The sequence below is a fragment of the Salinispora pacifica DSM 45544 genome, from assembly GCF_000378845.1.
Classification (GTDB): domain Bacteria; phylum Actinomycetota; class Actinomycetes; order Mycobacteriales; family Micromonosporaceae; genus Micromonospora; species Micromonospora pacifica.
Genome location: NZ_KB905359.1, coordinates 4421968 through 4479208, shown reverse-complemented (window position 1 = coordinate 4479208; position 57241 = coordinate 4421968). Strand labels below are relative to the sequence as shown.

Below are 57241 nucleotides of genomic sequence, written 5' to 3'. Positions count from 1 at the left end.
CACCCTCTCCCGGCTCGAATCGGGCGCCCGCCGGCCAACCCTCGAGCTGCTCCTCCCCCTCGCCCGCGCCCACGGCGTCACCCTCGACGAACTCGTCGGGGCACCGCCCACCGGCGACCCCCGCATCCACCTGCGCCCGGTGACCCGCCACGGCATGACCGTGCTGCCGCTGACCCGACGAGTCGGCGGCATCCAGGCCTTCAAGCTGATCATCCCGATCAGCAGGCGGGAGCCAGACCCCAAAACCCACGACGGGTACGACTGGCTCTATGTCCTCAACGGGCGACTACGACTCCTGCTCGGCGAGCATGATCTCGTGCTGGCACCCGGCGAGGCGGCCGAGTTCGACACCCGGGTCCCGCACTGGTTCGGCGTCGCCGAGGATCAGCCGGTCGAAATCCTCAGCCTCTTCGGCCAACAGGGAGAACGTGCCCACCTCCGCGCCCGGCCCAAGACCCCACCAGCTTCGGAGTGAGGCGACCGGCCCACCCCACGCCGATCGGGCCCTCGCGCCAACCTGACCGACGGATCCCGACCACACACCCGCCAGTGATCGACGGCGATGGCAGCCGTGCGATTGACCCCCGGCAGTAGGGGTATAACGGACCAGGTAGGTCTGCCGCCGCCCACCGACGAGACGAGGGGACGCCCGCATGTCACCGCACGCCAACAACCAGCCGGTCAAGGCCTCCGGTACCTACCGCATCGGTGGGGACCTCCCGGTCGACCGACTCGGGTACGGATCCATGCAGCTCGCCGGCCCGGGAGTCTGGGGCATGCCGGACGATCCGGCGAAGGCGATCCGGGTGCTCCGACGCGCCGTCGAGCTCGGGGTGACGTTCATCGACACCGCCGACTCGTACGGGCCATTCGTCTGCGAGATGCTGATCAAAGAGGCGCTACACCCGTACGCCGATGATCTGGTCATCGCGAGCAAGGCAGGGCTGGTCCGGGGCGGGCCGAACGACTGGAAGTCGCTCGGGCTCCCGAGGTACCTGCGGCAACAGTGCGAGATGAGCCTCCGCTACCTCAACCTGGACTGCATTCCGCTGTACCAGCTGCACCGCATCGACCCGGAGGTGCCCCTTGAGGACCAACTCGGCGAGTTGGTCCAGTTTCAGCAGGAGGGCAAGATCCGGCACATCGGTCTCTCCGAGGTGACCGTCGAGCAGATCGAGGCCGCCCGCGAGATCACCCCGATCGCCACCGTGCAGAACCTCTACAACGTGAGCAAGCGGGATGCTGAGCCGGTGCTGGAGTACTGCGAGCGCAACGACCTTGGGTTCATCCCCTGGTACCCGATCGCCACCGGTGACCTCGCCCGCCCCGGCGGCCCGCTGGAAGCGATGAGCGCCGAGTACGGCGCAACGCCCGTGCAGCTCGCCCTGGCGTGGCTGCTGCGCCGCTCGCCGGTCATGCTGCCGATTCCGGGCACCTCTTCGATAGCGCATCTGGAGGAGAACCTCGCCAGCGCCGAGGTGGAGCTCACTGACGACCGGTTCGAGGCCCTAACCCAGGCCGCCTAACCCTAATCTCACTATAACTGCACCTCTATACAAGTTTACCCGATTTGGGCAAGTTTTTCAGGTTCACATTCGGATGGGGTTTTTGTCGGTTTAGCGTGCGGGTGGCTGCTACCGCCCGCTCGGTAGCCGAGGACGACACCGACCCGGTCCGCCCCGGGGCTGGCGCCTCCTCGCCACGCACGGGGGAAGGACACCGGCGCCGCGATGAACCAGCAGGACCACACCCACGAACCCGAACCGGGCCGCCCCGGCGGACACGAGACGAGGTCACCGCGACGCTGGTGGGCCATCGGCCTCGCCGGCGCTACCGGGCTCGCCCTCACCACCGTCGGTGTCGCCGCCACCCCGGCCGCCGACGCCATCGGACGTGCCCTCACCACCGACATCCGCACGGTCAAACCCCAGCCGCCCAACAGCGACAACCGCGGCGGCGAACAAGGGCAACATGACGACAGGAGCAAGGGCAAGAAGGAGAGGAAGCCGCAGGGCACCCCCGTGCCCTGCGACGCCGACGCCCTGATCGCCGCGATCACCCTCGCCAACGCCCGCGGCGGCGCCACCCTCAACCTCGCCAGCAAGTGCACCTACCTACTCACCACCACCATCGACGACGCCGGCCTCCCCGACATCACCACCCCCATCACCCTCAACGGCGGCAAACACACCACCATCGAACGCGCCGCCGCCGTCGAACAATTCAGAATCCTCACCGTCAACACCGGCGGCGACCTCACCCTCAACCACCTCACCATCACCGGCGGACACACCGACAGCGACGGCGGCGGCATCCTCGTCAACACCGGCGGCGCACTCACCACCAACCACAGCACCATCACCCGCAACATCGCCGCCACCGCGGGAGGCGGAGTCGCCAACAACGGCACCACGACCGTCAACCACTCCACCGTCAGCCGAAACACCGCCAGCACCACCGGCGGCGGCAGCTGGAACACCGGCCTCCTCACCGTGACCAAGTCCGACATCACCGCCAACCTCAGCGGCGCCTCCGGCGGCGGCATCCAGAGCACCAACGGAACGTTGTTGGTCGACCACAGCCGGATCACCGCAAATCAGAGCCAGACCGGCGCCGGCGGCCTGGAGTCATTCGGCGGGACCGGCACTGTCACGAACACCAAGATCACCAACAACACCGCCACCGCGGCAGGCGGAGTCACCACGAGCGACGGGCAACTCACGCTCCGGAAAGTCCTCATCGCCAACAACACCGCGACAACGGGACTGGCCGGCGGGATGAACGTGAACCCCAACACGACCGCGGTGGTCGAGGACAGCACCATCAAGAACAACACTGCCGCCGCCAATGGCGGCGGCATCTTCAACTTCGATTCGCTGGTTCTGCGCAATACGAAGGTAGTCGGGAACCAGTCCGGAAACCAGGGGGGCGGAATCTTCAACAGCTTTACCGGCAGCCTCTCTCTTTTCAACACCCAGGTGGTCAAGAACATCGCCGTCACCGAAGGTGGAGGCATCTTCAACGCCGCACCCGGCGTGGTGAACCTGAACCTCGCCACCGGCACCGTGGTTATCAGGAACCGACCCGACAACTGCGTCAACGTTCCGGAATGCGTCGGATGAAAACCGTGCACGCCCACCTGAATGTAGGTGCCTGAACGAAGGGGATCCCTCCTCGGCCGGTAGGCGGAGGAGGGACCCCTTCAACCCCTACAACAGGAGAACAGACCTGTAACCAGCGGCAGCGCAATGATCTTATGGATATTTTCTTCCCCTTCGCACCCCTATAGCCATCTCCTCAGGCTCAACTAAGGGGCCTGCTACCGCCCTCCTGGATAGCCGAGGACCAACCACCCGCCAGCTACCACCCGCGGGTTCATCATCCGTGACCAGGAAAGGACACCGACGCAGCGATGAACCGTCCACACAAACCCACAACGGATCCCACCGGTAAAACGCAAACGAGATCACGGTGGCGATGGTGGGCCGTCGGCCTCGCCGGCGTGACCGGCTTGGCCCTGACTACTGTCGGTACCCCGGCCGCCTCGGCCGCCAACACGGCCGGACGCAACCTCACCACCGTCGACGACCAACCCTCCACCGGGAACCACCGCGACAAGAGCGGCAAGGGCGAGAAGGAGAGGAAGCCGCCGGGCACCCCCGTACCCTGCGACGCCGACGCCCTGATCGCCGCGATCACCCTCGCCAACGCCCGCGGCGGCGCCACCCTCAACCTCGCCAGCAAATGCACCTACCTACTCACCGCCCCCATCGACGACGCCGGCCTCCCCGACATCACCACCCCCATCACCCTCAACGGCGACAAACACACCACCATCACCCGCGCCGCCGCCGCCCAACAATTCAGAATCCTCACCGTCAACACCGGCGGCGACCTCACCCTCAACCACCTCACCATCACCGGCGGACAAACCGACAACGACGGCGGCGCAATCCTCGTCAACACCGGCGGCGCACTCACCACCAACCACAGCACCATCACCCGCAACATCGCCGCCACCGCGGGAGGCGGAATCGCCAACAACGGCACCACGACCGTCAACCACTCCACCGTCAGCCGAAACACCGCCAGCGATAGCGGCGGCGGAATCCACAGTCTCGGCCTCCTGAACGTCAGGGAGTCTCATGTCGATGCAAACATCGCCAACGCTGGCGGCGGCATCTTTGAATCCGGCAGCACCGTCACCGTCACGGGCGGCAGCATCTCCGGCAACCAGGCAGGTACCACTGGAGGGCTGTTCGTGTTCGGTGCCAACGGTGTGGTGACCGGCACCAAAATCACCAGAAACACCAGCTCCGGCAGTGGTACCGGGGTCCGGGTTGACAACACCGCCCAGCTGACAATGCGCCACGTCAACGTGTCGGACAATACATCGGACATTTCCGGAGGCGGGCTGTTTGTCGGAGAGGGGGACAACTTCGCCGTGGTCGAGGACAGCCTCCTCAAGAACAACACCGCCACGTTCACTGGCGGAGGCATCTTCAACAGCGGGGAAACGGTGTTGCGCCGGACAAAGGTCGTCGGCAACCAGGCCGATGTGGGCGGCGGCATCCAAAACTTCGGGACGGTCAACCTGTTCACGACGAAGGTAACCAAGAACATCGCCATCACCACCGGCGGTGGCATCCTCAACAGCGGCGGAACGGTGAACCTGAACACCGCCACTGGCACCGTTGTCATCAAGAACCGGCCCAACAACTGCGTCAACGTTCCCGGCTGCGCGGGCTAACCCCAGCGCCTGACCGTCACGAGGGGTTCTGTCCCTGCCGCTGTTGGCGGCTGGGCGGAACCCCTCGCCCGCCTCCCCAACCCACCGGCCGTGCTCAGGTGGCCTGTACAAGCTGGATCAGATTGCCACAGGTGTCGTCGAGGACCGCCGTGGTGACAGCACCCATCTGCAGGGGCTCCTGGGTAAACCGGACCCCCAAGCCGCGAAGCCGTTCAGCTTCTGCGCCGACATCCTCGACGGCGAAAGACGCAGCCGGAATCCCATCGTTGACCAGCGCCTCCTTCCACGGCGTGGCCGCAGGGTGGGCCTCCGGTTCGAGCAGCAGCTCGCAGCCGCCCGGATCCTCCGGCGAGACGACCGTGAGCCAGCGATAGCCGCCGAGCGGAACCTCCGTCTTCTTCACGAATCCCAGCACCTCCGTATAGAACCGCAGTGCCACCTCCTGGTCGTGCACCAGAACGCTGGTGAGATAGATGCGCATCAGCTCTCCTTCGCTTCGCGGTTGCGCCATCGATCGGTAAGGCGCTCCAAGGGCTCGGTGTTGAGGTGGTGAAACTTGTAACGACCCGCCCGCCGGCTGACGACAAGGTCGGCCCTGATCAGCACCTCCAGGTGCTGTGAGATCGCCTGGCGGGACGAACCGAGCTGGTGCTTCATGGCCAGTCGTGAGCAGATCTCGAACAACGTCTGGCCATCCCGCTCCGCCAGCTCGTCGAGGATCTTTCGGCGGGTCGGGTCGGCCAACGCCTTGAAGACGTCGCCCGTTGCAGCCGGGTGGCCCTTGTCTGCGCCAGTGTCACTCACCCGTCAATGATAGGCAAGCGAAGACTTGCCTATCAAGCCGCCCACCCGACCCTCCAGCTGCCATCCCCAACCCCAGCACGACCACACAGCGGGTGACGGCGTGGCGTGCAGGCCCCCCCGGTCACCACCCCGGATGATGATCAGCGGATCGCCAGTGCGGTCGCCGAGCCAACCCGGCTGGACGGCCACCACCGTACGGCCACTCGCCGAGGTGTTAGCCAGAAGAACTTCCGCGGCCACCTGGAGCGTCAGCGCGGTCGCCCACATGGGATCGTGCGGCACTTCCTCGCCACCTACCACACACCCCGGGAGCGGCGGCGTTGCAACGGGTAGGTGACGCGGTGCAGGCCGCGCACGGGTACGCGCTTTGGGCGACCGGGCCCGACCGCGTGTCACGACTGCCTGGTTTGAGGGCCGGGCGTACGGTGCGGTTGTGACCCATAAACCGATCGTGATCACTGCTGTGGCAGTTGCCCACGGAAGAGGGGGTCGATGATGCGCCGGGACCTAGTTGCATCCATGATCGGTGTCCTCGTCGGTCTGGCGCTAAGCTGGCTAGCACTCGCCACCGCCCAGGGCGGGGACCAGACTCCGGAGTCCGTAACTTGGGGCCCTCAGAAACCGACCCCAGCCGCACAAGGCACCGCGTTTGGCGTCCTAGCCCTAATGTGGTCAGCCGGATGCAAGGACGGTGAGATATTCGCGTTTGATCCAGGACAGTACGAAATGGGCACCTGCACTATGGGCGGGGATGAGGTGACGGTTGCCGTGTTCGCCCCGGGTGCCGCCCAATCCAGGTGGGTGGATTCCATGACCGAGGTCGGAGCCATCGTCGTGGAGGGCGACCGGTGGGCAGTCGCCAGCCTGGATGCCACCGCCCCAGTAGAGTTCGCCGCCGCGGTCCCGGGAACTCCCGCCACGGCGTAGCCCCTACCTGCCCGCACGACTGCCTGGTCGACCCGGGGCAGGTTCCCCTCCCGGCGAGATATTTCCTCTTAGTCCCGCCGCTTTTACATTTTTCCATCGACAATTACGAGAACACCACCGAACATGGCTACTCCAAGTAGCGCAAGGGATAGCGGGATACCCTAGCTCCGTTTATAGCCATAGAGCGGAGTTCAGGTAGTCGTGCGTCGCCTCGAAGCCGGCCCGGGACGCTACGGCGCTAATGGGAAAGGCTGTTCGGGACACCAGACACGCCCTGATGCGCACCCTTGATCTTGGCGCACGCCAGGTTTTACCTGGTGGGGCGGGCGGGACTTGAACCCGCGACCGAGGGATTATGAGTCCCCTGCTCTGACCAGCTGAGCTACCGCCCCAGTACCGCGCTGGATCGTACCCGCCTGGTTGATCAGGGGCCAACGCGAACCAGCTTCCCTCGGTCACGGCGTCAGACGCAGTAGCACGATGGGCAACGCGAGGATAACAGTGTGCGCCCAACCAGTTCGGCCGAGGAGCCGTCAGGGCGCCGGCCGCAGGTACGCGAGGACCGCGCCGGCGGTACGCCAGCCGCTGGCCAGCGCGCCCTGGATCGATGGGCTGTCCCGGTGGTCGCCGGCGACGAAGAGGCCGTCTCCGAGGGCGACCGGCCGCCGCAGCCGACCCTGTGGCGGTGGTGCGGCGGGGAGCGCCCCGGCGATGGTAATGGTGCTCAGGTGAGCCCAGTCTGCGGTGGACTGTCCGTAGAGGCGGGCCAGCTCGGTTCGGATCACCGGCTCGGCCGGTACGGTTGGGCCCACCATCGAGGTGGCGACGAGGTGCCGCCCCTTCGGCGCGTACGTCGGGGCCGCCTTACTGACGACGACGGTGTTGGTTATCAGTTCGCGGCGGTCACCGTCAACGAGCAGAATCGGCTCCGTCAGCGGTGCTGTCTCGGCGGCGTGGTACCAGGTTGTGTAGCTGTGCATGCGGACCGTGGGGAGCACCGGCAGCAGGGTGGTCGCCGTGGGTGGGTCGACCGCGACCACGACGGCGCGGGCGGTGATGGCACCGGCCGGGGTCCGCACCCGACCCGGCTCGATGTGGTCGACCGGGGTGTCCAGGTCGATCAGGTCCGCGGGGAGCGGGGCGGCGACCGCGTACGGCAGCGCGGCCATCCCCTCGGCGGGCAGGCCGATGCGACCCCGGACGAAGGAGCGCAGCACCAGCGCGAAGACGTGGCTGGAGGTCTCCAGCTCGCGTTCGAGGAACACACCGGAGAGAAACGGCCGCAGCAGCTGCTCAATGATGGTGTCGGAGAGGCCGGCGCGACGCAGGGCCGCCTCGGTGGTGGTCTCCGGGGCGTTGAGTAGCTGCCGCGCGGGCAGCGTGGCGGCGCCGGTGGCGAGTGCGGCGAAGCGGAGTCGGTCGCGCAGCGACCCGACTCCGGCGAGCAGGGTGGTGGGCGCGCCGACGGGTTCGCGGAGCGGGTTGACCAGTCTGGTGCGGGTGTCGCCGTGGCGCACCAGCACCCCGGGGACGAGGTACCCGAGGTCGAGCCGGCTGACGTCCAGCAGGGTGCCGAGCCGCGGGTACGCCGTGTTGAGCACCTGGAAGCCCCGGTCGAGCCGGAATCCGTCGACAAGGTCGGTGCCGACTCGGCCGCCGAGCCGGCCGCTCGCTTCGAGGAGCCGCCAGGGCACCCCGGCGCGATGCAGCCGGCGCGCCGTCGCCAGCCCGGCCAGGCCACCGCCGACGATCACCACGTCGGTATCAACCGACATCGCGCGCCTCCCGCCCGCCGTTGGTCCGGGCCAGCCGGCTCGGCCACCAGATCTTCGACCCGATGTCGTACGCGAGGGCGGGCACCAGCAGCGAACGGACGACGATCGTGTCGATCAGGACGCCCACGGCGACCGCCACCCCCAGTTCGATGAGCACCACCAGCGGGAGTACGGCCAGTGCGCTGAACGTCGCGGCGAGCACGATGCCAGCGGAGGTGATGACGCCGCCGGTGACGACGAGCCCGTACAGCACACCGGAGCGGGTACCCCGCTGCACTGCTTCCTGCCGGATCCGGCTCATCAGGAAGATGTTGTAGTCGATGCCGAGGGCGACCAGGAAGACGAAGGCGAACAGCGGGAAGGAGGCGTCCACACCGGGGAAGTCGAAGAGGTACCTGAAGATCAGCGCGCAGAGGCCCAGCGTGGCACCGTACGAGAGCAGCACGGTGGCGACGAGCAGCAGCGGGGCGAGCAGGGCGCGCAGCAGCAGCGCCAGGATGACGGCGATGACACCGAGGACCACCGGGATGATGACGTTGCGGTCCCGGGTGGAGGCGTCAGCGGTGTCGATGTTGATCGCGGTTAGGCCGCCGACGACCGCGCCGGCGGCGGGTACGGCGTGGACCGCCACCCGTAGCTCGCGAATGGTCTCTTCGGCGCCGTCGGAGTCGGGTGCGTCGGCGAGGGTTGCCTCGAGCTGCACGATGCCGTTGACGACTTTCGGCGGCTCGGTCGGTGGTGCACCGCCGTCCGAGTCCGAGCCTGGACCGGCGCCGGGACGGTCGGTGACCGGTCGCACCGCAACGACACCGGGCGTCTCCTGGGCCACGGCGGCGACCTGCTCGGCGGTCTCCTGGCGGGTGAAGATGACGGCGGGGCTACCGGTGCCGGCCGGGTAGTGGCGGGCGATCGTTTCCTGGCCCGTGACCGAGTCCGTCTCTTCGGTAAACAGGTCACTCTCACCCAGGGTGGTCACGTTCAGCTGGGTGAGGCCGAGGGCGAGCGCGGCCAGCGCGAAGGCGGTGACCAGCCACACCGGTCGGGACCGGCGGGCTACGAACCCCGCGACGCGACCCCAGATCCCATGTTCGGTCTGCGGCTCGGCGTGGTCGAGTCGCGGCTGGCGCGGCCAGAACACCCGGCCTCCGCCGAGCACGAGCAGCGCGGGTAGGAGGGTGAGCATCACCAGCAGGGTGGCGCCGATGCCGATGGCGGCGACCGGCCCGAGTGCCTGGTTGGAGCTCAGGCTGGACAGCAGCAGGCAGAGCAGGCTGGCGATGGTGGTGCCGGCGGAGGCGGCGATCGCCGGGGCGGCGCCGCGCCAGGCCGCCAGCATGGCGGCGGCCGGCTTGCCGTGCCGGTGTAGCTCCTCCCGGTACCGGGCGATCAGGAGCAGGGCATAGTCGGTGCCGGCGCCGAAGACCAGCACGGTGAGGATGCCCTGCGCCTGCCCGTCGAGGGTCAGGATGTCGGCCTCGGCGAGCCGGTAGACGATCGCCGTGGCCAGCGAGAAGGCCATCCCGGCGGCGAGTAGCGGGAAGATCCAGAGCACCGGGCTGCGGTAGACGACCAGCAGGATGAGGAGCACTACGCAGAGGGTGACCAGCAGCAGCGTGCCGTCGATCGCCGAGAAGACATCGATCAGGTCGGCGAGCAGGCCGGCGGGCCCGGTGACGTTGACGGTGAGCCCGTCTCGATCCGTATCGACGATGGTGCGCAGCTCCGCCACGACGGTGGCGATCTCCTCGCCCCGCTCGTCGTCGACGGGGACGATCAGCTGGACCGCCTGCCCGTCCGCGCTGGGGATCGGCGGCGGCAGCGGGCCGACCACACCGGGCAGGTCGGCGATCTCGGCGGTGTCGGTGGCGATCTGCTGCTGGTCGGCGTCGGTGATGCCGCTGGTGCGTTCGTAGACGATGAGTGCCGGGGTGGTCGGTTGGTCCACGAAGAGTTCGGAGAGGTCCTGGGCCCGGGTCGCCTCGGCCCCGGTGGGGAGGAAGGCGGCGTTGTCGTTGGTGCTGACCTCACTGAGCCTTCCGGTGTACGGCCCGGCGAGGCCGCCGACCACCAGCCAGGCGAGCGCGATGAGCAGGGCGACCAGCGTGCCCCGGCCCGCGGCACCTTTCCCGGACATCCGCACCCACCCGATGCGCCGTCCGACGCGTTGGGGATCTTGGTCAACGTCTCCCATCCTGCCCTCCGGCGCCGGTTTCGGTCCCGGAACCACCGGTAAGGGCCACTGTGGGGTGACGTGCCGGACCGACGGACCGGGTGCCGAAGGCACCGGAAGCCCACCGGCACGGGAGGGGCGCCAAAGTGAAGAAAGCCCACCGACCTGGGTCGGTGGGCTTGATGGGGAGGGAGCTCCCCCGTTTGGACTCGAACCAAAAACCTGCCGGTTAACAGCCGGCTGCTCTGCCAATTGAGCTACGGGGGATCGTGCCGTCGCCCGGCCTCCGGAGCTCCGGTTCGCCGTGCGACGGGACAAGAGTACAGGACTACCGGCGGCCCCAGTCGAGGGGGTTACCGCACCGTTCCGGGTGCTACCGCGAGCGTTCCCACCCAATATTCCGGATGTGCCCAGATAAATCGGTGTCAGGGCACCCGGAGGTCAGCGCGGGGAGCAGGATGGGGAGTTAGCACGTTAAGTACGGAAGGAGGCGCCATGCGCGGAAAGATCATGTTCCTTGGCGGGATGGCGGTGGGATTCGTCCTGGGCGCCCGCGCCGGCCGAGAAGCGTACGAGGAACTGGTGGTGTGGGGGCGAAAGATCGTCGACCACCCCACCGTCCAGGAGGCGGCGGGGGTGGCACAGGCACAGGCGAACCGGTTCTACAGCGAGAGCCGCGACAAACTCGGTCAGTCCAAACTGGGCGAAACCTTCAGCGGCAACGGCCAGCGACGGAGCCCGGCCGCCGCCGACGACCCCTTCGCCGGCACGCCGGTTACCGGTAGAGCAACCGACTCATCCGGCGGGATGCGATAAAGAGGCCAATGGCCAGGACCACCAGCAGGTATCCGATGTCGAGCAGCCACGTCCAGCCACTGCCGCCGACGGTGATCCCCCGGATCAGGTGCACCGCGCGGTAGAGCGGAGTCACCTCGACCAGCCAGCGCAGCAGCGTCGGGTAGGCCTGCGCCGGGATGAACGTGCCGGAGAAGAGGAAGAGCACGAACTGCGCCGACGCCAACACGTCGAAGTCCTGCCAGCTTCGCATGAAGGTGGCGATCGTCATGCCGATCGCCCCGAACGTGAAACCGACCAGCACCGCCGCCGGGAAGGCGACCGCCGCCCGGGCGGCGGTGGTCAGATCCATCACGACCATCACCACGAGGAACGCACCGGAGTAGGCGCTACCCCGGATCATCGCCCAGGTCAGCTCACCGAGGGCGATCTCGAACGGCTGCACCGGGGTGGCGATCACCCCGTCGTACAGCTTCATGTACTTCATCTTGCCGAAGAAGTTGAAGGTGGTCTCCGCGAACGACCCGGTCATCGCCGACGAGGCGAGCATCGCGGGCGCGACGAACGCCGCGTAGCTGACGACGGCTCCGCCGGGCAGCGTCAGGTCACCGACCAGCGCCCCCACCCCGACCCCGATGGAGAAGAGGTAGAGCAGCGGCTCGACGAAGCCGGAGACCAACAGCAGCCAGTAGATCGACTTCAGGGCCGAGACGTTCCGTTCGGCCACCGAGGCCGACCGGCGCGACGCCGCCGAGACATCCATCAGCCGGGGCAACACCAGAGCGACCATGACACCCCTTTCCTAGACGACGAGCCGGCGGCGCAGGGCACGGTGAGCGAGCAGCCACCCACCGGCCGCCCAGGCGGCGAGGTAGAGCAGATGGCCGGTGACCGACCAGACCGGCGCAGCGCCGAGCGTGGCCGCCCGGCTCAGGTCAACCGCGTGCCAGAGCGGGGTGACGTACGCCAGCCAGCGCAGCCCCACCGGCAGCGACTCGACCGGGAAGAAGACCCCGGCGAAGAGCGTCATCGGGATCACCGCGAACCGGAACAACAAGGCGAGCCAGCTGTCGCTGGAGGCCGTTGCCGCGTACGCGAAGGTGGGCGCGGCAACGGCCAGGCCGAGCAGCGCCGCCACCGGTAGCGCCAGCACCGCCCACGGCGAGCGCAGGGCCCCCAACACCCCGGTCACCAGCAGAAACACCGCGGCCGAGGTCAGCACCCGGAACAGCACGAACGCCAGCTGACCAGCCATGATGTCCGTTACCCGCAGCGGTGCCGCATACTGGGCGAAGTAGACTTTGGTCCACTGGAGGCTGCTGTAGACCGGCCAGGTGGACTCGGCGATCGCCACCTGCAACGCGGTTGACGCGAGCAGTCCTCCGACGATCCACTCCAGATAGGAGACACCGTCGACCCCCTGGTCGATGAAGGCCCCGACGCCCACGCCGAAGCCGAGCACGGTCAGCGTGGGGAGCAGGAACGACGAGAGCACCCCGCCCCGCCAGGTGCGCCGGTAACCGACCAGGTGGTATTGCAGCACCGCCAACGCCGGCGCGCGGGCCGGGCCGGGCCGGGCCCGCTTGGCCGCGAGTTGTGTCATGCCTTCGCTCCCCATCCACCCGGGCCTCTTCCGGCCCGGCTCCTCGCGGCCTCAGTCGATCAGTGTGCGGCCGGTGAGGTGCAGAAAGACATCCTCCAGGCCGCTACGCCGCACCAGCACGTTGATCGGGTGCAGGCCGAGCGCGGTCACCTCGGCCACCGCCGCGTCGCCGTCGGGCACGTAGAGCAGGACCCGGTCGGGCAGCACCTCGACCCGTTCGCCGAGTTGGTCGAGTTTGCTGGCGAACGGCTCCTGCGACTCGCCTGCGAAGCGCAGCTCGACCACCTCGCGGGTGGAGTGCTGCTCGATCAGCACGCGCGGGGAGCCTTCGGCGACGATCCGCCCCCCGTCCATCACCACCAGCCGGTCGCAGAGCTGCTCGGCCTCGTCCATGTAGTGCGTGGTGAGTACCAGCGTGACACCCTGCTGCTTGAGCTGGAACAGCCGCTCCCAGACCAGGTGCCGGGCCTGCGGGTCAAGACCGGTGGTCGGCTCGTCCAGGAGCACGATCTCGGGCTCGTTGACGAGCGCCCGGGCGATGGTGAGCCGTCGCTTCATGCCGCCGGAGAGCGGCTCCACCTTGCTGTCGGCCCGCTCGCTGAGCTGCACGAAATCGAGCAGCTCGGCGGCGCGCAGCCGGGCCACCCGGCGGGCGATGCCGAAGTAGCGGGCGTAGGTGATCAGATTTTCCCGGACGGTCAGCTCCGGGTCGAGCGTGTCGAGCTGGGGACAGACACCGAGGCGGGCCCGGATGGCCGGCCCGTCCCGCACCGGATCCATGCCGAGGATGCGCAGCTCGCCGCCGCTGGGCGGCGAGACACAACCGATCATGCGCATGGTGGATGACTTGCCGGCGCCGTTGGGCCCGAGGAAGCCGAACGCCTCCCCAGCCCGGACCGCAACGTCGATCGCGTCGACCGCGGTGAAGCCGCCGAACCGCTTCACCAGCCCCCGCGCCTGGATGAGTGGTTGAGCCGTGGTCACCCCCTGACCCTAGCCACCCGGTCCGACACTCCTCACCGGGTTTTCACCCAGCCGACCGGTCCAAACTCGCGGCGGTCGACCGCCTCCGCCGCCCATCGCCGCGTTGTCATGGCCCCGCCGCCCCTGGCCGCGTTGTCACGCCTCCGGGGCGGTGGTCGCGACGCGGGCCGCGGCGACCAGGCGCTCGGTCTCCGCACGGACCGCGGGATCGTCGACCGGGGTGCCCGGCTCGTACCGGACCGTCCAGGTCAGCCCGTCAACGCCCGGGACCCGCCGGGCGACCACCCGGCCCTCGCCGCCGGGCACCGAGTACGCCTCGGTGTACGCCACCGAGCGGGTCACCCGTTCCCGCACCTGGTGCGGGAGCTCTCCCGGATCCGGCAACGGGTAGGCCTCGGTGGGGCGGTCGGCCACCACCAGATAGCCGTCCCGCTCGACCACGGGCTCAGCGGCGGTGACCACCAACTCCTGCCCAGACCAGACCGCCCGAAGGATGTCGTGCCAGCCCAGCCGTTCCGCCCGCCGGGGTAGCCAGAGCCCAAGGTTGGTGGCGACCAGTACGGTGCCCTCCGCGCAACCACCGGCGGCGGCCCAGGCGAGCACCCGTTCCCCGGCGACGAGTGGTGGACGGTCTGCCGGCGACAGTTTCGGCCGGCGGCGGAACAACCCCATCTAGCACCCTCCCATGGCTACCGGCCCCGCACCTGCCGGCGGTCGGCCTCACAGCCCACCCGCGGCCTGCTCACGCAACGCCCGGGCATGCTGCTCAAGGGACAGCAACTCACCGAAGGCGGCGAAGTACTCGTCCTTGTTGCTGACCGGATTCATCCGCTGGATTCTCGACTTGAGCTCCCGGATCCGACCGGTCACCGCTCCCCACTGGAGGCGGGCCATCGTCACCGACACGTAGCGCGGATCGAGCTCACCGTCGATTCGCAACGGCTCGACCGCCAGCTCACCGACGAGCGCCTGGGCGGCGAGGTCCGCACAGGCGTGGCGGACCGACTCGATCCAGACCGCACCGCCGGTGGCCGCCGCCGCTCCCCCGGCCGCCGCCACCGCCGCCCGGACCGCGACATGCAACGGATGGCGGTACTCCGTGGCCTCCACGGCGTCGAACATCGGCCCGGCGAGCACCGGCGCCTGAAGGGCCAGCTTCAGCGCCTCCCGCTCGACAGCCGCCTGTGGGCTCTCCGCCGGTGAGTGCGATGGTGCCGGGGCCCCGCCGGGCGCGGTGTTGGCCCTACCGGAGGCGGTGTTGGCCCTACCGGAGGCGGTGTTGGCCCTGCCCGGGGCGTGGGCGGCAGCCAGCACGGCCCGCTGTACCGGCTCGATCTCCATGCCGAGGTCCCCGGCGAGCTTGCGGACGTACTCTGGGCGCTTTTCCCGGTCCTTGATTTTGGCGACCAACGGCGCCGCCCGGCGCATCGCCTCCACCCGACCGTCGACGGTGTCGAGGTCGTGCCGGCCGATCACGTGCCGCAGCGCGAAGTCGACCAGCGGTTCACGGCGCGCGACCAGGTCCCGAACGGCCAGCTCCCCCTTGGCCAGCCGCAGCTCACAGGGGTCCATGCCGTCCGGGCTGACCGCGATGAAGGTGCGCCCGACGAAGCGCTGATCGTCGTCGAAGGCGCGCAGCGCCGCCTTCTGCCCGGCCGCGTCCCCGTCGAAGGTGAAGATGATCTCGCCGGCAACGGCGTCGGTGTCCAGCAGTAGCCGGCGCAGCACCCCGATGTGGTCGCCACCGAAAGCGGTGCCACAGGTCGCCACCGCGGTCGGCACCCCGGCCAGGTGACAGGCCATCACGTCGGTGTAGCCCTCGACCACGACCACCTTGCCCTGCTTGGCGATCTCCCGCTTGGCCTGGTCGATGCCGTAGAGGACATGGGACTTCTTGTAGATCGGCGTCTCGGGGGTGTTCAGATATTTCGGGCCGTCGTCGTCGTCAAAGAGCTTGCGGGCGCCGAAGCCGACGACGTCACCGGCCAGATCCCGAATGGGCCAGAGCAGTCGGCGACGGAACCGGTCGATCAGGCTGCCCGACCGGGCCGGTCGGGACAGCCCGGCGGTAACCAGCTCGTCGTGACTGAAGCCCTGCTGGCGCAGGTGACGGGTCAACAGGTCCCACCCGTCGGGCGCGAAGCCGCAGGCATACCGCTCGGCGGCGGCCTTGTCGAAGCCGCGTTGGGCGAGGAACTCGCGGGCCGGCCGGGCGCCGGCGGTGGTCAGCTGCGCCTGGTAGAACTCGACCGCGGCGGCGTGCGCGGCGATCAACCGCTGCTTCTGCCCCTGCTGCGGCCGGGCCCGGGGGGTGGTGTGGTCGTTGGCCACGTAGCGAAGCTGCAGGCCGGCGCGGCCGGCCAACCGCTCGACGGACTCGACGAAGCTGAGGTGCTCCGCATCCATCAGGAACTTGATGGCGTCCCCGCCCGCGCCACAGCCGAAGCAATACCAAACGTTACGAGCTGGTGACACGTTGAAGGACGGGCTCTTCTCGTCGTGGAACGGACAGAGCCCTTTGAGGTTGCCGCCACCAGCGGACCGCAGGGTGACCGTCTCGGAGATGATCTCCGAGATCGAGGTGCGCTCGCGGACCAACGCGATGTCCTCGTCCCGGATCCGCCCCGTCATCTCCGCCACCCCCTCGCCGTACATCCTGCCCTGTCCGACCGACGTCCCCGTGGCCGGGGGACGCGGGCACGGCGACCACTACCGAATCCCCACCGGGACTCCGCGGCACGAGACCAGGATGGGCGGGGTCTACCCCTCCTCTTCCCTGGTCGAGCGGGTGTGGCGGCCCTCCTCCCTGGTCGAACGAGCGCGGCGGCCCTCCTCCCTGGTCGAACGAGCGCGGTCGAGGGCCTCGGCCAGCCCGTGCTGGTGGGGTGGGCGGGCCTGCACCACCGGATCTTCACGCATCTCCTTGACCAGCGACACGGCGAGGCCGAGCATCACCACCACGAACGGCAACGCCACCATGATCGTCGCCTGTTGGAGTGCGCTCAGCCCGCCGGCCAGCAGCAGCACCGCGGCGGTTCCACCGATGAGCACACCCCAGATGATGACGATCACCTGGCGCGGGCGCAGCGCACCTCGGGAGGTCAGCGACGCGAGCACGAGAGAGGCGGAATCGGCGCTGGTGACGAAGTAGAGCGTCACCAGCACCATGGCCAGCACGCTGGCCAGCACGCCCAGCGGCAACGCCTCAAGCAGCCCGAAGAGCGCGTTCTCGGTGCCGGCGGCGGTCTCGGCGACCAGGTCCGCGGCGCCGGTGGCCTGTACCCGCAGCGCGCTGCCACCCAGCACCGCGAACCAGACCACACTGGCCCCGCTGGGCACCAGCAGCACGCCGATCAGGAACTGACGCACCGTACGGCCACGGGAGATACGGGCGATGAAGGTCCCGACGAACGGCGCCCAGGAGATCCACCACGCCCAGTAGAAGATCGTCCAGGAGCCCAACCAGGACGACTCGGAGAAGGCCCCGGTGCGGGTCGACATGAAGACCAGGTTGCTGAGGTAGTCACCAATCGAGGCGGGCAGCAGCTCAAGGATGTAGACGGTTGGGCCGACCACGAAGACGAAGACCATCAGCAACACCGCCAGCACCACGTTGGTGGTGGACAGCCACTTGATGCCCCGGTGCAGCCCGGAGAAGGCCGAGACGACGAAGGCCAGGGTCAACGCCCCGATCACGACCAGTTCCACCGCCCTGCTGCTGGGGATCCCGGCGACCCGGTCCAGGCCCGCGGTGACCTGGAGTGCGCCGAGGCCGAGGCTGGTCGCCGAGCCGAAGACCGTGGCGAAGACCGACAGCAGGTCGATCACCCGCCCGACCGTGCCGTCGGCTTGAGAGCCGAGCACCGGGCGAAACACCGCCGAGATCCGGTTCTCCCGCCCCTTGCGGAAGGTCGAGTACGCCAGGGCGAGCGCCACCACCGCGTAGATCGCCCAGGGGTGCAGCGTCCAGTGGAAGAGGGTGAACTGCATGGCGACCGAGGCCGCCGCGCCGGTCTCCGGCTCGGCTCCGGTGGCCGGCGGCGGCGAGGCGTAATGCTGGATCGGCTCGGCCACGGCGAAGAAGACCAGGCCGATCCCCATGCCGGCGCTGAACATCATGGCGACCCAGGCCAGGGTGGTGAACTCCGGCCGCTCGGTCTCGGCCCCCAGCCGAATGGTGCCGAACCGGGAGAACGCCAGCACGAAGGTCAGCACCAGGAAGACGTTCGCCGCGACGACGAACAACCAGCCGAACGTGGTGATGACCCAACTCAGCCCGGACCCACCGACACGGGAGACCGAATCGGGTGCCAGGGCGCCCCAGACCACGACGGCCAGCACGACGCCCACGGCGAGGCCCAGCAAAAGGCGGTCCACGCTCCCGCTGTCGGGCCGTCGCCCAGCCGCCTCGCCCATGTTGGCCCCTCCGCTGCCCGCCGGTCCACCGATGCCCCTCTGTCATCCTGCGGGTGGCGGGGGTGGAGCCGCGGCGAAATGGGAACAATCGTCAGGTTGGGGCGGCGGCGGACTCCTCGGCCTCGACCTGGCGGTTCCACTCCGCCTTGCTGGCCCGCCAGCCCTCGTCATCCACACCGCGACGCCAGTAGCCGGAGATGGAGAGCCGCTCGCGCGGAACCCCCAGCTCGCCCCGCAGCAGCCGGCGCAGCTCCCGGACGAAGGTCGCCTCACCGTGTACGAAGGCGTGCACCCCCGGTGGGAAGTCCAGCGCCCGGACCGCCGCGACCAGCGCCGCGCCAACCGGCCGGTCCCCCCGGTGCAGCCAGGTCAGCCGCACCTGCCCCGGGCTGGGCAGCGGCTGTTCCTCGGCCGGTCCACTGGTCTCGACCAGGACGGTGGCCGGCGCCCCGACGGGCAGCCGTTCCAGGGCGACGGCGATGGCCGGCAGGGCGCTCTCGTCGCCGACCAGCAGGTGCCAGTCGGCGTCAGGGCTCGGGGCGTACGCCCCACCCGGGCCGAGGAAGTGCACCGGGTCACCGGGACGCAACGCCGCGGCCCACGGCCCGGCCAGCCCTTCGTCGCCGTGGTACACCACGTCCACGGTCAGCTCACCGGCGTGAGTGTCGAAGGCCCGTACGGTGTACGCGCGCAGCCGTGGCCACTGCGTGGCCGGCAGGTCCCGACGGATCGCGGCCAGGTCGATCGGCTCCGGGTAGACCGCCCCGGGCACCGGGAAGAGAATCTTGATGTAGTGGTCGGTGAACTCGCCGACCGGCAGTCCGGCCAGTTCGGCACCGCCGAGGACCAGCCGAACGACGTGCGGGGTGGGCCGTCCGATCCGGACGACACGGGTGGACGTGACCTTCTTTGGACGATCCGGCATGCGGTTAGGTTAACCTAAGTCAACCTGCCCGACGGCGTCGGTCGGGCCACCAAAGAGCCGGGCATGCCGCTGCACCGCCGCCGGATCCGTCAACGACGCCACCTGATCGACCACCACCCGCAGCCGGGCCGCGTCGTCTCCGGCAGCCCGCCACAACGGGGCGAACACCGTGTCCAACGCGTCGGGGGCCCGGTCGGCCAAGCCCGCGACCAGGCCGGCGAGGAGCTGCCGCTGCCGCTCGTGCCGGGCGGCGGAGCCGGGGCGACGCAGCACGTACCGCAGGGCGATGCCCTTGAGAAGGGCGCACCGAGCCCGGACCTCGCGCGGCACGACCAGGTCGGCGGCGTACCGCCGGTGCGGACCGGGCCCGAACCGACGCCGGGTGGCCGCCACCGCGGCGGCGACGAAGCGACCGGTCAGCACGCTGGTGGTCGCCTTCAGTGCGGCCTGCGCCCGATGACTCCCGTCGTAGCCGGCCAGCGCCGCGAGCAGCGGGTCGGCAAGCAGCTCAACCAGCACCTCAGCGAGGTCGGACGGGGACTCATTGGAGTAGGCCGCCGCGACATCGGCACTCAGCGCCGCCCGCTCGTCGGCGTCGACCAGCAGCGGACGCAGCGTCACGTACCCGCCGTGGATGCCGTCCTCGACATCGTGCACCGAGTACGCGACGTCATCGGCCCAGTCCATCACCTGCGCCTCCAGGCACCGCTGCCCGTCTGGCACGTCGGCGCGCAGCCACTCGAAGACCGGGCGATCGTCGGCGTACATGCCGAACTTGCGCTCTCCCGGCCGGCGCGGCCACGGATACTTACTGACCGCGTCGAGGGTGGCCCGGGTGAGGTTCAGCCCGGCGGAGGCGCCGTCCGGCCCGATCACCTTCGCCTCCAGGCGGGTGAGCACGCGCAGCGTCTGGGCGTTGCCCTCGAAGCCGCCGCAGGTCGTGGCGAGGGTGTCCAGCGCCGCCTCGCCGCTGTGCCCGAACGGCGGGTGCCCAAGGTCGTGGGCGAGCCCGGCGGTGTCCACCACGTCGGGGTCGCAGCCGAGCCGGCTGCCCATCTCGCGGGCGACCTGGGCGACCTCCAACGAGTGGGTCAACCGGGTACGGAGGAAGTCATCGGTGCCGGCCGTGTGCACCTGGGTCTTGGCGGCAAGCCGCCGGAAGGCCGCCGAGTGCAGCACCCGGGCGCGGTCTCGCTCGAACGCCGACCGGCCCTGCCCGGTGTCCTTCGCGGGCTCGCCCACCCACCGCCGCTGGTCCGGGCCGACCGGATTCATGCCGCCAGGTTACGCCGGCCAGCCGGTGACCGGTGGGCGCCGGCGTGGGCGGTGACCGGTGGGCGGTAGGTAGCCGGCCACCCACCGCCCGGCACGTCAGCGGCTGTCCGATCCGGCGGTCTCCACGGCCGCCCGCCCCGCCTCCAACCGGGCGACCGGCACCCGGAACGGCGAGCACGACACGTAGTCCAGCCCAACCTCATGGAAGAAGTGCACCGAGTCGGGGTCACCGCCGTGCTCGCCGCAGACGCCGAGCTTCAGCTCCGACCGAGCAGCCCGCCCCTCCTCGGCGGCGATCCGCACCAACCGGCCCACCCCGTCCCGGTCGATCGACTCGAACGGTGAGATGCCGAAGATGCCCAGCTCAAGATAGCGCCAGAAGAAGGCGCCCTCCACGTCGTCGCGGGAGAAGCCCCACGCCATCTGGGTCAGGTCGTTGGTACCGAACGAGAAGAACTGCGCCGCCTCGGCGATCTCGCCGGCGGTCAACGCCGCTCGCGGTACCTCGATCATCGTGCCGATCAGCACCTCGACACCGCTGCCGCCGACCACCTCGGCGATGATCTTCTCCGTTTCGGTGCGTACCGTCTCCAGCTCCTGCACCGCACCGACCAGCGGGACCATGATCTCCGGGAAGGCGGACCCACCGGACTCGGCGACCGCGACGGCGGCCTCCGTGATCGCGCGGACCTGCATGGCGAAGAGGCCGGGAATGACCAGGCCGAGCCGGACCCCACGCAGGCCGAGCATCGGGTTCTCCTCATGCATCCGCCGAACGGCGGCCAGCAACGCCTCTTCCCGGGCCGCGGCCTCGCCCCGCTCCTGGGCTACCGCCACGTTGACCGCGAGTTGCTCCAGCGGGGGCAGGAACTCGTGCAGCGGCGGGTCGATCAACCGCACCGTGACCGGCAGCCCGTCCATCTCGCGGAAGATCTCGACGAAGTCCGCCCGTTGCAGCGGCAGCAACGCGGCCAGCGCCTGCTCCCGATCGGCGTCGGTGGAGGCGAGGATCAGCCGCTCGACCAGTTCCCGCCGGTCGCCGAGGAACATGTGCTCGGTACGGCACAGGCCGATCCCCTGCGCGCCGAAACGCCGGGCCCGCGCCGCGTCCGCCTTGGTGTCCGCGTTCGTCCGCACGGCCAACCGCCGCCGGTCGTCGGCGTGGGTCATGATCCGGTGTACGGCCCGCACCAGTACGTCGGCCTGCTCCGGGTCGAGGGTGCCCTCGAAGTACCGCACCACCTCGGACGGCATCACCGGGACCTCGCCCAGGTAGACCTTGCCGGTGGTGCCGTCGATCGACACCACGTCGCCTTCGTGAACGGTCTGTCCGGCCACGGTGAATCGCTTCGCCGGGATGTCCACGTCGAGTTGGTCGGCGCCGGAGACACAGGTCTTGCCCATGCCTCGGGCCACCACGGCGGCGTGGCTGGTCTTACCGCCGCGCGAGGTGAGGATGCCCTGCGCGGCGATCATGCCATTGAGGTCGTCCGGGTTGGTCTCCCGGCGGACCAGGATCACCGCCTCGCCCCGGCCGGCCAGCTCCACCGCGCGGGCGGAGGTGAAGACCACCTTGCCGACGGCCGCGCCCGGTGAGGCGCCGATACCGGTGGCGACCGGCTGGAACTCGTGGTCCAGGTTGAAGCGCGGGAACATCAGCTGGGCGAGCTGGGCACCGTTGACCCGGTGCAGCGCCTCGTCCAGGTCAATGAGGCCCTCGTCCACGAGCTGCCCGGCGATGTTGAACGCGGCGGCGGCGGTGCGCTTACCGACCCGGGTCTGGAGCATCCACAGCTTGCCCCGCTCGATGGTGAACTCGATGTCGCAGAGATCCTTGTAGTGCCGCTCGAGCCGGGCCATGTAGTCGAGCAGTTCGTCGTAGGACTTCTTGTCGATCCGCTCCAGCTCCTGCAGCGGCACGGTGTTGCGGATCCCGGAGACGACATCCTCGCCCTGCGCGTTGGCCAGGTAGTCGCCGTAGATGCCCTGGGTCCCGCTGGCCGGGTCGCGGGTGAAGGCGACGCCGGTCCCCGAGTCCGTACCGAGGTTGCCGAAGACCATGGCGACCACGTTCACCGCGGTGCCCGCCTCGGCGGGCAGTCGCTCCTGGCGGCGGTAGATCACCGCCCGCTCGGCGTTCCACGACTCGAAGACCGCCCGGATCGCGAGGTCCAGCTGCTCCCGCGGCTGCTGCGGGAAGTCCCGGCCGGTGTGCCGGCGGAAGATCTTCTTGTAGGTGTCGACCAGTGCCCGGAGGTCGTCGGCGGTCAGGTCCAGGTCCAGGTCGCTGCCCTTGGCCCGCTTGGCGTCGTCGAGGGCGTGCTCGAAGTCCTCCCCCGGCACCGCGCAGACGGTCTTGCCGAACATCTGGATCAGGCGACGGTAGGAGTCCCACGCGAACCGGTCGCTGTCGCTGGTGGAGTCGGAGCCCGCCGAGCCGCCGGCCTGTCGGGCCAGCCCCACGACGCTGCGGTCGTTAAGGCCGACGTTGAGAACGGTCTCCATCATGCCCGGCATCGAGAACTTGGCGCCGGAGCGCACCGAGACCAGCAGCGGGTCCTCCGGGTCGCCGAGGGTTCGACCCATCGCCCGTTCCAGGGCGTCGAGGTGGGAACCGACCTGGTCGGCGAGGCCGGCCGGTTCGCTACCGGTGGCGAGGTACGCCTGACACGCCGAGGTGGTGATCGTGAAGCCGGGCGGCACCGGCAGGCCGAGGTTGGTCATCTCGGCCAGGTTGGCGCCCTTGCCGCCGAGGAGCTCCTTCTGGTCTTTGTTTCCCTCGGCGAAGTCATAGACGTACTTGTGATCGACTGTCTCCTGCGCTGCCACCAGAGCCTCCCACGCACGCCGAATGTGTCACTTGACGAAGGTTTCAGCTGCCACCGGGCGGCCCGGCCGCCGGTCCGCGGCCACGCTGCCGATCGTGGGGCGAAGGTTAGGCGAACATCGGACCCCCAGGGACCGTTCGGTGACAATCGGCACAGTCGTCCCCACTTTCCGTGTTCGTACCCGTATTTGGAAACGCTTCCACGCGCACGATCACGCATCCGTCGTACCGCCGTACCCTTGATGCGACGCCCTCGGTGAAGCCTTGCCACAACCGCCGCGAATACACCCCCGAAAGGCAGCTCCGTGCACCCCACCCCCGCCACCTCGCCGCAGCAGCCGGAACACCGGCCCGCCCCCGCGACCTCGGGTACGACGGGCACCGTGCCGGGCACCGACGGTGACGCGAACACCCCGACGAACTCCGCCCCGACACCTGTCCCGCCGGCAGCGGGCGAGCTGGCCCGGCTGGCGGCCCACGAAGCCGGCACCCGACTCGCGCCCGCCCCGGTCCGACTGGGCGACGTGGTGCCCGCCCCCGAGCAGATACGCCCGGCGCCCCGCGCCGACTTCACGCTGACGGCCGACACGAGAGTGTGGGTCAGCCCCGACCCCGCCGCGCGGGCCGTCGCCGAACGCCTCGCCGACCTGCTCCGGCCGGCCACCGGATATCGGCTCCCGATCGCCGAAGCCCCGCACGCCGGGCCGACCGACGGCATCGCGCTCGTCCTCGCCGAGCAGCCCGAGCTCGGTCCCGAGGGCTACCGACTCGACGTGACCCCGACCGGGGTCCGGATCAGCGCCGCCACCGCGACCGGGCTCCACCACGGCACCCAAACCCTGCGCCAGCTTCTACCGGCCACGATCGAGAGCAGCACACCGGTCCGCGCCACCTGGACGTTGCCCGGTGGATCGATCCTCGACCGGCCGCGCTTCCCGTACCGGGGCGCCATGCTCGACGTGGCCCGACACTTCTTCGGGGTGGACGACGTACTGCGGGTGATCGACCACCTCGCCCGCTACAAGCTCAACCACCTGCACCTGCACCTCACCGATGACCAGGGGTGGCGGATCGCGGTCGAGTCCCGACCGCGACTGACCGCGGTCGGCGCAAGCACGGCGGTCGGTGGCGCCCCCGGCGGGTGGTACACCCCGGCCGACTACCAACGAATCATCGCGTACGCGGCCGAGCGGCACCTCACCGTCGTTCCGGAGATCGACCTTCCGGGGCACACCAACGCCGCGCTGACCGCCCACCCGGAGCTGGCCCCGGCCGGGCCCACACCGGTGCCCTACACCGGCACCGAGGTCGGCTTCAGCTACCTGGACCCCACCAACCCGCAGACGTACGAGTTCGTCGCCGACGTGCTGGGGGAGGTCGCCGCGCGTACCCCCGGGCCGTTTCTGCACATCGGCGGCGATGAGGCCTTCAAGGTGAAGGGAGCGGTGTACACCGGATTCGTGGAACGGGCGCAACGCATCGTGGCCAAGCTCGGCAAGACCGTGGTGGGCTGGCACCAGTTGGCTCCGGCCGCCCACATCGAGGGACGGGTGCTCCAGTGGTGGGGCACCGACGGCATCGACCCGACCACCGCCGACGCCGTCCGCCGCGGCGCCCGGCTGATCCTCTCCCCCGGTAACCGCGCGTATCTGGATATGAAGTACACCTCCGACACCCCGATCGGACATGACTGGGCGGGCCTGATCGACGTCCGGCGGGCCTACGACTGGGACCCGGCGACCCAGGTGACAGGCGTGCCGGCGGAATCGGTGTTGGGGGTGGAGGCCCCGCTCTGGACCGAGTCGGTCACCTCGCTCGCGGAGATCGAATTCATGCTCCTGCCCCGGCTACCCGCCATCGCGGAGCTGGGCTGGTCACCGCGAGCCACCCACGACTGGGCGGCGTTTCGTACCCGACTGGCCGGGCAGGGACCCCGCTGGACGGCGGCCGGCATCGCCTTCCACCGCTCCGCTGAGGTCCCCTGGCCCGCGACGCCCGCTGATCCGCCGACGGCGCTGGTCGCGGCGTCCACGCCGCGCCCCAGGGCGGCCTAGCCGGGGTCTCGGGGCCACGGTGTCACCGATCCACCTGCCTGGGCCGGATGTCTGGTCTGGTCGCATGGCCGCGCGGGGAGATGCCACCTGATCGCCCACTCTGGGCGGCTTGTCGGGTGGCCCGGGTCACCGTCGCCGGGGAATCGGTGGTGGGGGCCCGTGGTTATACCTGGCGTAACCATGCGGGGCAGCCGCGAGCGCCCCGCCGGACCGCCGGACGCCGGTAGTTCGCCCGCCCCGGAATGCCACCGGGCCGGCGTTGGTTACCCCCCTCGGGCCGCCCGAGTAGCACCCCGCCGGGCGCAACCCCCTCTTTCGAATCTCTTCTCGAACCACCTCGCCCGACCCGTAGGCGCGCCCCCGCGTCCGCGGCACCCCCGAGCGAAAGGCTTCGATCATCATGCGTACCGACATCCTTCGCAAGACCGCCCTGACCGCCGCTGGCCTGATCGCCACCGGTGGCGCCATCGCCGCCCCCGCGACCGCCGCCTTCGCCGCCCCCACCGCGCAGCCCACCGCGCAAAGCCAGCGCGACGGCACCCGCGTACTCCCGGTCGACTACGAGGCCCAGCCGAACTTCTACTACTGCGGCCCCGCCGCCGCCCGCAACGCCCTGTCCGTGCAGGACAAGGACATCGACGTCTACTCGATGGCCGAGCGGATGGGCACCACCGAGTCCGGCACCGACTCCATCAACGACATCACCCCGGTGCTGAACACCGAAACCGGCAGCGACGTGTACCGCAGCGTCGAGATCTCCACCCCCGAGGCCGACACCACACAGACCGACACCCTGCGCGAAGACATCATCCGCACCGTCGACGACGGCCGCGCCGTCGTGGCCAACATCGCCGGCACCGCCACCGACACCAACGGCGAGAGCCACTCCTTCGCCGGCGGCCACTACATCGCCGTCAACGGCTACCGCGACGCCGGCGACCAGGTGAAGATCGCCGACTCGGCGAACCCGAACACCGCCGAGTACTGGATCACCACCGAAGCCCTCGCCGACTGGATCGCCACCCGCGGCTACTCCACCAGCTGACCACCAACCAACCGACAAGGGCCGGCCCCCACCAGGGGCCGGCCCTCGTCGTCGTCCGCCGGGCCCGGTTCAGCCGCCCGAGTCGGCCAGCTCCGCGCCCTGCGGAACCGTGTCGTCGTCCCGGCTGTCCAGCCACCCGTTCGGCAGGAACACCTTGCCCGGGGAGTTGGTCCGGCCACGGGGCTGACCCAGCGTCTCCACCGGGAACGGCGCCGCCGGGTCGAGCTTGCCGAGCAGATCGTCGAGCTGCGCCAGGCTGTCAATCATCGCGAGCGACCGACGTAGCTCGCTGCCGACCGGAAAACCCTTCAAATACCAGGCGACGTGCTTCCGGAAATCGGTGCAGCCGTCTCGTTCACCGCGCGCCGCGTCCCGGGCGCCGACGGTGAACTGCTCGACCAGCAGCTCCGCGTGCCGGCGCATGGTCGTGGCCACCTCCCCCAACGTGGGCAGCCGCCGGTGCGGCGCACCGGTGAAGGCCGCCTCCAGGTCGGCGAAGAGCCACGGCCGGCCCAGGCAGCCCCGCCCCACCACGACCCCGTCGACGCCGGTGTGCGCCACCATCCGCAGCGCGTCGTCCGCCTCCCAGATGTCGCCATTACCCAGTACCGGCACGTCCAGCGCCGCCTTCAGCGTCGCGATGGCGTCCCAGTCGGCGGTCCCCGAATACCGCTGGGCAGCCGTACGCCCGTGCAGCGCCACCGCCGCGACCCCAGCATCCTGGGCGGCGAGGCCCGCCTCCACGTACGTCAGGTGGTCGTCATCGATGCCCTTGCGCATCTTCACGGTGACCGGCACCCCGGCGGGTGCGGCGGCGTCCACCGCGGCCCGCACCAGCCGGGCGAAGAGCCGACGCCGCCACGGCAGGGCGGCACCACCGCCCCGGCGGGTCACCTTCGGGACCGGGCAACCGAAGTTCAGGTCGATATGGTCGGCGAGGTCCCGCTCGACGACGATGCGCACCGCGGCGGCGGTGGTGTCGGGGTCGGTGCCGTAGAGCTGGAGGCTGCGCGGCGACTCTCCGGGGCCGAAGGCGATCATGCGCAGGGTCTTGGGGTTCCGCTCGACCAGCGCGACCGTCGTGATCATCTCGCAGACGTAGATGCCACCGCCCTGCTCCCGGCAGAGCTGACGGAAGCCGACGTTGGTGATGCCCGCCATCGGTGCCAGGACCACCGGCGGCCACACCTGGTGCCGCCCGATGGTCAGCGGGCGGGGCGGGACGGCCTTCGTCGTGGTCACCACTCCAGTGTAAGGAGGCCCTGGTCCTCCCTCCGCTGGCCTACCAGCGGAGGGAGGAGCCGCCCCGCGGCTCAGCAGCCGGGGAGGCGCTCGATCAGGTACCGCTCGACCTGGTCCAGGGCAATCCGCTCCTGGGCCATCGTGTCCCGGTTGCGCACTGTCACCGCGTCGTCGTCGAGGGTGTCGAAGTCGACCGTCACGCAGAACGGGGTGCCGATCTCGTCCTGCCGGCGGTAACGGCGACCGATGGCCTGCGAGTCGTCGAACTCCACCACCCAGCGCTTACGCAGGTCGGCGGCGAGTTTCCGGGCCTTCGGCGAGAGCGCCTCGTTGCGGGACAGTGGCAGCACCGCCACCTTCACCGGGGCCAGCCGCGGGTCGAAGCGCATCACCGTGCGCTTGTCCACGCCGCCCTTGGTGTTCGGCGCCTCGTCCTCGTCGTACGCCTCGAGCAGGAACGCCAGCACCGCACGGGTGAGGCCGGCCGCCGGCTCGATCACGTACGGGATCCAGCGCTCGCCCTTGGCCTGGTCGAAGTAGGACAGGTCGACCCCGGAGTGCTTACTGTGTGTGGCGAGGTCGAAGTCGGTGCGGTTGGCGATGCCCTCCAGCTCCGCGAACTCGGTGCCACCGAACTGGAACCGGTACTCGATGTCGACGGTCCGCTTCGAGTAGTGGGAGAGCTTCTCCTGCGGGTGCTCGTAGCGACGCAGGTTCCTCTCGCTGAGACCGAGGTCGAGGTACCAGTTCCAGCGCTCGGCGAGCCAGTACTCGTGCCAGCCCTCGTCGGTGCCCGGTTCGACGAAGAACTCCATCTCCATCTGCTCGAACTCGCGGGTCCGGAAGATGAAGTTTCCCGGGGTGATCTCGTTGCGGAAGGACTTGCCGGTCTGGGCGATGCCGAACGGCGGCTTCTTCCGCGCCACCGTCTCGACGTTCTTGTAGTTGACGAAGATGCCCTGCGCGGTCTCCGGTCGCAGGTAGTGCAGACCCTCGTCGCTCTCCACCGGGCCCAGATGGGTCTTCATCAGGCCGTTGAACATCCGCGGCTCGGTGAAGGTGCCCTTGTTTCCGCAGTTCGGGCAGTTCAGCTCGGTCAACGAGGCCGGCGGACGACCGTGCTTGGCCTCGTACGCCTCCTCCAGGTGGTCGGCCCGGAACCGCTTGTGGCAGGACTGGCACTCGGTCAGCGGGTCCACGAAGGCGTCCAGGTGGCCGGAGGCGGCCCAGACATCACGGGCCAGAATCACCGCGGAGTCGAGACCCACCACGTCGTCGCGCTGCTGGACCATGCTCCGCCACCACTGCCGGCGGACGTTCTCCTTCAACTCCACCCCGAGCGGGCCGTAGTCCCACGCCGAACGGGTACCCCCGTAGATCTCGCTGGACGGGAAGACGAAACCCCGACGCTTGGCGAGGCTGACAACGGCGTCGATACGGTCTGCAGGCATTTTTCCTCCTACGCCGGCTGGCGGTCGGCGGGGACAGTACGGGATGGAGTGAGGTTCGGGACAACGGTATGACCGGCGACGTCCTGAGCCCAGGAGAATACCGGGAGCGGTTCAGCTCACCCCGCACACCTCCAGTTGACCGGTCTGCTGGTTCTGCTCAAGGTTCACCCGTTGGTGGTCGCGGTCGCCGCCGCTGAGGGTGACGTCCACCGACACGGTCAGGTCGTTCTGGTCGACCTCGCCGACCTGGAACGAGGTCACCTGCGGCGCGCTGGCGGCCCGCCGTTCGAACTCCCGCCGCGACATCTGCTGTCGTGCCTGTGGACAGAGTTGGTCGTAGGCGGCGCCGTACTCCCGTTCCACCAACGCCTGGTAGTAGTCGGTGGAGGCCGCTCGCCCCTGCTCATCGATCGCCTGCACACCGGTCACCAGAAGCCCGATCACCGCCGCGCCCCCGCCGCCGCAGCAGAGCACCAGGGCGAGCGCCCCGGCACCGAGTCCCAGCCAGAGTCGGGTGCGACGGCCCTCGACCGGCGGTGCCGCGAACGGCGGCGCGACGCCGGGGCCGGCCGGCGGATTCGGCACTCCCGGCCCGGGGGGCGGTCCGGGCACGGCGGGGGGCGCGGCGCCGGCTGCCGGTCCGGGCGCGGCAGGGGGTGCGGCGCCGTCTTGCGGGCCGGGCACCGACGGGTGTGGGGAGGGAGCGGCCGGTCCGGGAGCGGTCATGGGCTCAATGTAGTGCGTATCGCTCACCGGTACGGATCGGCCGCCCGATCGCTCGCCGTCACGACCACGTCGGCGCCGGGCGCGGCGGTGGCGAGGGCCTCGTAGGCCGACGGTTCGTCGACCGACTCGGCGAGCAGCGGAACCGCGGTGACCTTGACATCGAAACCGCCGAGCGCTCGCCGGTAGGTGCCGACCGATTCCCACTCGGTGAGCAGGCACCAGTGGCGCGGTTCGTCCAGCGCGCGGACGAGTTGCCCGCGCAGGTATCCGGGGCGGGCCGCGAGCGCGGCGAGCGCGGCGTGCGCCCGCGCGGTGAAGTCGGCGACGACATCGGGCTCGACCACGAACCGGTTGGTGACCAACACCGGCTACCTCCTCGTAGAGTCTGTGGGATGCAGCGTACGCAGCACCGGTTCGCGAGCCGGTTAGCCCGGGCAAACCCGACGGCAGTCTTCCTGGTCACCCTGGTGGTGGTGCTGGTCGCACTCTTCACTCCGGGGGTGGTCGGCGGGCTACTCACCCTCGCCCTCGCGGCAGTCGTCGCCACGCTGGTGGTCACCGCGGGGGCGAGCCAGCCGGCGCGGCTGCGGGTGGTCCGGCTCCTGGTGCTGACGCTGCTGATCGTCGCCGGGCTGGTCAAGCTACTCTGACATGCACTCATGCGTTTTTGACAATCATTATCACGGTTGCGGACAGTTGCTGGTATGAACTACCGCCGCGCTCCGCGCGCCTTAGCCGCCACCTCCGCCGCCCTGCTCGCCCTCGGCACGGCCGCCTGCTCTGACGAGCCAGTCGATGCAGACCCGCAGCGGGTTGAAGTCGTCGCTGCGTTCTACCCACTTCAGTTCCTGGCCCAGCAGATCGGCGGCGACGCGGTAACCGTAAGTAACCTGGTCAAGCCCGGCGCTGAGCCCCACGACATCGAGCTGAGCCCGAGCCAGGTTGGTGACGTGGCCGGGGCGGAGCTGATCGTCTACCTCAAGGGTTTCCAGCCTCAGGTCGACGATGCGGTGCAGCAGAACTCCGCCGACCGGGCATTCGACGTCGCCACGGTCGAGCCGCTACTCGACGCCACCGGTGACAGCCACGATCACGACCACGGACACGAGGGCGAAGAAGCCCACGAGGGCGAAGAAGCCCACGAAGGCGAAGAAGCCCACGAAGGCGAAGAAGCCCACGAAGGCGAAGAAGCCCACGAAGGCGAAGAAGCCCACGAAGGCGAAGAAGCCGGCAGCAAGGACCCGCACCTGTGGCTGGACCCCACCCGGCTCGCCACCGTCGGTGACCAGCTCGCCGACCGGCTCGCCGAGGCCGACCCCGATCACACCGACGGGTACGCAAGCCGAGCAAAGGAGCTCCGGACCAAGCTGGAACAGCTCGACACGGAGTTCACCGCCGGTCTGGAGACCTGCCAGCGCCGGGAGATCGTGGTCAGCCACACCGCCTTCGGCTACCTGACCACGCGCTACCAGCTGGAGCAGATCGGCATCACCGGACTGAGCCCGGAGCACGAGCCGTCACCGCAGCGGCTAGCCGAGGTGATCGAAGAGGCGAAGGAGCACCAGGCGACCACGATCTTCTTCGAGACGCTGGTCAGCCCGAAGGTCGCCGAGACCATCGCCGACGAGGTCGGGGCCGAGACCCTGGTGCTCGACCCGCTCGAAGGGCTGTCCGCCGACGACGGTGGAGACTACTTCTCGGTGATGCGGACCAACCTCACGAACCTGCAAACGGCGCTGGACTGCTCATGACCACTCCCGTCATCACTGTCACACACGCGGCGATGGGCTACGAGGGCCGGACCGTGCTGCGGGACGTCTCGCTGACCGTCGCCGCCGGTGAGGTGGTGGCGGTGCTCGGTGCCAACGGCTCCGGCAAATCCACCCTGATCCGGGCCGTACTCGGACTCGTTCCGATCAGCTCCGGGTCGGTCGCGCTCTTCGGCCGGCCCGGGCGCCGGTTCCGGCAGTGGCACCGCATTGGGTACGTCCCGCAACGCCTCGGTGCCAGTGGCGGCGTGCCGGCCAGCGTCCGCGAGGTGGTGGCGGCTGGCCGGCTGGCCCGTCGGGGCTTCCTGCGCCCGCCCGGCCGCGCGGACCGGATGGCGGTGGCCACCGCGCTGGCGGCAGTCGGCCTCGCCGACCGAACCGGCGACCCGGTGTCCACCCTCTCGGGCGGCCAGCAGCAGCGCGTTCTCATCGCGCGGGCCCTAGCCGGCGAGCCGGATCTGCTGATCCTCGATGAGCCGACCGCCGGCGTGGACGCGGCGAGCCAGGAGGCATTCGCTGGAGCGCTCAAGGAATTCGTGGGCGGCGGGGGTACCGTCCTCTTGGTCGCGCACGAGCTGGGGCCGCTGCGGCCGTTGATCTCCCGGGCCGTCGTCGTACACGCCGGTGGGATCGCCCACGACGGCCCGGTGCCCGAGCCGGCCGGCCATCACGCCGACCCCGACCACGACCACGTGCACCCGCACGGTCCCAACGAGCCCGCCGGTCTCTGGAGCACGTGAGATGGAACTCTTCCAGTACCCGTACATGCAGCGTGCCCTGATCGGTGCGCTGATCATCGGCTTGGCCGCCCCGGCGCTCGGCATCTACCTGGTGCAGCGGCGGCTGGCACTGATCGGCGACGGCGTCGGGCACGTGGCGCTCACCGGTGTCGGTGCCGGCCTGCTACTCAACCGCTCGCCGGTCCTGGCCGCCGTGATCATGGCCAGCCTCGGCGCAATCATGATCGAACTGGTCCGAGCCCGCGGTCGCACCTCCGGTGACCTGGCGCTCGCCCTGCTCTTCTACGGGGGCATCGCCGGCGGTGTGATGCTCGTCGGGCTCTCCGACAGCACCAGCGCGAGCCTCCACGCGTACCTCTTCGGCTCACTGTCCACCATCAGCCCGGCTGACCTGACCACGATCGTGGTGCTCGGCGTGGCGATCCTGGTTACCATGCTGGCGCTCTACCCGGCGCTCTTCGCGATCGGCCACGACGAGGAGTACGCCCGCGTCTCCGGGCTGCCCGTCCGCGCCCTCAACCTGCTCCTCGCGGTCGCCACGGCGGTCACCGTCACCATCGCGATGCGCGCCGTCGGTGTCCTGCTGATCAGCGCGCTGATGGTGGTGCCGGTCGCCGCCGCCCAGCAGGTCACCCGTGGTTTCCGTAGCACGATGACGGCCGCCATGGCGCTCGGGCTCTTCGCCGCCGGATCGGGGGTGTACGTGGCGGCCAACGCCGACACCGCCCCCGGCGCGTCGGTGGTGCTGATGGCGATCGCCTCGTTCGCGGTGGTGGCGCTCGGCGGCGTGGGCTGGCGGACGCTACGACGACGGCGGGTCGCCGCGGCGGAGCCGTCGGCGGTAGAGCCGCACGAGGTGGTGCTGAGTCGGTCCTGACCAACAGCGCACCCCTGGGGTTGGTTACCGTTACCCCTGTGAGCAGCGAGTCCGGCTACGACGCCTACGAGGGGGCGAGCGAGCTGCTGCGCGCCCTCTCCGCCCCGATCCGGCTGGCCATCGTCAGCCAACTCGCCGAGGGTGAACGGTGCGTACACGAATTGGTTGACCAGCTCGGTGCCGCACAGCCGCTGGTCTCCCAGCACCTGCGGGTGCTCCGCGGTGCCGGGGTGGTGCGGGGTTCCCGGCGCGGACGGGAAATCGCCTACACGTTGGTTGACGAACACGTCGCGCACATCGTGGCGGACGCGGTCAGCCACGCCGGCGAGCACACCACCCCCGCCTGAGGCTCACCTCGGATCCCGGACCCGGGCCACGATCGCGTCCGCGAGCGGCGCTGGTGCCCGGTCCGGAATCCAGTGGCTCACCCCGGTCAGCTCGACGAAGCGGTAGTCCCCGGTCACGTGGGCGGCGCAGGCCGCGGCGGCGGTGCGGCCGATCGCGATGTCCCGGTCGCTCCAGACGTACGTCGTCGGCACCGACACCGGCCCGACGGCCGCCAGGTCCCTCCGGGACATCGCCCGGTACCAGTTCAGGGCGGCACTCAACGCGCCCGGAGCGAGCATCGGTTCGACGTACGCAGCCACCCGGTCGGCGTCGCCGGCTCCGGCCAGCATCCGGCGCAGCCCGGTCGCCCGTCGGGCCAGCAACACCGCCTCCGCCGTCCCTTTCCGCCGAAACAGCCGCATGTACGCCGAGCGGGCCCGCTGGGACCGATCGGTGCTGAGGGCATGGGCCATGGCTCCCGGGTGCGGCACGGAGACCGCGGTCAGCGAGCGCACCCGGGCCGGATGCCCGGCAGCGAGGGCCCAGCTGACCACCGCGCCCCAGTCATGCCCGACCACGTGCGCGGCGGCGACGCCGAGGTGGTCCAGCACCGCCACCGCGTCGCCGACCAGCTCACCGAGGCGGTACGCGGAGACCGCCGCCGGACGGGCACCGGGCGAGTAGCCGCGCTGATCGAGTGCGTACGTGCGCAACCCGGCGGCGTGCAGGAGCGGCACCACGTCGGCCCACTCCCCGCTGTGTTGGGGGAAGCCGTGCAGCAGAAGCACCGGCGGGCCGGCCGCCGGGCCACCGACGCGGACATCGAAGGTAAAACCGCGGACATCGACACCCATGATCGGCAGCCTACCCCGGCCCGACCGAAGTAACCCCGGTCAAGCTGCACCGATGTCACTTTGTTGAAAGATCTTCGGAGGTGCTAGCGTCGGTCGCACATTTTCACCTCCGACAGGGGAGCGCACAGCGCTGAGAGTGTGGGCAACGCCCCACAGACCCTCGAACCTGATCTGGGTAATGCCAGCGCAGGGAGTTCGGTCGGCCTCCAGGCGTGCCATCGTCCGGCCTAGCCGGAATGGACGTGCCCTCCCCTGCTCTCCCGGAGCAGACAGGGAAGAACGATGAGTAAAGTCACAACAACGACCAAGCGCTGGCGCACCGTCGATGTGGTCGTCGCCGCGGTCATCGCCGTCACCTTCGGCGTCATCTTCTGGGCCTGGGGGCTACTCTGGAGCGTCGCCACCCCGGTGTTCGCCTTCTTCCCGCCGGCCCAGGCCATCATGTACGGCGTCTGGCTGATCCCGGCGGTGCTGGGCGGCCTGGTGATCCGCCGCCCCGGTGCGGCGCTCTTCTGCGAAATGGTGGCCGCGATCGTGTCCACCCTGCTCGGCTCCGAGTGGGGCAGCATCACCATCCTCCAGGGTCTGGCCCAGGGGATCGGCGCCGAGTTGGCCTTCGCCGCCTTCCGCTACCGCTCCTTCCGGCTACCCACGGCACTACTCGCGGGGGCGCTGACCGGCCTCAGCGCGGCCCTCTTCGACTTCTTCGTCTGGAACAGCGAGTACGCGCTGGGCAGCTACCGGATCCCGTACGCGCTGCTGACGATCGCCAGCGCCACCGCCATCGCCGGGTTCGGCGCCGAGAACCTGACCCGAGCCCTGGCTCGGACGGGCGTGCTGGACCTGTTCCCCGCCGGCCGCGAACGCACCACCATCTGAGCACCGTGTCGATCGGGAGGTTGGGGCCGCAGTCCGCGGGTCAGCATCCAGCTCCGGGGCGGCGCCGGTGAGCGCGGTTCGGTTGCGGGGCTTCGGGTGGCGGCACGCGGGGCGGAAACGGTGGGCCGTCCGCGGGCTCGACCTGCGGATCGAGCACGGCGAACGGGTCCTGCTGTTGGGTGCCTCCGGGGCGGGTAAGAGCACCCTGCTCGCCGCGCTGGCCGGGCTACTTCCGGAGGACTCCGGCGAGCGGGAAGGCACGGTCGAGGTCGACGGCCGGGACCCACGCACGGCCCGCGAAGAGGTCGGCCTGCTCTTCCAGGACCCGGAGACCCAGCTGGTGATGGCGCGCTGCGGCGACGACGTCGCCTTCGGCCCCGAGAACCGTGGGCTACCCGCCGAGCAGATCTGGCCCCGGGTGGACGAGGCCCTGCGCCGGGTTGGTTTCCGCTACGGCCGGGACCGGCCGACCGCCGCGCTCTCCGGCGGCGAACAGCAGCGCCTCGCCCTCGCCGGGGTACTCGCGCTCCGCCCGCGTCTGCTGCTGCTCGACGAGCCGACCGCCAACCTGGACCCGGCCGGTGCGGCGCTGATCCGCGACGCGGTCGCCGCGGCGCTCGATGCCGACACCACCCTGCTCCTCGTCGAGCACCGGCTCACCGAGGCGCTGCCGCTGGTCGACCGGGTGGTCGTGCTGGCGCCGGGCGGCGGCGTCCACGCCGATGGCACCCCGCAGGCGGTCTTCGCCGCACACGGCGAGGCGCTCGCCGCCGAGGGGGTCTGGGTGCCGGGCCATCCGGTGCCGCCGCGGCCGGCCACCACCAGCGCCGGGGAGACGTTACTCACCGCCGACGAGCTCGCCCTGCCGCCCCGGCTGGCCAGCGTCTCCCTCTCCGTACGGGCCGGCGAGGCGCTCGCCGTCCACGGACCCAACGGGGCCGGGAAGTCCACCCTGGCCCTCCTGCTGGGTGGGCTGCTCGCACCGGCGGCGGGCCGGGTCACCGCGACCGCGGAGCTGGCCGGTGGGGACGCCCGCACCCCGCCGCACCGGTGGCGGGCGCCGGCGCTGGTGCATCGGATCGGCTCGGTCTTCCAGGATCCGGAACACCAGTTCGTCACCGCCGCCGTCGCCGACGAACTGGCGCTGGGTCCGCGCCGCACCGGCCGGACCGAGGCGCAGGTCCGCGCCACCGTGGACGCGCTGCTCGACCGGCTCCGCCTGACGGCGCTCGCCGAGGCCAACCCGTACACCCTCTCCGGCGGCGAGGCGCGGCGGCTGAGCGTGGCGACGGCCCTGGCCACCGCGCCCCGCCTGCTCGTCTGCGACGAGCCCACCTTCGGCCAGGACCGGCGGACCTGGCGGGAGCTGGTGGAGCTCTTCGCCGAGCTGCGCGACAACGGGCACGGGCTGGTCACGGTGACCCACGACCCGGAGTTCATCGCCACGCTCGCCGACCGCCAGGTACGGCTCGACCATCCGCGGAGCGTGCCGTGATCAACCTCGAACCGGTGACCCGACCAGACGCCCCGCTGGCCCGGCGCAACCCGGTGGCGAAGCTGGCGGCGGCGCTACTCTGCTCGGTCATCCTGATCGCCACCCTCGACCCGGTGGCACCAGCCATCGCCATCGCCTTCGAGCTGGCGCTGCTACCGCTGTTCGGCGTACGGCTCCGGGTGCTCGCCCGCCGGGCCATGCCGCTGCTGGTCAGCTCGGTGGGCGTCCTCGGCACGCTGGTGCTCTTCGCCGCCGAACGCTCCGGGCGCATCCTGGTCGAGGCCGGCCCGTTCCTGGTCACCTCCGGTGTGCTGATCACCGCGCTCGGTCTGGTGTTGCGCATGTTCGCGGTGGCCCTACCGGGAGTGATCGTGGTCGCGACCACCGACCCGACCGATCTGGCCGACGCGCTGGTGCAGAACGCCAGGCTGCCCGCCCGCTTCGCCTACGGGGCGCTGGCGGCGTTCCGGATGGTGCCGCTGCTCACCCAGGAGTGGCAAATGATCAGCATGGCGCGGCGGGCCCGGGGCGTTGACGCCGGCCGTAACCCCCTGGCCCGGCTGCGGCTCTTCGGGTCGACCGCGTTCACGCTGCTGGTCGGCGCGATCCGGCGCGGAACCCGACTCGCGGTGGCGATGGACGCGCGGGGCTTCGACACCACGACCCCCCGATCGATGGCCCGCCGCCAACACTTCGGCCGCGCCGACGGTCTCCTGATCGCCGGTGCGACCCTCCTGGCCGGTGCCGCGCTCACGGTCAGCGTCGCCGTCGGCACGTTCCGCCCCCTGATCGGCTGACCGCCGAGCCCAGAGCACCGCCGGGTGGGGTGGCTGTGGACCAGCGGAACGCAAAGCGCGATACGGTCACAGACGGAGCGAGGCGGAGGTGGCAGGGATGGACGGCCAGGCACAGATCGGCGTTACCGGGCTGGCGGTGATGGGTCGCAATGTCGCCCGGAACCTGGCCCGCAACGGCTTCGTCGTGGCGGTGCACAACCGCTCTCCAGAACGGACCCGCCGGCTGATCGACGAGCACGGCGAGGAGGGACGGTTCGTCCCCACCGACTCGCTGGCCGACTTCGTCGCCGCGTTGGAGCGCCCCCGGGCGGTCATCACGATGGTCAAGGCCGGCGCGCCGACCGACGCCGTCATTGACGATTTGGTGCCGCTGCTCGATGCCGGCGACATCATCGTCGACTGCGGCAACGCCCACTTCGCCGACACCCGGCGGCGCGAGGAGGCACTGCGCAAGCAGGGGCTGCACTTCGTCGGCACCGGCGTCTCCGGTGGTGAGGAGGGCGCGTTGTGGGGGCCGAGCATCATGCCGGGCGGCTCCGCCGAGTCCTACCAGAAGCTGGGGCCGATCTTCGAACGGATCGCGGCGCAGGTGGATGGCGAGCCCTGCTGTCGACACATCGGGCCGGACGGCGCCGGCCACTTCGTCAAGATGGTCCACAACGGCATCGAGTACGCCGACATGCAGCTCATCGCTGAGGCGTACGACCTGCTGCGGGTTGGTCTGGACGCGACCCCGGCCGAATTGGCGGAGATCTTCCGGGAGTGGAACTCCAGCGAACTGGAGTCGTACCTCATCGAGATCACCGCTGACGTGCTTGGGCACACCGACGCCAGCACCGGGCGGGCCTTCGTGGACATCGTGCTCGACCAGGCGGAGCAGAAGGGCACCGGACGCTGGACCGTGCAGAACGCCCTGGACCTGGGCATCCCGATCACCGGCATCGCCGAGGCGACGTTCGCGCGTTCCCTCTCCGGGCACGCCGACCAGCGCGCGGCCGTCCGCCACGCCTTCGCCGACCTGGGCCCGACCTGGCAGATCCAGGACCGGGACGCCTTTGTCGAGGACGTCCGGCGCGCGCTGCTGGCCACGAAGATCATCGCGTATGCCCAGGGCTTCGACCAGATTCGGGCCGGCAGCCAGGAGTACGACTGGGACATCGACCTGGGCGGCACCGCCACGATCTGGCGCGGCGGATGCATCATCCGGGCCCGCTTCCTCGACCGGATCCGGCAGGCCTACGACGACCAGCCCAACCTACCCACGCTGCTGGTGGCGCCGTGGTTCGCCGACGCCGTACGCGCCGGGTTGTCGGGGTGGCGGCGCGTGGTCGCCGAGGCCGCCCACGCCGGCGTGCCCACCCCCGCGTTCGCCTCGTCCCTGTCTTACTTTGACGCACTGCGCGCGGACCGGCTACCGGCGGCCCTGCTCCAGGGCCTGCGGGACAACTTCGGTGCCCACACCTACCGCCGGGTTGACCGCGATGGCTCCTTCCACACCCTCTGGGCCGGCGACCGCAGTGAGGTCGAGGCCTGACCCGGGCGACCGGGGTCAGGTGGTAGGCGCCACCGGGTTCGGCAGCGCTCCGCCGAACCGGCGGTCCCGCTGGGCATAGAGCTCACAGGCGTACCAGAGGTGCCGGCGGTCGAAGTCCGGCCAGAGCGTGTCCAGGAAGACCAACTCGGCGTAGGCGCTCTGCCAGAGCAGGAAGTTTGAGGTGCGTTGCTCTCCGGAGGGGCGCAGGAAGAGATCCACGTCGGGGACCTCCGGGTGGTAGAGGTGGCGGGCCAGGGTCTTCTCGGTGACCTTGGCCGGGTCGAGCCGGCCGGCCGCCACCTCCCGGGCGATCGCGGCGGCGGCGTCGGCGATCTCGGCCTGTCCGCCATAGTTGACGCAGAACTGCAGGGTGAGCGTCGAGTTGCCGCGGGACATCTCCTCGGCCGCCTGCAACTCCGAGATGACGCTCTTCCACAGCCGCCCGGACCGGCCCGACCAGACAACCCGTACGCCCAGGTCGACAAGTTGGTCGCGGCGGCGACGGATCACGTCCCGGTTGAAGCCCATCAGGAAGCGCACCTCGTCCGGTGAGCGCCGCCAGTTCTCCGTCGAGAACGCGTACGCCGACAGGTACGGGATGCCCAGCTCGATCGCGCCCTCGACGGCGTCGAAAAGGGAGAACTCTCCCGCTTCATGCCCTTTTGTCCGTGGAAGCCCGCGCTCCTTGGCCCACCGGCCGTTACCGTCCATCACCACCGCGACGTGCCGCGGCAACGCCTCGGCGGGCAGCGCCGGTGGCCGGGCGCCGGACGGGTGGGGGGTGGGCGGCACCGGTGCACGGCCGGGTCGCCTGCTCGATCGGATCACTCGGTCTACTCCCTGTCCACGCCGGCCACGGCCGACCCGCCTCCGCCGGCCGGCGTCCCGACCGCGCCGGCGACCGGAACGCCCCGGTCCACCAGCGGCAGCGAGCGTAGCGCGCGCTCCAGATGCCACTGCAGGTGCGCCGCGACCAACCCGCTGCACTCCCGGCGAACACCGCTCCCCGCGGCGTCGGCAACCCGCCAGTCGCCGCTGGTGAGCGCGGTCATCAGGTCAATGGTGGCCGGTGCGGGGTGGGCCGCGCCGGGCGGCCGACAGTCGAGACAGACGGCACCACCGGCCGGAACGGAGAAGGCCCGGTGCCGCCCCGGCGTGCCGCAGACCGCGCAGCCGGCCAGCGCCGGCGCCCATCCGGCCAGGGCCATGCCACGCAGCAGGTACGCGTCCAGCACCAGGGTCGCGGCGTGCTCCCCGTCGGCCAGCGCGCGCAGCGCCCCCAGGGTGAGCTGGAACAACCGCAGCGACGGCTCCCGCTCGACCGGGGTGAGCCGCTCCGCGGTCTCGCAGACCGCACTCGCCGCCGTGTAGCGGGGGTAGTCGCCAAGAAGGCGTTTGCCGTACAGGGCAATGCCCTCTACCTGGCTGACCGTGTGCAGCGAGCTGCCCTGCTGGCCCTTCGGGTCGCCGGCGAGTTGCAGGTCGACGTGGCCGAAGGGCTCCAGCCGGGCTCCGAACTTGCTGGTGGTCCGGCGCACCCCGCGGGCCACCGCGCGCAGCCGCCCGTGCCGACGGCTGAGCAGGGTGATGATGCGATCCGACTCGCCGAGCTTCTGCACGCGCAGCACCACCGCATCGTCGCGGTAGAGCTGTCGGCGGTACCCGGCCATCCGATCATTCTCCCTCAGGTTGCCAGCTCCGGGTCGACTCGGGGCGGCCGCGGCGCCCCTGGGTGGTCATCGCGCGTTGCTGTCCATGCTCTCGTTCTGTACGTGCTCGTTCTCCGGCGACCGGGGCGTCGGCACCACCGGCGATCTCCGCGCCGTCCCGGCCTGGTCCGCCGGGCCGACCGCGGGCTGCGCCGCCTCGGGTATGGCTGCCATCTCCGCAGACGTGGCCGCCGCCTCCGGGGGTGTAGCTGCCGCCCCCGCAGACGTGGCTGCCGCTCCCGGCGGTGTAGCTGCCGCTCGCCGTCCGAAACCGGGAAACAACTCCGGCCGGCGCCGGGCTGCGATGTCCTCAACCCACCCGACGAGCATGATGACGACCCCGAGCAGGGCGAAGACCAGCACGACCCGGATGGCCAGGCCGAGTAGGTTCTGGTGCGACCAACCAACCACGTCCACCAGCGGGGTGAGCGCGACCACGAAGGCCATGTGCCACAGGTACACGGTGAGGGCGCGCCGATTGATCAGAGTGATCAACCGACTGACAATCGCGTTGCGGTCGATCCACGCCGTTCTCGCCGGTTCCCGCCCAAGCACGACCAGGATGACACCAGCCGACCAGAGGGCGTTGGCGAGCGGATTGCCGTTGAGGTCGAGCCCCTTGGTCCCGGGCTGGGTCAGGTTCCACCAGCCGCCGACGGCGACGAGGGCGATCGCGGTCGGCCACAAGATGCGGTTGGCGAGCCGGCGCAGCATCCCCTCCTGGTGCGCGAAGCCCAACATCCACGCCCCGAGGTACAGGCCGAACTGCTGCACCACCATCGGCGGATCCGGGTACAGCCCCAGTTCGATCGCCGCGGTCAGGACGTACGGGACGAGCAGGGTGGGCAGCGGGAACCGGCGGAACAACCACAATGCCAACGGCGAGACGAGCACAAACCAGAGGTAGTTGCGCAGGTACCAGATCGGGCTCAGCGCCAGGGCGCCCCAGTGGGTTGACGGTGGGTTGGCCACCGGGAAGAGCCAGAGCAGGACCTCGGAGGTGAACGGCAGCCCGGTGAGCAGCATGGCCGGCACGAAGATCGCGGCGACCATCCAGAGCGACGGCAGCAGCCGCCGCAGCCGACGACCGACCGCCGCCGTCCCGAACCGATGCAGGGACGCCGCCATCAACGACCCGGCCAGCGCGAACATCACCGACATCGCGGGAAAGACCAACGTCATGGTGGCCCACCCCGTTACGTGGTAGACCACGACCCGTACGACGGCGAGGGCGCGCAACAGGTCCAGGTAACGATTTCGCATCAGCTCGCAACTATTTCCAGTAAGGGGCGGGCAACACAACCCCCTACCTTCCGCTGGCGACCGGAAAAGCGCGAGCCTGTCGGGAGGAAAGTGAACTTCCTCATCAACTCGTCGAAGCCGACAAGTCACCTGGAACGGCCGGCGAACCAGCCGGACGTTGCGCTAGAAACCGAGCTTACGGAGCTGTTTCGGGTCCCGCTGCCAGTCCTTCGCCACTCGGACGTGCAGGTCAAGGTAGACCCGGGTACCGAGCAGCTCCTCGATCTGCCGCCGCGCCCGGATGCCGACGTCCCGGAGCCGGCTGGCCCGGTGCCCGATCACGATCGCCTTCTGGCTCGGCCGCTCGACGTACACATCGGCGTAGATCTTGATGACCCGTTCCGCGGAGATCATCTCCTCCACCACCACCGCGATGGAGTGCGGCAGCTCGTCCCGCACCCCCTCCAGCGCCGCCTCCCGGATCAGCTCGGCGACCAGCACCTGCTCCGGTTCCTCGGTGAGCATGTCGTCCGGATAGAGCTGCGGTGACTCCGGCAGGTAGCGGGTCATCACGTCCACCAGCGTGTCGACCTGGTGCCCGGAGACCGCGCTGACCGGCACGATCTCCGCGAAGTCGGCCAGTTCACTCACCGCGACCAGCTGCTTGGCCAGCTGCTCCCGGTCGACCAGGTCGGTCTTCGTGACCACGGCGAGCACGGTCGCCTTCAGCTCGGCCAACTCGCCGGTGATGAAGCGGTCGCCCCGGCCGATCGGCTCGTCCGCCGGGATGCAGAGGCCGATCACATCAACCTCGCTCCACGTCTGCCGCACCAGATCGTTGAGGCGCTCGCCGAGCAGCGTCCGGGGCCGGTGCAGGCCCGGCGTGTCGACCAGCACGAGCTGCGAATCGGGCCGGTGCAGCACCGCCCGGATGACGTGCCGGGTTGTCTGCGGCTTACTCGACGTGATGGCGATCTTCTGCCCGACGATCGCGTTGGTCAGCGTTGACTTACCGGCGTTCGGCCGTCCAACAAAGCAGCCGAAGCCCGCCCGGTACGGCTGCCGAAGGTGCGCGGAAGTCACTCGGTCACCGTCCCGAGAACCGTGCCGTCCGGCGCGGCCACGTGGATCGGCGCGTCGGCGGCGAGGTCACGGACCGCCGCATGGCCGGCGGCGTCCAGCGTCGACGCCTCGGTCACCACCGCCGCGGCCTCCAGCCGGGTGCAGCCAGCCGCCGCCGCCGAGCCCACGGCGAGCTGAAGCGCGGTCAACGCCAGCGACGGCAGCGAGACGCTCGCCGCGGCGTAGGTCCGGCCGTCCTGGTCCCGGACCGCGGCACCTTCGACGGCACCGATCCGGCCGCGCGCCCCCCGGGCCAGGACGACCAGTTTGGCGTCCTCGGCGGTCAGCTCCACCGGGGTAGACCCGGTGGACGGTACGGCGGGTGAATCAGGCATCGGCGGGTTGCCTCTCCTCGGCTTGGTCGGTGTCGTCCGGGGCGTCGGCGGATTCGCCACGCTTCGGATCGTGCTGTTGGTCGGCCGGCTCCACCCGACGCACCAGGACCGTGTCGATCCGGTTACGCCGCCCGGTGGTGCCCTCAGCGAGCAGCCGCAGACCGGCCACCTCCACCTGGGCACCGGGGATCGGGACCCGGCCCAGGGACTGTGCGAGCAGGCCGCCCACCGTCTCCACCTCGTCGTTGGGCAGCTCGGTGTCGAACAACTCGCCGAGGTCCTCCACGGGTAGCCGCGCGGTTACCCGCACCGCATCGTCGTCGAGGTGCTCGACCGGCGGACGCTCAACATCGTACTCGTCGGTAATCTCGCCGACGATCTCCTCCAGGATGTCCTCGATAGTCACCAGCCCGCCGGTCCCGCCGTACTCGTCGACGACGATCACGAGGTGGTTCCGGGCAGCCTGCATCTCCGATAGGAGATCGTCAACCGGCTTGGACTCCGGCACGAAGGTGGCCGGGCGCATCAACTCGGCCACCGGGAGGCGCCGATCCTCCGGTGCGCCGCCCTGCGTGCGCCGGATCAGGTCTTTCAGGTAGAGCACGCCGAGCACATCGTCAACGCTGTCGCCGATGACCGGGATCCGGGAGAAGCCGGACCGCAGAAAGAGCGCCAGGGCCTGGGAGAGCATCTTGTGCCGCTCAATCCAGACCATTTCGGTACGCGGCACCATCACCTCCCGGACGATGGTGTCACCGAGCGCGAAGACCGAGTGGATCATCTGCCGCTCGCCGTGCTCCACCACGCCGCGCTGCTCGGCCAGATCGACCAGTTCACGCAGCTCCACCTGGGTGGCGAAGGGACCCTCCCGGAAGCCGCGCCCGGGGGTGACCGCGTTACCGATCAGGATCAACAGAGAGGCGAGGGGGTTGAGTGCCCGACCCAGCCAACGCACCAGCGGCGCCACCCCGCGACCCACCGCGTAGGCGTGCTGTCGGCCGATGGTGCGCGGCCCGACACCGACCACCACGAAGCTGACCACGGTCATCGCCCCGGCCGTCACCACCGCGGCCAGCCAGCCGGCGCCGAGCGAGTCGACCGCGACCAGGGCCACCAGGGTGGTCGCGCTCAGCTCAGCGAGCAGCCGCAACAGCAGCAACAGGTTGAGGTGCCGGACCACGTCCCCGGCGACAGACTGTAACGCTCGGGCGCCCCGGGCTCCGTCGCGGACCAACTCGGCCGCGCGGGCCGGCGAGACCGCGGCCAGCGCCGCCTCGGTCATTGCGATCAGGCCGGCGAGGACCACCAGGCCAGCCGCGAGGAAGACCAGTTGCACGTCGGGCAGGCCGGACGCGCCGGCCGTTGTTGCGGCAAGAGAGGCCATCATCGTGACCGGGTCGACCGCCAACTCACCAGCAGCCGGGCCTGGAGGGCGAACATCTCCCGCTCCTCCTCCGGCTCGGCGTGGTCGTATCCGAGCAGGTGCAGCACCCCGTGCACGGTGAGTAGGTGCAGCTCATCGGCGGTGGAGTGACCCGCGGTCGCCGCCTGCTTCGCGGCCACCTCGGGGCAGAGCACGATGTCACCGAGCAACGCCGGCTCGGCGCCGACGGTGGCGTTCTCCCCCGGCCCGTGGTCGACGCTGCCCTCGTCCATCGGGAAGGCAAGGACATCGGTGGGGCCGTCCCCGCCCATCCAGCGATGGTTCAACTCGGCCATGTAGTCGATATCGACAAGCAACACGGAGAGCTCGGCGAGCTGGTTGACCCCCATTTCGTCGAGGGCGTGCCGGGCGACGGCGAGTATCGCGTCGGTGTCGACGTCAACCCCGGACTCATTGGCAATCTCGATGGACACTGTCTTCCTTCGCTTCGTTAGCGGCGCCGACCGGCGCGGCCACCCTGGGCGGGCCGCCCGGGCACCGCCTGCACGCTCTTCGCCTGCTGGCTTTCCCGCTCCACGTCCCAGCGGGCGTACGCGTCAACGATCTCCCCAACCAGCCGGTGTCGAACCACGTCCGAGCTGGAGAGCTGGGCGAAGTGCACGTCCGCCAGATCGGTGAGGATCTCCCGGACGACCCGCAGGCCACTGGTCGTCCCGCCGGGAAGGTCCACCTGGGTAACGTCGCCGGTCACCACGATCCTGGAACCGAAGCCGAGCCGGGTGAGGAACATCTTCATCTGCTCCGGCGTGGTGTTCTGCGCCTCGTCCAGGATGATGAACGCGTCATTGAGCGTACGACCCCGCATGTACGCCAGCGGCGCCACCTCGATCGTGCCCGCCGCCATCAGCTTCGGGATCGACTCCGGGTCGAGCATGTCGTGCAGCGCGTCGTACAGCGGTCGCAGGTACGGGTCGATCTTCTCGTTCAGCGTGCCGGGCAGGAAGCCCAGCCGCTCGCCCGCCTCGACCGCCGGCCGGGTGAGGATGATCCGGTTGACCTGCTTGGCCTGCAGTGCCTGGACCGCCTTCGCCATCGCCAGGTAGGTCTTGCCGGTGCCGGCTGGACCGATACCGAAGACGATGGTGTGCGCGTCGATAGCGTCGACGTAGCGCTTCTGCCCGAGCGTCTTGGGGCGAATGGTACGACCACGTCGGGAGAGGATGTTGAGCGTCAGAACCTCGGCGGGCCGTTCGGCGCTGCCCTGCTCGAGCATGCCAACGGTGCGCCGGACAGCATCGGTGGTCAGCGTCTCACCTTTCTCGATGAGTTCTATCAATTCGCCGAAGAGCCGCTCGGCGAGAGCGTTGTCCGCGGGTGCGCCGGTGATCGTGATCTCGTTACCCCGAACGTGCACGTCGCTGTTTACGGAGCGCTCGACCAGTCGCAGGATCTCGTCGCCCGCACCGAGGAGATTGACCATGATCCTCGGTTCCGGGACGGTGATCCTGGTCTGTGCCCGGGGCGGGCCGGGAGGTGGAGTGCTGGTCATAGGTTGGGCCGAGTGGCCCTGCGCCACCTGCTCTCGATCTCGGCGCCGGGCTGGTCGCCGCGGCGTGCTGGTCGTTGCCCCCATGGTATCGGTTCAACCGCCGGGGCACCTCGCCCAATTCCCCTGCCCGGCACCGACCGGCCGACCCCCGCCGCCGTCAGCTGAGGTTCCCGGCCAGCATCGGCCCGAGCGGCGCGCCACCGAGCAGGTGTGCGTGGACATGAAAGACCTCCTGACCGCCGTACGCTCCGGTGTTGAAGAGCAGCCGGAAGCCATCACCGAGCAGGCCTTCCTCCTCGGCGACCGCGGCGGCGGTGGCGAGCACCTCGCCGGCGAGCCCCGGGTCCCCCTCCGCCAGGGTGGCCACGTCGGCGTAGTGCTCCTTCGGAATCACCAGCACGTGCACCGGAGCCTTCGGACCGATGTCACGGAACGCGAGGGTTGTCCGGGTCTCCCGAACAACAGTGGCGGGAATCTCACCGGCGACGATCCGGCAGAACAGACAGTCAGTTGTGTTCACCGAGGCAGTGTAAGGAAACGCTCCGGACACCGCCGCCCAGAGCGGAAGAACCGGCGCTACCAGCGGCCAAGGCGGGCGGCGAGCACCGAAAGCGCCGCCACCCCGGCGGTGGAGGTACGCAGCACCGACGGGCCCAGCCGCACCGTCCGGGCTCCGGCCCCGGCGAAGGCGGCCAGCTCGGCCGGGGCTACGCCGCCCTCGGGACCGACCACCAGCACGATCTCGCCGCGGTCGGGTAGCTCCGCGGTGACCAGACGTTCCTCCGCCTGCTCGTGTAGCACGAACGCCGCCGCAGCGCCGGCGATCCGACGGGCCACCTCGGAGGTGGACTCGGCCGGGGCGCCGGTCACTACCGGCAGCCAGGCCCGGCGGGCCTGCTTCGCGGCCTCCCGCGCGGTGGCGACCCACTTGCCCCGGGCACGTGCCCCCCGATCACCCCGCCACTGGGTGACCGAACGCCCGGCTGTCCAGGGCACGATCGCGTCCACGCCGACCTCGGTCATCGCCTGCACGGCCAGCTCACCCCGCTCCCCCTTGGCCAGCCCCTGAACGACGACGAGCCGGTGGGCGGGGGCGGCGAGGTGATCCCGGGAGGTGATCCGAAAGTCAAGGACACCCTTTCCCACCGCCGTGACCACGGCGACGGCCGTGCCGCCGCAACCGTCAGCGAGCAGCAACTCCTCGCCGACCCGCAACCGCTGCACCGTCGCGGCGTGATGCCCCTCCGGCCCGTCCAGGGTCGCCGTCTCGGCGGTGGGCAACGAATCAACCAGGAACAGCGGCGCGGACACGGTGCCAGGCTAGCGACCGGCCCGGTGCCCCGGGCCGCTGGCCTGGGACACCGGGACCGGTCGAGTCAGGCGTGGCCGTTGAAAGCGTCGCGCATCCGGGAGAAGAAGCCCCCCTGCTTGGTCAGCTCGGCGACCTCCTCGCCCCGGGTCTGGGCGAACTCGCGCAGCATCTGTTCCTGGTCGGCGTCCAGCTTGGTGGGCGTCCGCACATCCAGGTGGACGAACAGGTCACCCCGGCCGGTCCCCCGCAGGTGCGGCACGCCGCGGGCGCGAAGCCGCAGCATGCTGCCGGGCTGGGTGCCGGCCTTGACGTCAACCGGCTCCTCGCTGTCCAGCGTCTTGATGGTCAGGCGGGTGCCGAGCGCCGCCGTCGTCATCGGGACAGCCACCCGGCAGTGCAGGTCGTCGCCCTTGCGGGAAAAGACATCGTGCGGGCGCTCGTGGATCTCCACATAGAGGTCGCCGGCGGTGCCACCGCCGGGGCCCACCTCGCCCTGTTGGGCCAGTCGGATCCGCATCCCGTCCTCGACCCCGGCGGGAATCTTGACGGTCAGCGAACGCCGGGTCCGCACCCGGCCGTCCCCGGCGCAGGTGGGGCAGGGGTTCGGAATCGTGGTGCCATGGCCCTGACAGGCGGTACACGGCCGGGCCGAGACCACCTGCCCGAGGAAGGTGCGCTGCACCGACTGCACCTCGCCCCGCCCGCCACACGCCTCGCAGGTCTCCGGATGGGTGCCGGCGGCGGTGCCCGCACCGGAACAGGTGGTGCAGAGGACGGCGGTGTCGACCGTGATCGGCGCCTCCACGCCGAACGCTGTCTCGGGCAGGTCCAGTTCGAGGCGCAGGATCGCGTCGGAGCCCGGTCGGGTGCGGGGGCGCGGCCCCCGTCCGCCGCCGCCGGCGGCCCCCCCGAAGAAGGCGTCCATGATGTCCTGGAAGCCGACGAACGGACCGGCCTCGCCGGGTCCACCCGGGCCGCCGCCCCCGCCGCCCGGGGCGAGCGGGTCGCCACCGAGGTCCACGATCTGCCGCTTCCGGTCGTCGGAGAGGACCTCGTACGCGGCGTTGATGTCCTTGAACTTCTCTTGCGCCGCCGCGTCCGGATTCACGTCCGGGTGGTACTGGCGCGCGAGCTTGCGGTAGGCGCGCTTGATCTCGTCGTCGGAGGCTTCCCGGCTCACGCCGAGGATGCCGTAGTAGTCCTTGGCCACTGCGTTCGGTGTCCTCATGTTCGTCTCGCTTGCGCCGACCGCCGGCCCGGTCCGGCCGGACGGTAATGCCTAGTTCTGGGCTAGCAGGTCGCCCACGTAGCGCGCCACGGCCCGAACCGTGGCGATGGTGCTGGGATAGTCCATCCGGGTCGGCCCGACCACTCCGAGACCCCCCAGGATGGTCACCCCTGGCCCGTAGCCGGTGCTCACCACCGAGGTGGCCCGGAGGTTGTCGATCTCGTTCTCGTCGCCGATCCGGACGCGCATCGCGCTCGGCTCGACCTCCCCAATGAGTTTGAGGAGGACCACCTCCTCCTCCAACGCCTCCAGGATGGGGCGCAACGATCCCTGGAAGTCGAGCAGACCACCGCGGGTGAGATTGGCGGTGCCGGCGAGGGCGATGCGCTCCTCGTGCCGTTCGACCAGCGTCTCCAGCAGGACGGTGGAGAGGGTGATCATGGCCGGGCGCAGCTCACCGCTCACCTCGTCAACCAACGCCTGCACCAGCGGCGGTGTGTCGGCGAGCCGGGTACCGACCAGCTTCTCATTGACCAGCTGCCGCAGATCGATCACGTCGTCCGGGGGGATCGGCCCCGGTAGCTCGACGAGCCGCTGCTCGACCCGACCGGTATCGGCGATCATGACCAGCATCAGCCGGGTCGTGGAGATCGGCACCAGCTCCAGGTGCCGGACCGAGGAGCGAGCCAAGGACGGGTACTGCACGACGGCGACCTGCCGGGTCAGCTGGGCCAGCAGCCGGACCGTGCGGTGCACCACGTCGTCGAGGTCAACCGCGCCGACCAGGAAACGCTCGATCGCCCGGCGCTCGGCCGGGGTGAGCGGCTTCACCCGGGACAGCCGGTCCACGAAGAGCCGATAGCCGCGGTCGGTGGGCACCCGGCCGGCGCTGGTGTGCGGCTGCCGGATGTAGCCCTCCTCCTCCAGGACCGCCATGTCGTTGCGGACGGTCGCCGGGGAGACTCCGAGTTGGTGGCGCTCGACCAGCATCTTGCTGCCGACGGGCTCCTGCGTGGCGACGTAGTCTTCGACGATCGCGCGCAGCACCGCGAGTTTGCGGTCGTCGAGACCCATCCTTCCCCCCTCCTCCTGCGACGCGTCGGCGGTCGAGGCGCTTCCTGGCACTCGACTCTAGCGAGTGCCAGTCTACGTCGGCACGCCCGCCAACGCGATGATCAACAAAGATCGAGTACCGTCATCGAATGATGCGGCTGGGCCCGCCGCCCAACCCGACGGTCCGCCTAAGGTGATCATCTGGACAGCCGGGATGGCGCCGCACTGGGGCTGGTTGTCCCCTGCGCCTACGGTGACCCCATGACGGAACCACCTCGCCCTCCTACCGGCGGAGAGCCTGGGCTACCCGGCCCGGGTCCTGACGACCCCACCACCCCGATGCCCGGGGCATCTGACCCGGGTAGCTGGCCGCCACCGGGCAGCTACCCTCCCCCCGGCGCCATGCCACCGCCCGGCGGCTATCCACCCAGCGATGCCGGCTTCCCACCCGGCGGAGGGTACGGCCCACCCGGCGGAGGGTACGGCCCACCCGGCGGTTACGGAAACAGCGAGGACCGGATGTGGGTCCTCGGCGCGCACCTCGGCGGCGCCGTCGGCGCACTGATCAGCGTTGGTCTGCTCGGGTTCGTCGCCCCACTGATCGCCTACCTGGCCCGCGGCAACCAGTCACCAGCCGTCCGCGCGCACGCCCAAGCGGCGCTCAACTTCCAGATCACCTGGTCGCTAATCGCCTTTGTCCTGCTCTTCGTGGGCGGGTGCCTGCTGTTCCTGCCGAACATCACCGTCGTGGTGATGCAGGTCGTGTTCGGCATCATCGCCGCCCTCCGGGCGAATGAGGGCCGGCAGTACCGCTACCCGATGTCGGCCAAGCTCATCAAGTGAAGCCCGACTGGCCGGATCCCGACCGAACGGGTTCCGGCCGGGCCGGCTCCGCTGTTGCCCGGTCCCATCGCCGTCGCGGTCCACGCCGGCACCGACCAATCATCCGATCTGCCCATCCTGACTGGATGACGGGATACGAGTGGTTCGTGAGCGCTGGGCCGACGAGGACCGGAAGGCGCCGATCAGCCGAGCAGGTCCCGCACCACCGCGTCCGCGAGCAACCGACCGCGCAGGGTCAACACCGCCCGACCACCGCCATACGCCGCCGCGGCCAGCAGACCGGCTGCCCGGGCCCGATCGGCGCCGGCACGACCGACGGGGTCCAACACGTCCAGCGGTAGGCCCGTGGCGAGCCGGAGCCGCAGCATGACGTCCTCCAGGTGCGCCTCGTCGACGGTCAGCACCTCCCGGGCCAGGCCCGGCGACGCACCCGCCGCGAGCCGTTGCGCGTACGCCGTGGGGTGTTTGACGTTCCACCAGCGCACCCCCCCAATGTGGCTGTGTGCCCCCGGGCCGAGGCCCCACCAGTTGCCGCCGGTCCAGTACAAAAGGTTGTGCCGGCACCGGGCAGCCGGGGTCCGCGCCCAGTTGGAGACCTCGTACCAGGAGAACCCGGCGGCGTCGAGGGCCGCCTCCGCGGCCAGGTAGCGGTCCGCGGCGACGTCGTCGGAGGGCTGCGCCAACTCGCCCCGCCGCACCTGGGCCGCGAGCCGGGTCCCCTCCTCCACGATCAGGGAGTACGCGCTGACGTGGTCCACCCCCGCGGCGACCACCTCGTCGAGCGAGGCGGCGAAGTCGGCCGCGCTCTCCCCCGGCGTCCCGTAGATCAGGTCCAGGTTGACGTGGTCGAACCCGGCCTCCCGAGCCTCCCGGGCGGCGGCGACGGCCCGGCCGGCGCTGTGCCGCCGATCCAGGATCGCGAGCACTCCGGGCGACGCGGACTGCATACCCAGGGAAATCCTCGTGTAGCCGGCAGTCCGCAGCGCGGCGAGAGATCGCGGGGTGACCGACTCCGGGTTGGCCTCCGTGGTGATCTCCGCGTCGGTGGCCAACCCCCAGGTGCGATCGATGCCGTCGAGGATCCGGGCGAGGTCCGCCGCGGGCAGCAGGGTGGGGGTGCCACCGCCGACGAAGACCGTGTCGACCCGGGGCGGAGGGTTCCCGCGCAGCACACGGGCGGCTAGCGCGAGTTCGGCGAGGACCGTGTCGGCGTACTCCTCCCGGCTGGCGCCACCCCCCAACTCGGCGGCGGTGTAGGTGTTGAAGTCGCAGTACCCGCACCGGCTGGCACAGAAGGGGACGTGTACGTACACGCCGAACCCCCGCGTTCCCACCGAGGTCAGGGCGGTTGTGGGCAGCGATCCATCCACCGGGATGCGCTCGCCTTCTGGTAGGACACCGGGCATGGCCACTAGTGTGCCCGCATGACCTCTCCCGACGCGCTGGTGCGGGCCGCCACGGCCGGCGGGGTGATCACCCTCACCCTGAGCAGCCCGCACAACCGCAACGCGCTCTCCACCCCGCTGATGACCCAGCTGCTCGACGGACTCGCCGCGGCGGTCGCCGACGACGCCGTGCGCGCGGTCGTGCTGGACCATGCCGGGCCGGTCTTCTGCTCCGGCGCCGACCTGAAGGAGACCGCTGCCGCGTACGCCAGCGGCACGGTGCCGGCCGGGATGCTCGGTGACGTGCTCGCGGCCGTGTCGGAATGCCCAAAGCCGGTGGTGGCGCGGGTGGCCGGGCCGGCACGGGCCGGCGGGCTGGGCCTGATCGCCGCGGCCGATCTGGCGATCTGTGCCCAGGAGGCGACGTTCGCCTTCACCGAGGTCCGAATCGGGGTGATCCCGGCGGTGATCTCGGCAACGGTACTGCCCCGACTGCGGCCCCGTGCCGCGGCCGAGCTCTACCTGACCGGGGACACATTCGACGGGCAGCGGGCCGCCGAGGTCGGTTTGGTCACCGCGGCGGTACCGCTGGCGGAGTTGGACGCCGTCGTCGCCCGCTACTGCGATTCGCTGGTCCGGGGCGCACCCGGCGCACTGGCCGGGGCCAAACAACTGCTCCGCCGCCCCACCGCGACCGATCTGCGAGGCGAGCTCACCGACCTGGCCACCCTCTCCACCGGCTACTTCCTCTCCGCGGAGGGGCTGGAGGGCGTGTCGGCGTTCCGGGAGAAGCGGCCAGCGAGCTGGGTGCCGGGCCAGTAGCCCGATTCTTGGCGGGCCCGGCACGGGCGGTAGCCCCGGGTTTCTGGCCGGCGCAGCACGGGAAGGCTGACGCCCACCGCCGCCTCGACCGACCGGCAGCCGAACCGACGAACGCCCGGGCAGCGCCGCCCCGGCTGGCCGGCGGCTCACGGGCACCCGGGGCTTACTCTTGTCGGACTCGTCGAAACAGGGGGTGCAGGTGCGGACTCGGGCAGTCGTAGCGGCTGGCGTCGTTCTGGCGCTCGTCGCCATGGTCGGGCTCTTCGTCACCTTCCGGCACATCGCGGACGGGATTCGGCTCCCGTTCGCCGGGCGGAGTTGCACGGTGCAGGCAGGCGGCCAGGTGGAGCTCGATGCCGGCCAGATGGCCAACGCGGCGACAATCGCGGCCATCGGGGCGCAGCGCGGCATGCCGGAACGGGCGGTCGTGGTGGCGCTGGCGACCGCGTACCAGGAGTCGGGGCTGCGCAACCTGGCCGGCGGCGACCGGGATTCGGTGGGCCTGTTCCAGCAACGGCCCAGCCAGGGCTGGGGCTCGCCAGCCGAGATCCGGGACCCGCGGTACGCGACGAACACCTTCTACGCCGCGCTGGCGAAGGTGCGCGACTGGGAAGAGATGCGGGTGACCGACGCCGCCCAGACGGTGCAGCGCTCGGCCTTCCCGGAGGCATACCAGAAGTGGGCCGACGAGTCGGAGGTGCTGAGCCGGGCCCTGCTCGGTCAGGCCAGCGGAGCGGTGGCCTGCGCCGTCAACGACGATCCGGAGCACCGCGGCGCCGCGGCGACCGCGGCGCTGGCCCAGGGGCTCACCCTGGACTGGGGGCTCGCCCCCGAGGCCGCGGCGGCCGGCCCGACCCGGCTGACCGTGGCCGTGGACGACGAGCAGGGCGGCTGGCGGTACGCGCACTGGCTGGTGTCCCACGCCCAGGACAACGGCGTCCAACTGGTCCACTTCCGAGGGCTACGGTGGACCGCGGAGGAGGGCGTCTGGGCCCCGACAACCGGCAAACAGAGCCCCACCCGGGTGGTCGCCGAGGTCCTCGACGCCTCCTGAGGTCGGTCCTCGACGCCTCCTGAGGTCGACCGGATCGGGCTGACCAGGGCGGCTGCCCCGAGTCAGCCCGAGCGTCGGCTATTTCTTACCGGACGTCTTGCCGCCGCCCCCGGAGTCCGCGGAGAGCGCGGCGATGAATGCCTCCTGCGGCACCTCGACCCGGCCCACCATCTTCATCCGCTTCTTGCCTTCCTTCTGCTTCTCCAGCAGCTTGCGCTTGCGGCTGATGTCACCGCCGTAGCACTTCGCCAGGACGTCCTTGCGGATCGCGCGGATGGTCTCCCGGGCGATCACCCGACTGCCGATCGCCGCCTGGATGGGCACCTCGAACTGCTGACGGGGGATCAGGGAGCGCAGCTTCGCGGCGATGGTGGTGCCGTAGGCGTACGCCTTGTCCTTGTGCACGATCGCGCTGAACGCGTCAACCGGCTCGCCGTGCAGCAGGATGTCCACCTTGACCAGGTCGGAGGCCTGCTCGCCGGAGGGCTCGTAGTCCAACGACGCGTACCCCTTGGTGCGGCTCTTGAGCTGGTCGAAGAAGTCGAAAATAATCTCTGCCAGCGGCAGCGTGTAGCGCAGCTCCACCCGGTCGGCGGAGAGGTAGTCCATGCCGAGCAGCGTGCCCCGGCGGCCCTGGCAGAGCTCCATGACCGCGCCGACGAAGTCGTTCGGGGTCAACACCGTGGCGCGCACCACCGGCTCGTACACCTCGGCGATCTTGCCGGTCGGGTACTCGCTCGGGTTGGTGACCACGACCTCCTCGCCGTCCTCGTTGATGGCCCGGTAGACCACGTTCGGCGCGGTGGAGATCAGGTCGAGGTTGAACTCCCGCTCCAGTCGCTCCCGGATGATCTCCAGGTGCAACAGGCCGAGGAAGCCGCAGCGAAAGCCGAACCCGAGCGCACCAGAGGTCTCCGGCTCGTAGGTCAGTGCCGCGTCATTGAGCTTGAGCTTGTCCAACGCGTCCCGCAGGTTCGGGTAGTCCGACCCGTCAATCGGGTAGAGGCCGGAGTAGACCATCGGCTTCGGGTCCTTGTACCCACCGAGCGGCTCCGCCGCCGGCCGCGCGTTGATGGTGACGGTGTCACCGACCCGGGACTGCCGGACATCCTTCACGCCGGTGATCAGATATCCGACCTCGCCGACCCCGAGGGCGTCCGCCTTGACCATCTCCGGGGAGATCACCCCGATCTCCAGCAGCTCGTGGACCGCACCGGTGGACATCATCTTGATCCGGTCCCGGGCGCTGATCTGCCCGTCAACCACCCGGACGTAGGTGACGACGCCCCGGTACACGTCGTACACGGAGTCGAAGATCATTGCCCGGGCCGACGACTCCGCCACACCGACCGGCGGGGTGAACTGCCGGACGATCTCGTCGAGCAGGTGCGGCACACCGTCGCCGGTCTTGCCGGAGACCCGGATGCAGTCCGCCGGATCGCCGCCGATCAGGTGGGCCAGCTCCTCGGCGTACTTCTCCGGCTGCGCCGCCGGCAGGTCGATCTTGTTGAGTACCGGGATGATGTGCAGATCGTTCTCGAGCGCCAGGTAGAGGTTGGCCAGGGTCTGCGCCTCGATGCCCTGGGCGGCGTCCACCAGCAGGATCGCGCCCTCGCAGGCCGCCAGGGAGCGGGAGACCTCGTAGCTGAAGTCGACGTGCCCGGGGGTGTCGATCATGTTGAGCACGGCGCTCTCGCCGGCCCGCTCCCCCTCCCGAATCGTCCACGGCATCCGGACGGCCTGACTCTTGATGGTGATCCCGCGCTCCCGCTCGATGTCCATCCGATCGAGGTATTGCGCCCGCATCTGTCGGGGATCGACCACACCGGTGAGCTGCAACATCCGGTCGGCCAGGGTCGACTTCCCATGATCGATGTGGGCGATGATGCAGAAGTTCCGGATACGCGCCGGTTCGGTGGCACCAGGAGTGTTCGCGCCGGAATCGAGCGTCGGTGGCACAGCGGTCCGTTCTGGTCGACTGACGTGGAGCGAGCCGGCGCGGCACCGGCCCCCTCTATGCTCCCACGCCACGCTCATGGGTCCGCTGCGCGGGCAAACCCGAACGCGCCGTGCTGATGAACCGGGCTCGTTCCGCGGCAGGCCGGCCGGTTTCGCCCGGCAGCCCAACGCATCACTGGCTACTGAACTATTCGCCCGGTGGCTCGACGAAGAGGGCGGCGAGCTTCGGGAGCCGGCGGCGAGCCTCATCCGCGTCGTCAAAATCCCAGAAGTCGTTCAGGTCCGGCACCGGAACCGGGTCCCGGTCCGCCGGCAGTTCGGCCGCGGTCGCCTTCCGGTACGCCTCCCACGGCACCGCCAGCATTCGGGCGCAGGCGAACTCCTCACCCGACAACGACGCGGTCCGTACCGGCGGCAGGTCGGCCAGCGAGTCCGGCTCGGCGACGGCACGCGCGAACACCTCGCGTCCCTGGGTCATCAGCCAGCCACGGAAGTCGTGGAAGCCGTCGTCGGAGATCCCCCCGTTGATCAGGTACGCCGCACCCCAGAGGTCCACTCGGTGCGAGGCGGCCAGCACCCGGGCCTGATGGCGCGTGTATCCGAGGATCTCCTCCGGTTCCCGCGCCGCGAGCAGGGCCACGGCCCGAGCGGCGACCGCGTCCGGCTCACCCCCACCCCCTGCCCGGGCCTGGTCAACCAGCTGCCAGAAGTCGTCGGTCCGCATGACCCGCCAGTCTTCCAGCCCCGCCGACCAGGAGCGTGCGACGACTCCCCGAACCCGCCGGCCAGGAGGATGCGACAGCCTTCGGGAAGCCACCCGATCATGGCTGGCCGGTGACACCCGCCGTTCGTTCGTCGACACACTGCCCGCTTTACCTGGTGGACTCGCGAATCCATACGACACTGGAGAGATGCCGAGTTCACCCCCGCATCCCGGGACCACCCGCCGGCCCGGCTGGTCCGACCTGCCAGTGGGTGTGCGGGCAGCCCTCGCCGACCGCCTCGGCGCCCCCGTGGTCGCGACCCGTACCGCGACCACCGGCTTCACCCGTGGCTTCGCTGGGGTGCTGTCCGCCGCCGACGGCGGCCGGGTCTTCGTCAAGGCCGCGCCCCGCGACTCCCACCTGGCCAACTGGTACTGGCGAGAGGCGACGGTCCTCGACCGGCTCCCGCCCGGGCTGCCGGCACCCCGAGCCCGGTGGA

54 protein-coding genes, 2 tRNA genes and 1 riboswitch (2 of these 57 running past the window's edge) are annotated in these 57241 nt (G+C 70.2%); of the genes, 21 read left to right on the top strand and 35 right to left on the bottom strand.

Going from position 1 to position 57241, the window contains the following annotated elements; translation table 11 throughout:
* From SALPAC3_RS0120630 to SALPAC3_RS0120615, 4 genes are all read left to right on the top strand, one after another.
* Positions 1–475, top strand: the 3' portion of a protein-coding gene (locus SALPAC3_RS0120630) for a helix-turn-helix domain-containing protein (RefSeq protein WP_018223074.1). It extends 116 nt beyond the left edge of the window; 475 of the gene's 591 nt are visible here — the last part of the coding sequence; its start codon lies beyond the left edge, outside the window; it ends in the stop codon at positions 473–475.
* A 178-nt stretch (positions 476–653) separates the two neighbouring features.
* The gene (locus tag SALPAC3_RS0120625; RefSeq protein WP_018223073.1) at positions 654–1526 is read left to right on the top strand and encodes an aldo/keto reductase; all 873 of its coding nucleotides are present in this window, start codon (positions 654–656) and stop codon (positions 1524–1526) included.
* Positions 1527–1730: 204 nt separating this feature from the next.
* Positions 1731–3122 (top strand): hypothetical protein, encoded by a 1392-nt coding sequence (locus SALPAC3_RS0120620; RefSeq protein ID WP_018223072.1) that lies wholly within the window; start codon positions 1731–1733, stop codon positions 3120–3122.
* 380 nt (positions 3123–3502) lie between these two features.
* Complete coding sequence (locus tag SALPAC3_RS0120615; RefSeq protein ID WP_018223071.1) at positions 3503–4750, top strand: right-handed parallel beta-helix repeat-containing protein; 1248 nt, start codon at positions 3503–3505, stop codon at positions 4748–4750.
* Between the two features lie 94 nt (positions 4751–4844).
* Here the strand turns inward: SALPAC3_RS0120615 and SALPAC3_RS0120610 are convergent, their stop codons facing one another.
* Together SALPAC3_RS0120610 and SALPAC3_RS0120605 are read right to left on the bottom strand one after the other, a co-directional pair.
* Positions 4845–5231, bottom strand: coding sequence for a VOC family protein (locus tag SALPAC3_RS0120610; protein WP_018223070.1), 387 nt, complete (start codon positions 5229–5231; stop codon positions 4845–4847).
* Positions 5231–5554 carry an ArsR/SmtB family transcription factor gene (locus SALPAC3_RS0120605; protein ID WP_018223069.1) on the bottom strand — a complete coding sequence of 108 codons (324 nt, stop codon included), beginning with the start codon at positions 5552–5554 and terminating at the stop codon, positions 5231–5233. The genes SALPAC3_RS0120610 and SALPAC3_RS0120605 overlap by 1 nt, the downstream gene beginning before the upstream one ends.
* Before the next feature lie 105 nt (positions 5555–5659).
* On the opposite strand from SALPAC3_RS0120605, the gene SALPAC3_RS0120600 reads away from it, so the two are divergent.
* Complete coding sequence (locus tag SALPAC3_RS0120600) at positions 5660–5887, top strand: hypothetical protein (protein WP_018223068.1); 228 nt, start codon at positions 5660–5662, stop codon at positions 5885–5887.
* 909 nt (positions 5888–6796) lie between these two features.
* Here SALPAC3_RS0120600 and SALPAC3_RS0120590 read toward each other — a convergent pair.
* The 4 genes from SALPAC3_RS0120590 to SALPAC3_RS0120575 all read right to left on the bottom strand — a co-directional run bounded on the left by SALPAC3_RS0120590 (position 6797) and on the right by SALPAC3_RS0120575 (position 10693).
* Positions 6797–6873: transfer RNA gene (locus tag SALPAC3_RS0120590), tRNA-Ile, on the bottom strand.
* 141 nt (positions 6874–7014) lie between these two features.
* A complete protein-coding gene (locus SALPAC3_RS0120585; RefSeq protein WP_018223066.1) occupies positions 7015–8256 on the bottom strand; it encodes an NAD(P)/FAD-dependent oxidoreductase in 1242 nt (413 codons plus the stop codon).
* On the bottom strand, positions 8246–10390 hold the full coding sequence (locus SALPAC3_RS0120580) for an MMPL family transporter (RefSeq protein ID WP_018223065.1): 2145 nt from the start codon (positions 10388–10390) through the stop codon (positions 8246–8248). Before SALPAC3_RS0120580 ends, SALPAC3_RS0120585 begins: the two co-directional genes overlap by 11 nt.
* 230 nt (positions 10391–10620) lie before the next feature.
* Positions 10621–10693 (bottom strand) — tRNA-Asn (locus tag SALPAC3_RS0120575).
* Positions 10694–10921: 228 nt separating this feature from the next.
* Here SALPAC3_RS0120575 and SALPAC3_RS0120570 point away from each other — a divergent pair.
* Positions 10922–11242, top strand: a complete 321-nt coding sequence (locus tag SALPAC3_RS0120570) for a hypothetical protein (RefSeq protein WP_018223064.1) — start codon at positions 10922–10924, stop codon at positions 11240–11242.
* On the opposite strand, the gene SALPAC3_RS0120565 is transcribed toward SALPAC3_RS0120570, so the two are convergent.
* From SALPAC3_RS0120565 to ppdK, 9 genes are all read right to left on the bottom strand, one after another.
* Positions 11202–12011 carry an ABC transporter permease gene (locus tag SALPAC3_RS0120565; RefSeq protein ID WP_018223063.1) on the bottom strand — a complete coding sequence of 270 codons (810 nt, stop codon included), beginning with the start codon at positions 12009–12011 and terminating at the stop codon, positions 11202–11204. The two genes, SALPAC3_RS0120570 and SALPAC3_RS0120565, sit on opposite strands and share 41 nt — an antisense overlap.
* A 12-nt stretch (positions 12012–12023) precedes the next feature.
* A complete protein-coding gene (locus tag SALPAC3_RS0120560) occupies positions 12024–12824 on the bottom strand; it encodes an ABC transporter permease (protein ID WP_018223062.1) in 801 nt (266 codons plus the stop codon).
* 51 nt (positions 12825–12875) lie between these two features.
* Positions 12876–13808 (bottom strand): ABC transporter ATP-binding protein, encoded by a 933-nt coding sequence (locus tag SALPAC3_RS0120555; RefSeq protein ID WP_018223061.1) that lies wholly within the window; start codon positions 13806–13808, stop codon positions 12876–12878.
* Between the two features lie 135 nt (positions 13809–13943).
* Entirely contained in the window at positions 13944–14480 is a 537-nt protein-coding gene (locus tag SALPAC3_RS0120550) for a hypothetical protein (protein ID WP_018223060.1), read from the bottom strand.
* Between the two features lie 48 nt (positions 14481–14528).
* Positions 14529–16463, bottom strand: coding sequence for a DNA primase (dnaG, locus tag SALPAC3_RS0120545; RefSeq protein ID WP_018223059.1), 1935 nt, complete (start codon positions 16461–16463; stop codon positions 14529–14531).
* A 105-nt stretch (positions 16464–16568) separates the two neighbouring features.
* Positions 16569–18224, bottom strand: a complete 1656-nt coding sequence (locus SALPAC3_RS0120540; RefSeq protein WP_018223058.1) for a BCCT family transporter — start codon at positions 18222–18224, stop codon at positions 16569–16571.
* Between the two features lie 91 nt (positions 18225–18315).
* Positions 18316–19149, bottom strand: coding sequence for a siderophore-interacting protein (locus tag SALPAC3_RS0120535; RefSeq protein ID WP_018223057.1), 834 nt, complete (start codon positions 19147–19149; stop codon positions 18316–18318).
* A 9-nt stretch (positions 19150–19158) separates the two neighbouring features.
* Positions 19159–20424: a deoxyguanosinetriphosphate triphosphohydrolase gene (locus SALPAC3_RS0120530; protein ID WP_018223056.1), complete on the bottom strand. Its 1266-nt coding sequence runs from the start codon at positions 20422–20424 to the stop codon at positions 19159–19161.
* A 96-nt stretch (positions 20425–20520) separates the two neighbouring features.
* Positions 20521–23253 carry a pyruvate, phosphate dikinase gene (ppdK, locus tag SALPAC3_RS0120525; protein WP_018223055.1) on the bottom strand — a complete coding sequence of 911 codons (2733 nt, stop codon included), beginning with the start codon at positions 23251–23253 and terminating at the stop codon, positions 20521–20523.
* Between the two features lie 303 nt (positions 23254–23556).
* Here ppdK and SALPAC3_RS0120520 point away from each other — a divergent pair, with 303 nt between their 5' ends.
* On the top strand, positions 23557–25305 hold the full coding sequence (locus SALPAC3_RS0120520; protein ID WP_018223054.1) for a beta-N-acetylhexosaminidase: 1749 nt from the start codon (positions 23557–23559) through the stop codon (positions 25303–25305).
* 400 nt (positions 25306–25705) lie between these two features.
* Positions 25706–26350 (top strand): C39 family peptidase, encoded by a 645-nt coding sequence (locus SALPAC3_RS0120515; protein WP_018221290.1) that lies wholly within the window; start codon positions 25706–25708, stop codon positions 26348–26350.
* Positions 26351–26419: 69 nt separating this feature from the next.
* Here the strand turns inward: SALPAC3_RS0120515 and dusB are convergent, their stop codons facing one another.
* From dusB to SALPAC3_RS0120495, 4 genes are all read right to left on the bottom strand, one after another.
* Positions 26420–27595, bottom strand: coding sequence for a tRNA dihydrouridine synthase DusB (dusB, locus tag SALPAC3_RS0120510; RefSeq protein ID WP_018223053.1), 1176 nt, complete (start codon positions 27593–27595; stop codon positions 26420–26422).
* Between the two features lie 68 nt (positions 27596–27663).
* On the bottom strand, positions 27664–29043 hold the full coding sequence (locus SALPAC3_RS0120505) for a glycine--tRNA ligase (RefSeq protein ID WP_018223052.1): 1380 nt from the start codon (positions 29041–29043) through the stop codon (positions 27664–27666).
* 111 nt (positions 29044–29154) lie between these two features.
* The gene (locus SALPAC3_RS0120500; RefSeq protein WP_018223051.1) at positions 29155–29628 is read right to left on the bottom strand and encodes an Rv0361 family membrane protein; all 474 of its coding nucleotides are present in this window, start codon (positions 29626–29628) and stop codon (positions 29155–29157) included.
* A 164-nt stretch (positions 29629–29792) separates the two neighbouring features.
* Positions 29793–30134 carry an antibiotic biosynthesis monooxygenase family protein gene (locus SALPAC3_RS0120495; RefSeq protein WP_018223050.1) on the bottom strand — a complete coding sequence of 114 codons (342 nt, stop codon included), beginning with the start codon at positions 30132–30134 and terminating at the stop codon, positions 29793–29795.
* Between the two features lie 27 nt (positions 30135–30161).
* Here SALPAC3_RS0120495 and SALPAC3_RS0120490 point away from each other — a divergent pair, with 27 nt between their 5' ends.
* Genes SALPAC3_RS0120490 through SALPAC3_RS0120470 form a run of 5 tightly spaced genes read left to right on the top strand, consistent with a single transcriptional unit; the run spans position 30162 to position 33502 of the window.
* The gene (locus SALPAC3_RS0120490; protein ID WP_018223049.1) at positions 30162–30419 is read left to right on the top strand and encodes a hypothetical protein; all 258 of its coding nucleotides are present in this window, start codon (positions 30162–30164) and stop codon (positions 30417–30419) included.
* A 54-nt stretch (positions 30420–30473) separates the two neighbouring features.
* Positions 30474–31520: a metal ABC transporter substrate-binding protein gene (locus SALPAC3_RS0120485; RefSeq protein WP_018223048.1), complete on the top strand. Its 1047-nt coding sequence runs from the start codon at positions 30474–30476 to the stop codon at positions 31518–31520.
* Positions 31517–32278 (top strand): metal ABC transporter ATP-binding protein, encoded by a 762-nt coding sequence (locus SALPAC3_RS0120480; protein ID WP_018223047.1) that lies wholly within the window; start codon positions 31517–31519, stop codon positions 32276–32278. Before SALPAC3_RS0120485 ends, SALPAC3_RS0120480 begins: the two co-directional genes overlap by 4 nt.
* Before the next feature lies 1 nt (position 32279).
* On the top strand, positions 32280–33155 hold the full coding sequence (locus tag SALPAC3_RS0120475) for a metal ABC transporter permease (protein ID WP_018223046.1): 876 nt from the start codon (positions 32280–32282) through the stop codon (positions 33153–33155).
* A 38-nt stretch (positions 33156–33193) separates the two neighbouring features.
* Complete coding sequence (locus tag SALPAC3_RS0120470; RefSeq protein ID WP_018223045.1) at positions 33194–33502, top strand: ArsR/SmtB family transcription factor; 309 nt, start codon at positions 33194–33196, stop codon at positions 33500–33502.
* 3 nt (positions 33503–33505) lie between these two features.
* Here the strand turns inward: SALPAC3_RS0120470 and SALPAC3_RS0120465 are convergent, their stop codons facing one another.
* Positions 33506–34336, bottom strand: coding sequence for an alpha/beta fold hydrolase (locus SALPAC3_RS0120465; protein ID WP_018223044.1), 831 nt, complete (start codon positions 34334–34336; stop codon positions 33506–33508).
* A 104-nt stretch (positions 34337–34440) separates the two neighbouring features.
* Positions 34441–34546: riboswitch (TPP riboswitch) on the top strand.
* A 72-nt stretch (positions 34547–34618) separates the two neighbouring features.
* Between SALPAC3_RS0120465 and SALPAC3_RS0120460 the strand changes: the two genes are divergently transcribed.
* The 4 genes from SALPAC3_RS0120460 (at position 34619) to gndA (ending at position 39041) form a co-directional block, all read left to right on the top strand.
* The gene (locus SALPAC3_RS0120460; protein ID WP_026185762.1) at positions 34619–35215 is read left to right on the top strand and encodes an ECF transporter S component; all 597 of its coding nucleotides are present in this window, start codon (positions 34619–34621) and stop codon (positions 35213–35215) included.
* Positions 35216–35282: 67 nt separating this feature from the next.
* Entirely contained in the window at positions 35283–36710 is a 1428-nt protein-coding gene (locus SALPAC3_RS0120455; protein ID WP_018223042.1) for an ABC transporter ATP-binding protein, read from the top strand.
* Positions 36707–37507, top strand: a complete 801-nt coding sequence (locus SALPAC3_RS0120450; protein WP_018223041.1) for an energy-coupling factor transporter transmembrane component T family protein — start codon at positions 36707–36709, stop codon at positions 37505–37507. The genes SALPAC3_RS0120455 and SALPAC3_RS0120450 overlap by 4 nt, the downstream gene beginning before the upstream one ends.
* Before the next feature lie 97 nt (positions 37508–37604).
* Positions 37605–39041, top strand: coding sequence for an NADP-dependent phosphogluconate dehydrogenase (gene gndA, locus SALPAC3_RS0120445; RefSeq protein ID WP_018223040.1), 1437 nt, complete (start codon positions 37605–37607; stop codon positions 39039–39041).
* 15 nt (positions 39042–39056) lie between these two features.
* On the opposite strand, the gene SALPAC3_RS0120440 is transcribed toward gndA, so the two are convergent.
* The 12 genes from SALPAC3_RS0120440 to hrcA form a co-directional block, all read right to left on the bottom strand.
* Positions 39057–39833 (bottom strand): isoprenyl transferase, encoded by a 777-nt coding sequence (locus SALPAC3_RS0120440; RefSeq protein ID WP_018223039.1) that lies wholly within the window; start codon positions 39831–39833, stop codon positions 39057–39059.
* Between the two features lie 41 nt (positions 39834–39874).
* Positions 39875–40711, bottom strand: a complete 837-nt coding sequence (recO, locus tag SALPAC3_RS0120435; RefSeq protein ID WP_018223038.1) for a DNA repair protein RecO — start codon at positions 40709–40711, stop codon at positions 39875–39877.
* 66 nt (positions 40712–40777) lie between these two features.
* Positions 40778–42013: an acyltransferase family protein gene (locus SALPAC3_RS0120430; RefSeq protein ID WP_018223037.1), complete on the bottom strand. Its 1236-nt coding sequence runs from the start codon at positions 42011–42013 to the stop codon at positions 40778–40780.
* Positions 42014–42175: 162 nt separating this feature from the next.
* A complete protein-coding gene (gene era, locus SALPAC3_RS0120425) occupies positions 42176–43075 on the bottom strand; it encodes a GTPase Era (protein WP_018223036.1) in 900 nt (299 codons plus the stop codon).
* Positions 43072–43449: a cytidine/deoxycytidylate deaminase family protein gene (locus SALPAC3_RS0120420; RefSeq protein ID WP_026185761.1), complete on the bottom strand. Its 378-nt coding sequence runs from the start codon at positions 43447–43449 to the stop codon at positions 43072–43074. Before SALPAC3_RS0120420 ends, era begins: the two co-directional genes overlap by 4 nt.
* On the bottom strand, positions 43442–44857 hold the full coding sequence (locus SALPAC3_RS0120415) for a hemolysin family protein (RefSeq protein ID WP_018223034.1): 1416 nt from the start codon (positions 44855–44857) through the stop codon (positions 43442–43444). The genes SALPAC3_RS0120420 and SALPAC3_RS0120415 overlap by 8 nt, the downstream gene beginning before the upstream one ends.
* Positions 44833–45306, bottom strand: a complete 474-nt coding sequence (gene ybeY, locus SALPAC3_RS0120410) for an rRNA maturation RNase YbeY (protein ID WP_018223033.1) — start codon at positions 45304–45306, stop codon at positions 44833–44835. Before ybeY ends, SALPAC3_RS0120415 begins: the two co-directional genes overlap by 25 nt.
* Before the next feature lie 17 nt (positions 45307–45323).
* The gene (locus SALPAC3_RS0120405; protein ID WP_026185760.1) at positions 45324–46382 is read right to left on the bottom strand and encodes a PhoH family protein; all 1059 of its coding nucleotides are present in this window, start codon (positions 46380–46382) and stop codon (positions 45324–45326) included.
* Positions 46383–46539: 157 nt separating this feature from the next.
* Positions 46540–46902, bottom strand: coding sequence for a histidine triad nucleotide-binding protein (locus SALPAC3_RS0120400; RefSeq protein ID WP_018223031.1), 363 nt, complete (start codon positions 46900–46902; stop codon positions 46540–46542).
* Positions 46903–46958: 56 nt separating this feature from the next.
* Positions 46959–47693: a 16S rRNA (uracil(1498)-N(3))-methyltransferase gene (locus tag SALPAC3_RS0120395; protein WP_018223030.1), complete on the bottom strand. Its 735-nt coding sequence runs from the start codon at positions 47691–47693 to the stop codon at positions 46959–46961.
* A 65-nt stretch (positions 47694–47758) separates the two neighbouring features.
* Positions 47759–48904: a molecular chaperone DnaJ gene (dnaJ, locus tag SALPAC3_RS0120390; protein ID WP_018223029.1), complete on the bottom strand. Its 1146-nt coding sequence runs from the start codon at positions 48902–48904 to the stop codon at positions 47759–47761.
* Positions 48905–48973: 69 nt separating this feature from the next.
* Positions 48974–49996 carry a heat-inducible transcriptional repressor HrcA gene (hrcA, locus tag SALPAC3_RS0120385; RefSeq protein WP_018223028.1) on the bottom strand — a complete coding sequence of 341 codons (1023 nt, stop codon included), beginning with the start codon at positions 49994–49996 and terminating at the stop codon, positions 48974–48976.
* Between the two features lie 498 nt (positions 49997–50494).
* Between hrcA and SALPAC3_RS29440 the strand changes: the two genes are divergently transcribed.
* Positions 50495–50818 carry a DUF4870 domain-containing protein gene (locus SALPAC3_RS29440; protein ID WP_018223027.1) on the top strand — a complete coding sequence of 108 codons (324 nt, stop codon included), beginning with the start codon at positions 50495–50497 and terminating at the stop codon, positions 50816–50818.
* A gap of 182 nt (positions 50819–51000) precedes the next feature.
* Here the strand turns inward: SALPAC3_RS29440 and hemW are convergent, their stop codons facing one another.
* Positions 51001–52224 (bottom strand): radical SAM family heme chaperone HemW, encoded by a 1224-nt coding sequence (gene hemW, locus SALPAC3_RS0120375; RefSeq protein ID WP_018223026.1) that lies wholly within the window; start codon positions 52222–52224, stop codon positions 51001–51003.
* Between the two features lie 18 nt (positions 52225–52242).
* Between hemW and SALPAC3_RS0120370 the strand changes: the two genes are divergently transcribed.
* Both SALPAC3_RS0120370 and SALPAC3_RS0120365 read left to right on the top strand, forming a co-directional pair.
* Positions 52243–53025 (top strand): enoyl-CoA hydratase-related protein, encoded by a 783-nt coding sequence (locus SALPAC3_RS0120370; RefSeq protein WP_018223025.1) that lies wholly within the window; start codon positions 52243–52245, stop codon positions 53023–53025.
* Between the two features lie 193 nt (positions 53026–53218).
* Positions 53219–54079, top strand: a complete 861-nt coding sequence (locus SALPAC3_RS0120365; RefSeq protein ID WP_018223024.1) for a hypothetical protein — start codon at positions 53219–53221, stop codon at positions 54077–54079.
* Between the two features lie 78 nt (positions 54080–54157).
* Here the strand turns inward: SALPAC3_RS0120365 and lepA are convergent, their stop codons facing one another.
* Together lepA and SALPAC3_RS0120355 are read right to left on the bottom strand one after the other, a co-directional pair.
* Positions 54158–56038, bottom strand: a complete 1881-nt coding sequence (gene lepA / locus SALPAC3_RS0120360) for a translation elongation factor 4 (protein ID WP_018223023.1) — start codon at positions 56036–56038, stop codon at positions 54158–54160.
* 187 nt (positions 56039–56225) lie between these two features.
* Entirely contained in the window at positions 56226–56762 is a 537-nt protein-coding gene (locus SALPAC3_RS0120355; protein ID WP_018223022.1) for a DUF4240 domain-containing protein, read from the bottom strand.
* A gap of 187 nt (positions 56763–56949) precedes the next feature.
* Here SALPAC3_RS0120355 and SALPAC3_RS0120350 point away from each other — a divergent pair, with 187 nt between their 5' ends.
* On the top strand, positions 56950–57241 hold the start of the coding sequence (locus SALPAC3_RS0120350; protein WP_033660661.1) for a phosphotransferase family protein. It continues 794 nt past the right edge of the window; the window shows 292 of its 1086 coding nt (coding positions 1–292); its start codon is at positions 56950–56952; its stop codon lies beyond the right edge, outside the window.

Coding starts and splice junctions, on each gene's coding strand:
- SALPAC3_RS0120625 (WP_018223073.1), top strand. CDS start 654: ATGTCACCGCACGCCAACAACCAGCCGGTCAAGGCCTCCGGTACCTAC.
- SALPAC3_RS0120620 (WP_018223072.1), top strand. CDS start 1,731: ATGAACCAGCAGGACCACACCCACGAACCCGAACCGGGCCGCCCCGGC.
- SALPAC3_RS0120610 (WP_018223070.1), bottom strand. CDS start 5,231: ATGCGCATCTATCTCACCAGCGTTCTGGTGCACGACCAGGAGGTGGCA.
- SALPAC3_RS0120585 (WP_018223066.1), bottom strand. CDS start 8,256: ATGTCGGTTGATACCGACGTGGTGATCGTCGGCGGTGGCCTGGCCGGG.
- SALPAC3_RS0120580 (WP_018223065.1), bottom strand. CDS start 10,390: ATGTCCGGGAAAGGTGCCGCGGGCCGGGGCACGCTGGTCGCCCTGCTC.
- SALPAC3_RS0120570 (WP_018223064.1), top strand. CDS start 10,922: ATGCGCGGAAAGATCATGTTCCTTGGCGGGATGGCGGTGGGATTCGTC.
- SALPAC3_RS0120565 (WP_018223063.1), bottom strand. CDS start 12,011: ATGGTCGCTCTGGTGTTGCCCCGGCTGATGGATGTCTCGGCGGCGTCG.
- SALPAC3_RS0120560 (WP_018223062.1), bottom strand. CDS start 12,824: ATGACACAACTCGCGGCCAAGCGGGCCCGGCCCGGCCCGGCCCGCGCG.
- SALPAC3_RS0120550 (WP_018223060.1), bottom strand. CDS start 14,480: ATGGGGTTGTTCCGCCGCCGGCCGAAACTGTCGCCGGCAGACCGTCCA.
- dnaG (WP_018223059.1), bottom strand. CDS start 16,463: ATGTACGGCGAGGGGGTGGCGGAGATGACGGGGCGGATCCGGGACGAG.
- SALPAC3_RS0120540 (WP_018223058.1), bottom strand. CDS start 18,224: ATGGGCGAGGCGGCTGGGCGACGGCCCGACAGCGGGAGCGTGGACCGC.
- SALPAC3_RS0120535 (WP_018223057.1), bottom strand. CDS start 19,149: ATGCCGGATCGTCCAAAGAAGGTCACGTCCACCCGTGTCGTCCGGATC.
- SALPAC3_RS0120530 (WP_018223056.1), bottom strand. CDS start 20,424: ATGAATCCGGTCGGCCCGGACCAGCGGCGGTGGGTGGGCGAGCCCGCG.
- SALPAC3_RS0120515 (WP_018221290.1), top strand. CDS start 25,706: ATGCGTACCGACATCCTTCGCAAGACCGCCCTGACCGCCGCTGGCCTG.
- SALPAC3_RS0120505 (WP_018223052.1), bottom strand. CDS start 29,043: ATGCCTGCAGACCGTATCGACGCCGTTGTCAGCCTCGCCAAGCGTCGG.
- SALPAC3_RS0120490 (WP_018223049.1), top strand. CDS start 30,162: ATGCAGCGTACGCAGCACCGGTTCGCGAGCCGGTTAGCCCGGGCAAAC.
- SALPAC3_RS0120485 (WP_018223048.1), top strand. CDS start 30,474: ATGAACTACCGCCGCGCTCCGCGCGCCTTAGCCGCCACCTCCGCCGCC.
- SALPAC3_RS0120480 (WP_018223047.1), top strand. CDS start 31,517: ATGACCACTCCCGTCATCACTGTCACACACGCGGCGATGGGCTACGAG.
- SALPAC3_RS0120475 (WP_018223046.1), top strand. CDS start 32,280: ATGGAACTCTTCCAGTACCCGTACATGCAGCGTGCCCTGATCGGTGCG.
- SALPAC3_RS0120465 (WP_018223044.1), bottom strand. CDS start 34,336: ATGGGTGTCGATGTCCGCGGTTTTACCTTCGATGTCCGCGTCGGTGGC.
- SALPAC3_RS0120460 (WP_026185762.1), top strand. CDS start 34,619: ATGAGTAAAGTCACAACAACGACCAAGCGCTGGCGCACCGTCGATGTG.
- gndA (WP_018223040.1), top strand. CDS start 37,605: ATGGACGGCCAGGCACAGATCGGCGTTACCGGGCTGGCGGTGATGGGT.
- recO (WP_018223038.1), bottom strand. CDS start 40,711: ATGGCCGGGTACCGCCGACAGCTCTACCGCGACGATGCGGTGGTGCTG.
- SALPAC3_RS0120430 (WP_018223037.1), bottom strand. CDS start 42,013: ATGCGAAATCGTTACCTGGACCTGTTGCGCGCCCTCGCCGTCGTACGG.
- SALPAC3_RS0120420 (WP_026185761.1), bottom strand. CDS start 43,449: ATGCCTGATTCACCCGCCGTACCGTCCACCGGGTCTACCCCGGTGGAG.
- SALPAC3_RS0120405 (WP_026185760.1), bottom strand. CDS start 46,382: ATGACCAGCACTCCACCTCCCGGCCCGCCCCGGGCACAGACCAGGATC.
- hrcA (WP_018223028.1), bottom strand. CDS start 49,996: ATGGGTCTCGACGACCGCAAACTCGCGGTGCTGCGCGCGATCGTCGAA.
- SALPAC3_RS29440 (WP_018223027.1), top strand. CDS start 50,495: ATGTGGGTCCTCGGCGCGCACCTCGGCGGCGCCGTCGGCGCACTGATC.
- hemW (WP_018223026.1), bottom strand. CDS start 52,224: ATGCCCGGTGTCCTACCAGAAGGCGAGCGCATCCCGGTGGATGGATCG.
- SALPAC3_RS0120370 (WP_018223025.1), top strand. CDS start 52,243: ATGACCTCTCCCGACGCGCTGGTGCGGGCCGCCACGGCCGGCGGGGTG.
- SALPAC3_RS0120355 (WP_018223022.1), bottom strand. CDS start 56,762: ATGCGGACCGACGACTTCTGGCAGCTGGTTGACCAGGCCCGGGCAGGG.